Source organism: Billgrantia lactosivorans, assembly GCF_003254665.1.
Lineage (GTDB): Bacteria > Pseudomonadota > Gammaproteobacteria > Pseudomonadales > Halomonadaceae > Halomonas > Halomonas lactosivorans.
On the sequence record NZ_QHGY01000019.1, the window covers coordinates 1 to 43,827 of the forward strand.

At 67.9% G+C, this 43,827-nt stretch carries 43 protein-coding genes; 23 read left to right on the forward strand and 20 right to left on the reverse strand.

Features of this window, described 5'->3' with window-relative positions; translation table 11 throughout:
- Positions 1-273 precede the first annotated feature (273 nt).
- Both DIS04_RS19430 and kce read left to right on the forward strand, forming a co-directional pair.
- Positions 274-1,038: an SDR family oxidoreductase gene (locus DIS04_RS19430; protein ID WP_245904639.1), complete on the forward strand. Its 765-nt coding sequence runs from the start codon at positions 274-276 to the stop codon at positions 1,036-1,038.
- Between the two features lie 141 nt (positions 1,039-1,179).
- Complete coding sequence (kce, locus tag DIS04_RS19435) at positions 1,180-2,112, forward strand: 3,5-dioxohexanoate:acetyl-CoA acetone transferase (RefSeq protein WP_111415446.1); 933 nt, start codon at positions 1,180-1,182, stop codon at positions 2,110-2,112.
- A 331-nt stretch (positions 2,113-2,443) separates the two neighbouring features.
- On the opposite strand, the gene DIS04_RS19440 is transcribed toward kce, so the two are convergent.
- The 8 genes from DIS04_RS19440 to DIS04_RS19475 all read right to left on the reverse strand — a co-directional run bounded on the left by DIS04_RS19440 (position 2,444) and on the right by DIS04_RS19475 (position 10,082).
- The gene (locus tag DIS04_RS19440) at positions 2,444-3,556 is read right to left on the reverse strand and encodes an SMP-30/gluconolactonase/LRE family protein (protein ID WP_111415447.1); all 1,113 of its coding nucleotides are present in this window, start codon (positions 3,554-3,556) and stop codon (positions 2,444-2,446) included.
- 205 nt (positions 3,557-3,761) lie between these two features.
- Positions 3,762-4,850, reverse strand: coding sequence for a metal ABC transporter solute-binding protein, Zn/Mn family (locus tag DIS04_RS19445; protein ID WP_111415448.1), 1,089 nt, complete (start codon positions 4,848-4,850; stop codon positions 3,762-3,764).
- Positions 4,851-4,887: 37 nt separating this feature from the next.
- Complete coding sequence (locus tag DIS04_RS19450; RefSeq protein ID WP_111415449.1) at positions 4,888-5,778, reverse strand: metal ABC transporter permease; 891 nt, start codon at positions 5,776-5,778, stop codon at positions 4,888-4,890.
- Entirely contained in the window at positions 5,775-6,506 is a 732-nt protein-coding gene (locus tag DIS04_RS19455; RefSeq protein ID WP_179951312.1) for a metal ABC transporter ATP-binding protein, read from the reverse strand. Before DIS04_RS19455 ends, DIS04_RS19450 begins: the two co-directional genes overlap by 4 nt.
- Entirely contained in the window at positions 6,506-6,655 is a 150-nt protein-coding gene (locus DIS04_RS20590; RefSeq protein WP_179951313.1) for a hypothetical protein, read from the reverse strand. The genes DIS04_RS19455 and DIS04_RS20590 overlap by 1 nt, the downstream gene beginning before the upstream one ends.
- A 121-nt stretch (positions 6,656-6,776) precedes the next feature.
- Positions 6,777-7,442: a hypothetical protein gene (locus DIS04_RS19465; protein WP_111415452.1), complete on the reverse strand. Its 666-nt coding sequence runs from the start codon at positions 7,440-7,442 to the stop codon at positions 6,777-6,779.
- A gap of 107 nt (positions 7,443-7,549) precedes the next feature.
- Entirely contained in the window at positions 7,550-8,386 is an 837-nt protein-coding gene (locus DIS04_RS19470; protein WP_111415453.1) for a class I SAM-dependent methyltransferase, read from the reverse strand.
- Between the two features lie 163 nt (positions 8,387-8,549).
- Complete coding sequence (locus DIS04_RS19475) at positions 8,550-10,082, reverse strand: winged helix-turn-helix domain-containing protein (RefSeq protein ID WP_111415454.1); 1,533 nt, start codon at positions 10,080-10,082, stop codon at positions 8,550-8,552.
- A gap of 114 nt (positions 10,083-10,196) precedes the next feature.
- Between DIS04_RS19475 and DIS04_RS19480 the strand changes: the two genes are divergently transcribed.
- Positions 10,197-10,682 carry a TspO/MBR family protein gene (locus DIS04_RS19480; RefSeq protein ID WP_111415455.1) on the forward strand — a complete coding sequence of 162 codons (486 nt, stop codon included), beginning with the start codon at positions 10,197-10,199 and terminating at the stop codon, positions 10,680-10,682.
- An 83-nt stretch (positions 10,683-10,765) separates the two neighbouring features.
- Positions 10,766-11,362 carry a malonic semialdehyde reductase gene (locus tag DIS04_RS19485; RefSeq protein ID WP_111415456.1) on the forward strand — a complete coding sequence of 199 codons (597 nt, stop codon included), beginning with the start codon at positions 10,766-10,768 and terminating at the stop codon, positions 11,360-11,362.
- 31 nt (positions 11,363-11,393) lie between these two features.
- Here DIS04_RS19485 and DIS04_RS19490 read toward each other — a convergent pair whose 3' ends face one another.
- On the reverse strand, positions 11,394-12,398 hold the full coding sequence (locus tag DIS04_RS19490) for an aldo/keto reductase (RefSeq protein WP_111415457.1): 1,005 nt from the start codon (positions 12,396-12,398) through the stop codon (positions 11,394-11,396).
- Between the two features lie 95 nt (positions 12,399-12,493).
- Between DIS04_RS19490 and DIS04_RS19495 the strand changes: the two genes are divergently transcribed.
- On the forward strand, positions 12,494-13,717 hold the full coding sequence (locus tag DIS04_RS19495; RefSeq protein ID WP_111415458.1) for a YbfB/YjiJ family MFS transporter: 1,224 nt from the start codon (positions 12,494-12,496) through the stop codon (positions 13,715-13,717).
- A gap of 3 nt (positions 13,718-13,720) precedes the next feature.
- Here DIS04_RS19495 and DIS04_RS19500 read toward each other — a convergent pair whose 3' ends face one another.
- Complete coding sequence (locus tag DIS04_RS19500) at positions 13,721-14,140, reverse strand: DUF6746 family protein (protein WP_111415459.1); 420 nt, start codon at positions 14,138-14,140, stop codon at positions 13,721-13,723.
- A 159-nt stretch (positions 14,141-14,299) separates the two neighbouring features.
- Here DIS04_RS19500 and DIS04_RS19505 point away from each other — a divergent pair, with 159 nt between their 5' ends.
- A complete protein-coding gene (locus DIS04_RS19505) occupies positions 14,300-14,890 on the forward strand; it encodes a DUF4202 domain-containing protein (RefSeq protein ID WP_111415460.1) in 591 nt (196 codons plus the stop codon).
- 67 nt (positions 14,891-14,957) lie between these two features.
- Here the strand turns inward: DIS04_RS19505 and DIS04_RS19510 are convergent, their stop codons facing one another.
- Positions 14,958-15,329: a DUF6746 family protein gene (locus DIS04_RS19510; protein ID WP_111415461.1), complete on the reverse strand. Its 372-nt coding sequence runs from the start codon at positions 15,327-15,329 to the stop codon at positions 14,958-14,960.
- 184 nt (positions 15,330-15,513) lie between these two features.
- Here DIS04_RS19510 and DIS04_RS19515 point away from each other — a divergent pair, with 184 nt between their 5' ends.
- Entirely contained in the window at positions 15,514-15,777 is a 264-nt protein-coding gene (locus DIS04_RS19515; protein WP_111415462.1) for a hypothetical protein, read from the forward strand.
- On the opposite strand, the gene DIS04_RS19520 is transcribed toward DIS04_RS19515, so the two are convergent.
- A complete protein-coding gene (locus tag DIS04_RS19520) occupies positions 15,764-16,849 on the reverse strand; it encodes a C45 family autoproteolytic acyltransferase/hydrolase (RefSeq protein WP_111415463.1) in 1,086 nt (361 codons plus the stop codon). The two genes, DIS04_RS19515 and DIS04_RS19520, sit on opposite strands and share 14 nt — an antisense overlap.
- Positions 16,846-17,604: a dienelactone hydrolase family protein gene (locus tag DIS04_RS19525; RefSeq protein ID WP_111415464.1), complete on the reverse strand. Its 759-nt coding sequence runs from the start codon at positions 17,602-17,604 to the stop codon at positions 16,846-16,848. The genes DIS04_RS19520 and DIS04_RS19525 overlap by 4 nt, the downstream gene beginning before the upstream one ends.
- A gap of 299 nt (positions 17,605-17,903) precedes the next feature.
- Here DIS04_RS19525 and DIS04_RS19535 point away from each other — a divergent pair, with 299 nt between their 5' ends.
- Entirely contained in the window at positions 17,904-19,091 is a 1,188-nt protein-coding gene (locus DIS04_RS19535) for an ABC transporter substrate-binding protein (protein ID WP_245904641.1), read from the forward strand.
- A 109-nt stretch (positions 19,092-19,200) separates the two neighbouring features.
- On the opposite strand, the gene DIS04_RS19540 is transcribed toward DIS04_RS19535, so the two are convergent.
- From DIS04_RS19540 to typA, 7 genes are all read right to left on the reverse strand, one after another.
- Positions 19,201-20,514 carry a branched-chain amino acid ABC transporter permease gene (locus DIS04_RS19540; RefSeq protein ID WP_111415467.1) on the reverse strand — a complete coding sequence of 438 codons (1,314 nt, stop codon included), beginning with the start codon at positions 20,512-20,514 and terminating at the stop codon, positions 19,201-19,203.
- The gene (locus tag DIS04_RS19545) at positions 20,514-21,521 is read right to left on the reverse strand and encodes a branched-chain amino acid ABC transporter permease (protein ID WP_111415468.1); all 1,008 of its coding nucleotides are present in this window, start codon (positions 21,519-21,521) and stop codon (positions 20,514-20,516) included. The genes DIS04_RS19540 and DIS04_RS19545 overlap by 1 nt, the downstream gene beginning before the upstream one ends.
- Positions 21,522-21,548: 27 nt before the next feature.
- On the reverse strand, positions 21,549-22,253 hold the full coding sequence (locus DIS04_RS19550; RefSeq protein WP_111415469.1) for an ABC transporter ATP-binding protein: 705 nt from the start codon (positions 22,251-22,253) through the stop codon (positions 21,549-21,551).
- Positions 22,254-22,324: 71 nt separating this feature from the next.
- The gene (locus DIS04_RS19555; protein WP_111415470.1) at positions 22,325-23,095 is read right to left on the reverse strand and encodes an ABC transporter ATP-binding protein; all 771 of its coding nucleotides are present in this window, start codon (positions 23,093-23,095) and stop codon (positions 22,325-22,327) included.
- A 106-nt stretch (positions 23,096-23,201) separates the two neighbouring features.
- A complete protein-coding gene (locus DIS04_RS19560) occupies positions 23,202-24,647 on the reverse strand; it encodes a sodium-dependent transporter (RefSeq protein WP_111415471.1) in 1,446 nt (481 codons plus the stop codon).
- 182 nt (positions 24,648-24,829) lie between these two features.
- Entirely contained in the window at positions 24,830-25,156 is a 327-nt protein-coding gene (locus DIS04_RS19565; protein WP_111415472.1) for a hypothetical protein, read from the reverse strand.
- A 108-nt stretch (positions 25,157-25,264) separates the two neighbouring features.
- On the reverse strand, positions 25,265-27,112 hold the full coding sequence (gene typA / locus DIS04_RS19570; protein ID WP_111415473.1) for a translational GTPase TypA: 1,848 nt from the start codon (positions 27,110-27,112) through the stop codon (positions 25,265-25,267).
- Between the two features lie 341 nt (positions 27,113-27,453).
- Between typA and DIS04_RS19575 the strand changes: the two genes are divergently transcribed.
- The 15 genes from DIS04_RS19575 to DIS04_RS19650 all read left to right on the forward strand — a co-directional run.
- On the forward strand, positions 27,454-27,993 hold the full coding sequence (locus DIS04_RS19575) for a glycosyltransferase family protein (protein WP_111415474.1): 540 nt from the start codon (positions 27,454-27,456) through the stop codon (positions 27,991-27,993).
- Positions 27,994-28,339: 346 nt separating this feature from the next.
- A complete protein-coding gene (gene glnA, locus DIS04_RS19580) occupies positions 28,340-29,746 on the forward strand; it encodes a glutamate--ammonia ligase (RefSeq protein WP_111415475.1) in 1,407 nt (468 codons plus the stop codon).
- 165 nt (positions 29,747-29,911) lie between these two features.
- The gene (locus DIS04_RS19585) at positions 29,912-30,478 is read left to right on the forward strand and encodes a DUF4124 domain-containing protein (RefSeq protein ID WP_111415476.1); all 567 of its coding nucleotides are present in this window, start codon (positions 29,912-29,914) and stop codon (positions 30,476-30,478) included.
- A 325-nt stretch (positions 30,479-30,803) separates the two neighbouring features.
- A complete protein-coding gene (glnL, locus tag DIS04_RS19590) occupies positions 30,804-31,850 on the forward strand; it encodes a nitrogen regulation protein NR(II) (RefSeq protein WP_111415477.1) in 1,047 nt (348 codons plus the stop codon).
- Positions 31,843-33,255, forward strand: coding sequence for a nitrogen regulation protein NR(I) (gene glnG, locus DIS04_RS19595; protein ID WP_111415478.1), 1,413 nt, complete (start codon positions 31,843-31,845; stop codon positions 33,253-33,255). The genes glnL and glnG overlap by 8 nt, the downstream gene beginning before the upstream one ends.
- 98 nt (positions 33,256-33,353) lie before the next feature.
- Positions 33,354-34,364: a hydroxymethylglutaryl-CoA lyase gene (locus DIS04_RS19600; protein ID WP_179951314.1), complete on the forward strand. Its 1,011-nt coding sequence runs from the start codon at positions 33,354-33,356 to the stop codon at positions 34,362-34,364.
- Positions 34,365-34,366: 2 nt separating this feature from the next.
- Entirely contained in the window at positions 34,367-35,572 is a 1,206-nt protein-coding gene (locus DIS04_RS19605) for a CaiB/BaiF CoA transferase family protein (protein ID WP_111415480.1), read from the forward strand.
- Between the two features lie 94 nt (positions 35,573-35,666).
- Positions 35,667-36,662 carry a Bug family tripartite tricarboxylate transporter substrate binding protein gene (locus tag DIS04_RS19610; protein WP_111415481.1) on the forward strand — a complete coding sequence of 332 codons (996 nt, stop codon included), beginning with the start codon at positions 35,667-35,669 and terminating at the stop codon, positions 36,660-36,662.
- Entirely contained in the window at positions 36,659-37,132 is a 474-nt protein-coding gene (locus DIS04_RS19615; protein WP_111415482.1) for a tripartite tricarboxylate transporter TctB family protein, read from the forward strand. The genes DIS04_RS19610 and DIS04_RS19615 overlap by 4 nt, the downstream gene beginning before the upstream one ends.
- 9 nt (positions 37,133-37,141) lie before the next feature.
- Entirely contained in the window at positions 37,142-38,635 is a 1,494-nt protein-coding gene (locus DIS04_RS19620) for a tripartite tricarboxylate transporter permease (protein ID WP_111415483.1), read from the forward strand.
- A 178-nt stretch (positions 38,636-38,813) separates the two neighbouring features.
- The gene (gene nirK / locus DIS04_RS19625; protein WP_179951315.1) at positions 38,814-40,217 is read left to right on the forward strand and encodes a copper-containing nitrite reductase; all 1,404 of its coding nucleotides are present in this window, start codon (positions 38,814-38,816) and stop codon (positions 40,215-40,217) included.
- Between the two features lie 252 nt (positions 40,218-40,469).
- Complete coding sequence (gene phnC, locus DIS04_RS19630) at positions 40,470-41,300, forward strand: phosphonate ABC transporter ATP-binding protein (RefSeq protein ID WP_111415484.1); 831 nt, start codon at positions 40,470-40,472, stop codon at positions 41,298-41,300.
- Positions 41,301-41,332: 32 nt separating this feature from the next.
- The gene (gene phnD / locus DIS04_RS19635; RefSeq protein ID WP_111415485.1) at positions 41,333-42,373 is read left to right on the forward strand and encodes a phosphonate ABC transporter substrate-binding protein; all 1,041 of its coding nucleotides are present in this window, start codon (positions 41,333-41,335) and stop codon (positions 42,371-42,373) included.
- A 374-nt stretch (positions 42,374-42,747) separates the two neighbouring features.
- Positions 42,748-43,539, forward strand: coding sequence for a phosphonate ABC transporter, permease protein PhnE (phnE, locus tag DIS04_RS19645; protein ID WP_111415486.1), 792 nt, complete (start codon positions 42,748-42,750; stop codon positions 43,537-43,539).
- A 23-nt stretch (positions 43,540-43,562) separates the two neighbouring features.
- On the forward strand, positions 43,563-43,827 hold a 265-nt coding region (locus tag DIS04_RS19650), incomplete at its 3' end, for a GntR family transcriptional regulator (RefSeq protein WP_162623126.1).

Consider the following 43,827-nt stretch of genomic DNA (forward strand, 5'->3'; position numbering starts at 1 on the left):
CCTGGCGCGACATCTCGGTGCCCTACAACATGAGCCGCACCATGGACAACCTGCCCTCGCTGGAGAAACTCGAGTCCTGCATGAACCAGTAATGGCGGTACCGGGCGGGCTCCGCGCGGCCCGTTGCGATCCGCGCGACCTGTTCATGGGCCATCCGCTGGCCTTCGTGCTCGCCGGCCCGGCGTCGCTGATGCTGGGCTATCGAGCGCCGGGTCGCGGCGGCTGCCGTCGTGACCGTTCCAAGATCCTAAGGGGTAAATGTTGATGAAAGTCATGGCTAGCCTGATACCGCGCCCGGGGCTCAGGGTGCTGATCACCGCCGGCGCCAACGGCATCGGCCTGACCATGGCCCAGGCCTTTCACGAGGCAGGGGCCCGCGTGCATGTCTGCGATATCGATACCCAGGCGCTGGCCGCGCTGCCCGCAGGCATCGGCCGCAGCGTCGCCGATGTCAGTCAGGAAGGCGACGTCGACAGGCTGTTCCGGGAGGCCGCGGCCCTGGGCGGCCTGGACGTGGTGATCAACAACGCCGGCATCGCCGGACCCACCGCCGGGATCGAGGAGATCGACGACGAGGCCTGGACCCGTACCATCGACGTCAACCTCAACGGCCAGTACCGGGTCGCCCACCGGGCCGTTGCGCTGCTGCGCGAGAGCCAGGGGGTGCTGATCAACCTCTCCTCGGTGGCCGGGCGCCTGGGGCTTGCCTATCGCACTCCCTACGTGGCCAGCAAGTGGGCCATCGTCGGCCTGACCAAGAGCCTGGCCAGCGAGCTTGGCACCGAAGGGGTACGGGTCAATGCCATCCTGCCCGGCATCGTGCGTGGGCCGCGCATCGAGAGGGTCATCGCCGACCGGGCCGCCAAGCGCGGACTCAGCTACGCCGAGATGGAGCAGGAGTACCTCTCCAGGGTTTCCATGCGGCGCATGGTCGAGCCCACCGACATCGCGGCCATGGCGCTGTTCCTGTGCGCGCCGGGTGGCGCCAACATCTCGGGCCAGGCGCTGAGCGTCTGCGCCAACGTCGAAGCGCTGTAATCGACACATCGGCCAGCGCCTGACGACCGGCACCGGTTCGCCGCTGCCGGCCGGCTCGGTCGCGCTCATCCCCCCTTGCCTGCTGGCTCATCGGCTCCGTGCCGATCGCTTCTGGCCCGGACCTACCTGGAGAGATTGCCCATGGCATCGCAACGCAAGGTCATCATCACCTGCGCCCTGACCGGCGCGATCCACACCCCCTCCATGTCGCCGCACCTGCCGGTCACCCCGGAGGAGATCGCCGAGGCGGGAATCGCCGCCGCCGAGGCGGGGGCCGCCATCCTTCACCTCCACGCGCGTGACCCGCACACCGGCAAGCCCACCCAGCAGCCGGCCATGTTCGAGCGCATCCTGCCGCGCCTCAAGGGGGGCACCGATGCCGTGCTCAACCTCACCACCGGCGGCAGCCCGCACATGAGCGTCGAGGAGCGCCTGCGGCCGGCCATCGAGTTCCAGCCCGAGCTCGCCTCGCTGAACATGGGCTCGATCAACTTCGGCCTGTTTCCCATGCTCGAGCGCTACGACAGCTTCGAGCACGAGTGGGAGAGGGAGCACCTCGAGAAGAGCCGTGACCTGGTGTTCAAGAACACCTTCGCCGACATCGAAACGACCCTGACGCTGGGCGCGCAGAGCGGCACGCGCTTCGAGTGCGAATGCTACGACATCGGCCACCTCTACAACCTGCGCAACCTGATGGATCGTGGCTTCATCGGCGGCCGGGTCTTCGTGCAGAGCGTCTTCGGTATTCTCGGTGGCATCGGTCCACATGCGGAGGACGTGCTTCACATGCGCCGCACCGCCAACCGGCTGTTCGGCGACGACTACGAATGGTCCGTGCTGGGTGCCGGCAGCCATCAGATGCGCATTGCCGCGCAGTCCGCCGCCATGGGCGGTCACGTGCGTGTCGGCCTCGAGGACTCGCTGTGGCTCGCGCCGGGCAAGCTGGCCGAGAGCAATGCCAGCCAGGTGGCCAAGGTGCGCGAGGTTCTCGAAGGGCTCTCCTTCCAGATCGCGACGCCCGACGAGGCCCGCGACATGCTGCAGCTGAAGGGTGCCGCCAGGGTCGGCTTCTAGACGGGTAAGGGCGCTTCCAGGGCGGCTCAGGCGAAGATTCGTTCGAACTCGTCAGAAAAAGTCGGAGGAGGTCGGAGCGGACCTCCCGGGTGAGCGTCGTTGCATCGCGCTCGGCTGTGGATAAATCTGTGCATAAATTGGTGAACTTTTGTGCGTAGGGTGTGAGATGCAGCGATGATCCGCCATGTGCCACGCAAATCGCACCTCTCCATGAAGGAAAACGACGCTTCGGCACCTGCACCCCTCGCGCTCCCTTCTGGCAGTTCCGGCCCGCCTGACGAGCGGAGGGCAGGTGCCCTCCGCCTGGGAGCCCGCAGCAGCCGGAACGGGGCTAACCGTTGCCGGCCCAGACCGCGACCCCCTGGGTCTCGACGTAGACGGCATACAGCGACTGGCTGGCGGTCATGAACAGGCGGTTGCGCTTGGCGCCGCCGAAGCAGACGTTGGCGCAGGGTTCGGGCAGGTGAATCTTGCCGATCAGCGTGCCGTCGTCGGCGTAGACGTGCACGCCGTCGTGGTCGTCGGCATCGAACAGCCCGCCGAAGATCGCCCCGCACCAGAGGTTGCCGTCCATGTCCGCGGCCATGCCGTCGATGAACCCCGGCCCGACCTCGGCGAACTGGCGCTCGTTGGCCAGGCGGGTGCCGTCGTCGACGACATCCCAGACCAGGATCTGGTGGGGATGGTCGGGTGTATGGGTGCCCCCCGTATCGGAGACGTAGAGGCGGGAGTAGTCGGGCGAGAAGGCAATGCCGTTGGGCTTGGCGACCTCGGCCATCTTCTCCAGCCGGCCGCTGTCGGGATCGAGGCGATAGACGGCTTCGGGCAGCTCGAAGTCGGCGACATGCCCTTCGTAGTGCATGAGGATGCCGTAGCCCGGGTCGGTGAACCAGATGCCGCCATCGGGATGGACGATGACGTCGTTGGGGGCATTGAGCGGCTTGCCCTCGAACTCGTCGGCCAGCACGCTGATGCTGCCGTCGTGCTCGGTACGGGTCACCCGTCGCGTGTCGTGCTCGCAGGTCAGCAGGCGCCCTTCCCGGTCCCGTGTGTTGCCATTGGCGTTGTGCGATGGCTCGCGAAAGACGCTGACCTCGCCGGTCTCCTCCAGCCAGCGCATCTGCCGGTTGTTGGGGATGTCGCTCCAGACGAGATAGCCGCCGTCGCCGACGTAGACCGGCCCCTCCGACCAGCGGAAGCCGGTGGCCAGGCGCTCGACCGCGGCATTGGCCAGGCGGTAGGCGCCGAATCGCTCGTCGATGATTTCGATGGCCGGGTCGGGATAGGCGACCGGGGAGCCATCCCAGGGGCGCTGCTGGGCGAGCAGGCCCTGGGGCTTGAGCGCCGCGGCGGCGCCGGCGGTGGCCGCCACGCCGAGGAAGGCGCGGCGTGAGAGAGGCGCGGTGGGCCACGCCGCGAGGTCGTGCTGGGTGTCGTCATGCATGCTTCATACTCCCTCTGTGTTGTTCTGCAGGGGGGCGAGCCCGCCCGGGCGAAGGCCGGGGCGGGGCGCGGGAGATGGATCGCGATGAGCGGCTATCCAGCATAGTCGCGCTGCGTGGCGTTTGCGCCTCCAGGCCGTTGCCGAACGGACAACGAAAAAGGCGCCCCCTTGCGGGTGGCGCCTTGTGGTGGCTAGCGGAACGCCGCTAGTGCTCGTGTCCGTGGTCGTCGTGGCCGTCGTCGTGCTCGTCGTGGCCATGGGCGTCATCGCCTTCCCGGTCGTCATGACCCGCCTCGGCCAGGGCGTCGTGCAGCACCTGGGCGTTGTGACGCATCATGCCGAGATAGGTGCTGGCCTCGCCTTCGGCCGCCAGGGCGTCGGCGTAGAGCGTGCCGGCGATGGGCAGGCCGGTCTCCTCGGCGAGCTGGTTGATCACCGCCGGGCTGGTCATGTTCTCGTGGAACAGCGCGCGCACGTTCTGTTCGCGGATCACGTCGATCAGCTGGGCCATGTCGGCGGCGCTGGGCTCGGCCTCGGTGGAGAGCCCCACCGGCGAGAGGAAGCGGATGCCGTAGGCATTGGCGAAGTAGCCGAAGGAGTCATGGCCGGTGATCACGCTGGTGGACGCCGGGATCTCCCCCAGCAGCTCGCGGATCTCGGCGTCGGTGGCCTCCAGCTCGTTGATATAGCGCTCGGCGTTCTCGCGGTAGGCCGCCTCGTTGTCCGGATCCGCCTCGATCAGGCCATCGCGGATGTTGCCCACGTAGACCTTGCCCATGGCCAGGTCCTGCCAGCCGTGCGGGTCGTCGTCGCCATGGTCGTGGTCGTCGTGGCCAGCCGCTGCTTCCTGGCCGTGGTCGTCATGGTCATGGTCGTCATGCCCATGGTCATCGTGGTCATCTTCATGGTCGTCGTGACCGTGAGCATGCACGTTGTCGTGGCCGTGGTAGTCGAGTTTGTCGATGCCGTCGCTGGCGGTGACCAGCGGGCCGTCGTAGTCGCTCGACTCGATCAGCCGCTCCATCCAGCCTTCGAAGCGCAGGCCGTTGAACACCACCAGGTCGGCCTCGGCCAGCGAGCGCGCGTCGCGGGGGCTGGCCGAGAACACGTGGGCATCGCTGTCGGCGCCGACCAGCGGCGTGACCTCCACGTGCTCGCCGCCCACGTTCTGCACCATGTCGGCCAGGATGCTGAAGCTGGTGACAACCTGGGTACGCTCGGCGGCCATGGCGGCAGGCAGCGCCAGCAGGGCCGAGGCGCCAAGGGTCAGGGCGGGGAGAGTCGCGTGTCGCATGAAAAGCTTCCTCGGAGGATGGGCGGTGCGTGCCCGGTCAGTGGGGTTCGGGAGTGCCGAGCGGCGCGGCATGCCGGCGCAACTTGGCGATCAGGCTGTGATGGCGGCCGAACAGGGCGGAGAGCACATAGCCCACGCCGGCCAGCAGGATGATGGCCGGCCCGGAGGGGATGCTGAGGTGATACGACAGCAGCAGCCCGCCGGTGCTGGCGATCATCGCCAGCCCCACGGCGATGCCGATCAGCCCCTCCAGGCGCTTGCTCCAGAAGCGCGCGGTGGTGGCCGGCAGCATCATCAGGCCCACCGCCATCAACGTGCCCAGGGTCTGGAAGCCGGCGGTGAGGTTGAGCACCACCAGGCCGAGGAAGATGCCGTGTACCAGGCCCCCCTGCATGCCCTGCCCGCGCAGGAACAGCGGGTCGAGGCACTCCACCACCAGGGCGCGGAAGATCAGCGCCAGGGTGATCACGATCACGCTGCTGATCGCGGCGATCAGCAGCAGCGCGGTGGTATTCACCGCCAGGATCGAGCCGAACAGCACGTGGGTGAGGTCCACGCTGCTGCCCCCCAGCGAGACGAGCATGACGCCCGCCGCCAGCGAGATCAGGAAGAAGCTAGCCATCGCCGAATCCTCGCGATGGCCGGTCATCTGCGACACGCTGCCCGCCAGCACCGCGATCAGCAGCCCCGAGAGCACGCCGCCCAGGCTCATGACCGGCAGCGAGAAGCCGGCCAGCAGGAAGCCCAGCGCCACCCCGGGCAGGATGGCGTGGGCCATGGCATCGCCGATCAGGCTCATGCCGCGCAGCATCAGGAACACGCCCATGGGCGGGGCGGCCAGCGACAGGGCCAGGCCGGCGACCAGGGCGCGGCGCATGAAGCCGTAGTCGAAGGGAGCGACCAGCCACTCGTGGAGCAGTTCGATCATGCGCCGACCCCCGGCATGCCCAGCACCAGCCGCGCCGAATCGGCGGCGCTGGGCTGGCTGCGCAGCACCTCCTGGGCCGTGGTCCAGCGGGCATGGCCGTGGTGCAGCACCACCACTTCCTCGGCCAGGCGGGCGAGCTGCTCCATGTCGTGCAGCACCACGATGATGGTGACGCCGTCGGCCGCCATCTCGCGCAGTACCGTCATCAGCACCTCGACGGTTTCCGCATCGACGTTGGCGAAGGGCTCGTCGAGCAGCAGCAGCTCGGCCTCCTGCATCAGGGTGCGGCCGATCAGGGCGCGCTGGCGCTGCCCGCCGGAGAGCTCGCCCAGCGGGCGGTGGGCCAGGTGGGAGATGCCCAGGCGCGCCATGACGTCACGGCCGCGCCGGTAGTGGCGGGCACAGTAGCCGGTGAGAGCGCCGTGGCTCGGCCAGCTGCCGGTCATCACCAGCTCTTCCACGCTCATGGGAAAGGTGAGGTCGAGCGCCAGCTGCTGGGGCAGCCAGGCGCGCCGCTCCCTGGGCACCGCGCAGAGCACCTTGCCCTTCATCGGGCGCAGCATGCCCATGATGCCCTGGATCAGCGTGCTCTTGCCGGCGCCGTTGGCGCCCACCAGGGCGGTGATGGCGCCGTCACGGAAACGCCCGCTCACGTGCTCGAGCACGGTGCGGCCGGCCTGGGCCAGCTGCAGGTCGTGCAATTCGAGGCGTGAAGGTTGCGCCGCCATCAGCCCCACCATCCTGCCGCCCAGGAGACGGCGAGCCAGAGCACGCTCAGCGGCGCGACGGCCAGCAGCAGGCGGCGCGTGGCGGCAAGCGACATCAATGAAAAGTGGCACGGCCCTTCGGGGCGGTGCCGATGTGTGCGGTGTGCCATGGGATGGCCCTTGAAGGACAAATTAAGATATAACATAACAAACAACAGGGCGGCGTGGGAACCACCCCGACGAGGGATCATCCCGTTTCAGGTGGGCGGGGCCCCGTCACGCCAAGTGCGGTCAATAGCGCAGGGCGACCCCCAGCTGGTTGGGCGCCACCAGCAGCGCGTACTCGCCCTCCAGGTGCACGTCGCCCAGCGAGGCCCGTACCGGCTTGAAGCGGTTGATCGCCAGCGAGGCCTGGCGCGGCTGGGTCTGCAGCTGCAGCTCGCTGACCAGCATGCCGGTGGCGAAGTTGATCGCCCCGTCGCGGCCGCGGCCGTCGCCCACGCCGATCAACAGCCCCGACGCGGCGTTGATCGCCAGCGACCCCAGCCGAGCCTCCAGGCTGCGGCGCTGGCGCTCCTCCTCGGCCACCGCCTGCAGCAGCCGGCGGGCACTCTCGATGTCGCCGTCGCCTTCACGCAGCTCGCGGTAGGCGGCCGGGTGCGGCTGGCGATCCAGCAACGTGCCGGCCAGCGCCAGGGCCGACTTCACCACGCCCACGCGCGCATCGTAGCGGTCGTCGCGGTCGTCCGCCTCGCTGGCCTGATAGCCGTTGAACGCCAGCGACGTGGCGTAGACCCCGGCCCAGCCGTACTGCCATACGTTGGCCTGGCGTTCGCCGCGGGCCAGGGCATCCTCGTAGGCCTGGTATTCGCGCTCGGCGGATTGTGCCAGGGTCAGCGGTGAGGCGAGGAGCATCAGGACAGCGCACGCGAACGGCAGGTAGGGAGGACGGGGCATGAGGGCATTCCTTGTCGGGTCATCGGGCGTGGTCGCTGTCATTACAGCACAAGACGAACGCCGGGAGCGCCAAAATGGCGCTCCCGGCGCTGGGGAGGTACGCCCGCCTAGCGCGTGATGACGACCTCCAGGTACTCCGAGGGCACCACCATGGTGCCGTCGTTGGCGCGGTTGTGGGCTTCGATCAGCGCGAGGATCTCGCCCCGCAGCGCCTGGCCGGCCTCGTCATCCAGCGCTTCGAATGCCTTCAGCGTCGGCCCGTAGTAGGTGCGGAACACGTCCAGCCAGTGTTGGGGCGACTGGTAGCGGAAGGTGAAGTGCTGCGGCTGGGCCTCGATTGCCTGGACGTACGGGCCGAAATGCGTGTCGAGGAATTCCCGCGTCCCCCACGCCGCCGGAGAGCTGACGCCCGCCGGCGGCGCCACATAGCGGCCGATGGTCTTGAACAGCTGGCCGATGAAGCCCGCCGGGGTCCAGTTGGCCAGCCCGATCTTGCCGCCGGGCCGGCACACGCGGCGCAGCTCGGCGGCGGCTTGGGCCTGGTTGGGCGTGAACATCACGCCGTAGGTGGAGATCACGTTGTCGAAGGTGGCATCGGCGAACGGCAGGTTCTCGGCGTCCGCCGTCTGGTAGTCGATCGCCAGCCCCTCCGCTTCGGCACGCCTGGCGGACTTGGCCAGCAGCGCCTCGACGTAGTCGGTGGAGACGACCTTGCAGAATCGCCGGGCCGCGGCCAGCGAGGCGTTGCCGTTGCCTCCGGCCACATCGAGCACGGACTGGCCGGCACGCAGGTCCATGGCTTCGCAGAGCCGTTCGCCGACGATCTGCAGGGTGACGCCGATGCGCGCATAGTCACCGGCGCCCCAAACCGCTTGTTGCCTGGTCTTGATCGCCGCGTAGTCGGGGCTGGCGGCCTGCGACTCGAGCGAGGGAGAGAGTGTCATGGCAGAACTCCTTGGTTGGTTGGTCATGGCGCTGCCGTCGGTCATCCCGGGAACTTCCGTACGGCAGGGTCAGGCTATGCCGCACCGGCGACGGCGGCTTGCGGGCCGCATGGGGATTGGCGGGGAATTGCGTGATGAAACGGGGGGCAAGCGCGTGGCGGGGCTACAGCGCCAGCAAGCGCGTGGCATGTTTCTGCCCGACCAGGGCCGCCACCTGCTCGGCGGTCAGGTCGGGCTTGATGCGGTAGGCATCGTCCAGCGCCTGGCGCGCCAGGTCGTGCCGGCCGTCGAGGCGGTGGATGGCGGCCAGCACGATGCGGGGCATGTAGCAGCGGTCGTCACGCTGGCAGGCCAGTTCCGCCTGCTCGCGGGCGGCGGCGTGATCGCCGAGAACCAGGTGGGACATGGCGAGCACCGCGCCCCAGATCGACAGGCGACTGTCGAGCGGGCTGATGCGAATGCCATGGCGCAGGTGGACCACCGCGTCGCCCGGGCGATTGCCGGCCAGGTACACCGAGCCCAGCGCCGCCCACGCCTGGGCGTTGGCCGGGTTGAGCTCCAGCGCCTTGCGCAGGATCGGCATGCCGCGCTCGGGATAGCCGATATCGGCCAGCGCACAGCCGGCGTAGCCGAGCACGATCGAATCCATGCTGTCGAGCTGCAGTGCGCACTCCGCGGCTTCGAGCGCTTCCGCCCACGCCTGCTCGCGATCGTTCATCAGGTCGAAGCGATGCCCCAGGCCTCGTACCAGCGAGAGATGGGCCGCCGCCAGGGCGAACTCCGGCTCCAGCCGCCAGCTGCGCCGCAGCAGGTCCGCCGCCGCCGAGAAGGACTCATGATGCCAGCCCTGCAACGCCAGGATGCCGCTGGCCTCGAGATAGAGCTGGCGTGCGCTGCGCTCGCCGTCGAGGCTGCGCACCGTGCGGTAGATGGCGCGGTGCAGCTGCGGTTCCAGCTTGGCGATGATCCGGGGCACGCCGGCTTCGAGGGCCTCGCTTACCGGGCCGTCCAGCGTGAAGGTCTCGGCCCACAGCCGGAAGCCGGCCCGTGCATCGGCAAGGTGCACGGTGACGCGCAGGCGCGCCGCGCCCGCGTCGGGCCACGCCTGCACGCTGCCCTCCAGCACGTAATCGACCCCCAGCGCCTCGTGGATCTCGCGTGACGTCGGCGCCACCGGGCGCTCGAGATAATGTCCACTCTGCGCGCTCAGGCGCAGCAGCGGTACCCGCGTGAGGACCGAGCTCAACTCGCCGGCCAGCGCCTCGGCGAAGCGCACGAGTTCGGGCGCATCGGCCAGCGCGCGTAGCGGCAGGACGAGCAGGGCGGGGTCGGCGTCGCCGTGGGTCGGGGCCGCCGCGGGCGCGGGTTGCTCGGGTGCGGCCGCGTCGGTTTGGGTGACCCTGGCGGTGAAGCGGAAGCCGCGGCCGCGCACCGTGCGGATGTAGATCTGGGTGTCGCCGCTGTCGCCCAGCGCGCGGCGTGCCTGCTTGATGCAGGAAGCGACCGTGGCATCCGAGACGATCCGTCCCGCCCACACGGCATCGATCAGCTCGTCGCGGCTGAAGACCCGATCCGGATGCTGGGCGAAATGCACGATCAGGTCGAAGACCATCGGTTCCACGCGGCGCAGCTCGCCCCGTCGACGCAGCTCGTAGTGCGCCGTATCGAGTTCGAATTCGTCAAACCGAAGGGTCATGGCGTTGCGCCGTCGGGCGTTCCCTGGGGGCCGTCAGTCTGGTTTAGAGTATGGTGCAGGGACCGCACAATCGCCTCGTTCCAATGGCGATGCCGAGCCGCAAAGGAGTGAAACATGCACGCCGCCTCTGACGCCCCCCGCCAGCCGCTGGCGATCCTGCTTGGCTGGCTGCTGCTGGTCGGTCTCGTCGCCATGACTGGCGTGCTCACGCCGCCCGGCGCCTGGTATGCCGACCTCGACAAGCCGCCGCTCACCCCGCCCGACTGGGTGTTCCCGCTGGCCTGGACGACGCTCTACCTGATGATGGCCGTGGCCGCCTGGCGGGTCACGCTGCGGGTGCCGGCCGCCGAGCGCATCACGGTGCTGTGGCCGTTCGTCGCCCAGCTCGCCGCCAACGGGCTGTGGTCGATCCTGTTCTTCGGCCTGCACTGGATCGTCGTCGCCCTGGCCGACCTGCTGCTGCTGTGGGGCCTTATCCTGCTCACGATCAGCCGCTTCGCCCGCGTGTCGTCACTCGCCGCCTGGCTGCTGGTGCCCTACCTGGCCTGGGTCAGTTTCGCGGGGTATCTCAATGCGGGTATCGGCTGGCTGAACGGCTAGCGCCGGCGGGATCGCGCCGGCAGTGACCGGCCGGGGACGAAAGCGTAGAGTGCTAAGTAGCCCACCGCGACCCGGAGAGTGACATGCCTCGTCAGCCCCTCGACGACACCGCGCTCGACATCGTCTTCCGCGAAGCGCACACCCACTACGGCTTCCGGCCGGAGCCCGTCGACGAGGCCGCGCTGCGCCGACTCTACGACCTGCTCAAGTGGGGGCCGACCTCGATGAACTGCCAACCGGCGCGCTATGTCTTCGTGATGAGCGAAGAGGGCAAGTCGCGCCTGCTGCCGGCGCTCTCCGAAGCCAACCGCGACAAGGCCCACGAAGCCCCGGTCACCGTGATCGTCGCCGTCGACACGCACTTCTACGAGCACATGCCTCGCGTGTTTCCCAGCTCGCCCAACGCCCGCCAGCGCTTCGCCGAGAACCCCGACAAGGCCAGCGACACGGCCTGGCGCAACGGTACCCTGCAGGGCGCCTACCTGATCATTGCCGCCCGCATGCTGGGGCTCGACGTCGGCCCCATGAGCGGCTTCGATCACGCCATGGTCGACGAGGAGTTCTTCCCCGACGGCCGCTACCGCAGCAACTTCCTGGTCAACCTCGGCGTGGGCGACCCGGAAAGCCTGCGGCCGCGGGGGGAAAGGCTGGCGTTCGAGGAGGTGGCGGAGGTGGTTTGAGGTGGTGCCAGCCAGCTCTTTCTCATCTTATCTACCCCCCAAACTCCTCCGTATCGATCTCCGCCTGCAGCGCCTCGCTGTAGCGGGCGCCGGCGACCTGGTCCACTGTCAGCAGTTCGTTCAGCCGCTCGAGGGTGGAGGCGTCCAGGCGCAGGTCTTCCGCCGCCAGGTTCTCGCGCATGTGGGCGGTGGAGCGGGTGCCGGGGATGGGAATGACGTCGTCGCCCTGGGCCCTGAGCCAGGCGAGGGCGAGTTGGCCGGTGGTGGCGTCCCGTTCGCGGGCGATGGCCTGGAGCTTTTCGAGCTGGCGCAGGTTGCGCGGCAGGTTCTCGGCGCTGAAGCGCGGCATGCCGCGGCGCACGTCGTTGTCGGTGAGCTGGGTGGCGTCGGTCACGGCTCCTGCCAGGAAGCCTCGCCCCAGCGGGCTGAAGGCGACCAGCGCGGTGTCGGCCTCGCGGCAGGCGTCGAGCAGGGCGATCTCGGGGTTGCGGGTCCACAGCGAGTATTCGGACTGCACCGCGGCGATGGGATGTTCGGCCCGGGCGCGGCGCAGGGTGACGGCGGAAACCTCCGAGAGCCCGATGGCGCGCACCTTGCCCTCTTCCACCAGCCGCCCCAGGGCCCCGACGCTCTCTTCGATGGGCACGTTGCGGTCCAGGCGGTGCAGGTAGTAGAGGTCGAGGTGGTCGGTACGCAGGCGCTCGAGGCTCGCCTCGCACTGGCGGCGGATCGTCTCGGGGCGGCCGTCGATCACCTTCCTGCCGAGTTCGGGGTCCATGGCCATGCCGCACTTGCTGGCCAGCAGGATGCGGTCGCGCTTGCCGGCCAGTGCCTTGCCCACCACCCGCTCGTTGGTCGTGGCGCCGTAGAGGGTGGCGGTGTCGAAGTGGCGATAGCCCATCTCGAAGGCTTCCTCGAGGGCGCGCAGCGCTTCGGGCTCGGGCACGGGGTTGCCGTAGCCGTGGGAGAGGTTCATGCAGCCCAGGCCGATGGTGGGGGAGGCCACTTCCTTCCAGCGGCTAAAGAAGGTCGACATTCGGTACCTCACTATTTTGTCTGGGTCGGCGGTTAGGTTGCTAAAGGTTATAGTACGAGCCGTGAGAATCAATGCCACTTCCGGGAGTGCCAGGCATGGCCACGTCGCTCGACCTTTCCCCGCGCTATCGGGTCCTGCTGGCCGGGGTGTTCAGCCAGATACTGTGCATCGGCGTGGCGCGCTTTGCCTATACCCCGCTGCTGCCGGTGATGCAGCAGCAGACCTGGCTGAGCGATGCCCAGGGCGGCTGGCTGGCCGCCCTCAACTACGCCGGCTACATGCTGGGGGCCCTGGTGGCCGCCTCGATGCACAGCATCCGGCTCAAGGATACCCTCTACCGCATCACGCTGCTGCTGGCGGTGGTCTCCACCGCCGGCATGGCCCTGGCCGAGAGCTTCTGGCTCTGGGCCGCCATGCGCTTCGTCGCCGGCTTCTCGAGCAGCGGTGCGATGCTGCTGGCCTCAGGGCTGATCCTGCACTGGCTGATCGGCCACCGGCAGCGCGGTGAACTGGGCATCCATTTCGCCGGGCTGGGCATCGGCATCCTGGTGGCGGCCCTGGCGGTCGAGCTGATGCTGCGCCTCGCCCTGGATTGGCAGGCGCAGTGGTGGGGCTTCGCCGCCCTGGCCGCGGCGCTGCTGGTGCCGGCCTGGCGCTGGCTTCCGCGCCCGGAAACGCCCCTGGCGGGCGCGGCCGACAGCGCCGCGCGCGAGTCGACGCCGCCCACCCGCACGTTCATGCGCCTGATGCTGGCCGCCTACTTCTGTGCCGGCTACGGCTACGTCATCAGCGCCACCTTCATCGTCACCATCGTCGAGCGCGAGCCGCTGCTGGCCGGCGCCGGCAACTGGGCCTTTGCCCTGGTGGGGCTGGCCGCCGCACCGACGGTGATGCTGTGGGACCTGGTCGCGAGGCGTATCGGCTACCTGGGGGCTCTGATCACCGCCATGGCCGTCCAGGTAGTGGGCATACTGCTGCCGGCGCTGACCAGCAGCCTGGCAGGGGTGCTGCTCAGCGCGGTGCTCTACGGCGGCACTTTCTTGGGCTGCGTGAGCCTGGTGCTGACCATGGCCGGCAGGCTCTACCCGCAGAGCCCGGCCCGCTTGATGGGCCGCATGACCCTGGCCTACGGCCTGGCCCAGATCGCCGCCCCGGCGTTGACCGGCATGCTCGCCGAGGCCACGGGGCACTACGGCCTCGGCCTGTGGCTGGCCGGTGGCTTCGTGGCGCTGGGGGCGCTGCTGCTCGCCTGGCTGCGGCGGGTGGACCGCACCGCCCAGCGGCTGGATGCCGAGGCGACGCTATCCCCGGCGGGGTGAAGGCTACTGCATCAGCGTCCTGATCTGGTCGAGGTACGCCTTGCCGCTCTCACGCATGTCCTGATCCTGGCTTGACGCGCTTGCGCGTACTTCCTGAACCCGGTCACGCATGGTACCGACTTCTTCCTCGACCTTGGCCAGGGCATTCTCGATGTCCTCGGTGAGCTGCTGGATGATGGCCCGGTCGCCGTCGGTCAGCTCTTCCTTGTCCATCAGCACGTCGAGCAGGTCGTTGCGCAGCTCCAGGGCGTCCACGGCCTGCTTGAGGGTCTCGATGGGCTGGCCCTGGGTCTGTTCGAGCTCCTCCCTGAGTTCCGATTCGATCTGGTCGTCCTCCGGGTCGACGCTGGCGTCTTGCGCTTCGGCATGAGCGACGCCGAGCGCAAGCACGGCGAGACAGGGGAGCAGGACGGTACGTTTCATGGCGCTACCTCTCCGTGGTGTTCTATAGGTATGTTCTTAAGTTAGTTGGAATACAGTGGGTTACAAGTATTGGTTTGCCTGAACCGAAGAAGAGTTGAGTTGCCGGCGCCAGGCTCGGATGCGGTATGCTGTGACGATAACGACTTGCAGGATATTCCTATGCCAGATCAAACGCCGTTTCAGCGTGCCATCGCCGAACTCGATGCCCTGCATGCCGAGGACCCCCGCCGGGTGGAAGTCGAGGGCCGCTCCCTGCCGCTGGAGCTGTGGCATGCGGGGCGCATGAGCGCCTGGCTGGAGCGGGTGGTAGACGCGCCGAGCGAGCTGGTGCGCATCGCGGTGCGCTCGCAGCATCTGCAGCGCTGGGAGGTGCCGCGCAGCGAGTACCCGGAGGGGCGCGTGGGCTATCTCACCTGGCGCCGCGACCAGGGCAAGCGGGCCGGCGAGACCACGGCGCGGGTGATGGCGGCCGCCGGCTACTCGGCGCAGGACGCCGCCGAGGTCGCGCGGATGATCCGCAAGCAGGGCCTGGGTCGCGATCCCGGCACCCAGGCGGTGGAGGATTGTGCCTGCCTGGTGTTCCTGGAGAACTACTTCGCCGACTTCTCCAGGCAGGTGGAGCACGAACACCTGGTGCGCATCGTGCAGATGACCTGGAAGAAGATGTCACCGCGAGCCCGCGAGCTGGCGCTGGCACTGCCAATGAGCGGTGAGGCACGAGCCGTTGTGGAGGAGGCGCTGGCCGGCTGACCGCGCCACCACGGCCGCGAGGCGATGCCAGGCGCGGGCCGCGTGCGCCTGGCGACGCGGCGTGGGCTCAGGGGACCAGCGTCTGGGCCGCCTCCAGATAGTCGGCACCGTGGCTCTGCACGCGTGCGAAGTCGCCGGTCTCGGAGCCCAGATGTACCTCCTCCAGGTTGACCGCCATCGCCTGCGCTTCCTCGTTGATCTTCTCCAGCGCGTTCTCCAGGGTGTAGGTGAGCTCGTGGATGGTGCCGAGATCCTCGAGGCTCGGCTCGTCCTGGGCGAGCAGCTCGGCCAGCTGGCGGTTGTATTCGGCGAAGTTCGCCACCGCCTGGCTCAGGGTGTCGGCGGGCTCGCCCTTGAAGTGTGCGGTGGGTGAGCTGGCCTGAACGTTGGTCGCCATCATCAGACCGGACAGCAGGGCGGGCAGCAGCAGCTTCTTCATGGTGTCTCCAGCTTCAAATGAGAATGGTATGCGTTAGCTTGTGTACCACTCCCGCTGGGGGCGGGCAAGAGGAAGGGTTAACGAGAATGATTTTTCTTCGCTGCATTTGACAGAGGTCAGCCGCGCGGCTAGATTCTCAGTAGTTAATGATAATTGTTATCATTAATTGCGAACGGAGGTCGCCATGCCGTACTGCCACAACGCCGCCAGCCCCACCCTGCAGATCTGCGATGCCACCCCGGGCTCGGTGCGCCTGGCGCGGAGCTATCCGCGCCAGGATGCCGGCCTCTCCGAGGAGGAGTGGGCGCTGCTTCAGCTGCGCCGCGAGGAGGCCATCCACGAGCTGTTCCGGCGCTCCTTCCTGCTCACGTCCGAGCGCTACCTGAAGGGGGAGCTTCCCGAGCCCGGCCCGTGCGACGAGAGGCCGGAGCGGTTCAGCGCAGAGTGACGCTGAGGCTGTCGGCGCTCTCGCACGGCTTGCCGTGGCGCAGGGTCAGGCGTCGTTCACTCAGGTTCATCACCACCGAGAAGAGCGTCTCCATGCGCTCCTCGGCGGGCTGGTCGGGGTTGAAGTGGCGGCAGATGGACAGCGGCGCTCCCGCGTGGTCGCTGAGGATATCGAACAGCCTGGCCTCGTCGAGGCGGGCATGGGCGGCCAGCTCGTCGTGCAGCAGCGCGTCGAGGCGGCACAGGCGTGGGTGGGAGTCGATGCGGGGAAAGTCCTGCACCGGACAGGGGGCGTCCTTGGCGTAGAGATGGTTGGTGTGGGTGACGATGCCGTCGCGCGGCGTGATGCGCCCGGGTTCACCGGGCTGTACCTCGAGGCCCACGGCCTGGCCCTCCTCGTTGCCGACCTGAGCGCCGGCGAGCAGGAAGTGGGCGGGTGAGCAGACCCGGTCGTGGGTGGCCACGGCTACGGCGCTCTCCATGTCGTCGCTTTCCAGTATCTTGCGCAGGGCGATGTGAATCGGCAGCCCGCTGCCGCAGGTCTGCGAGCGAATGGCGTTGAGGCACACGCCGATGCCGCAGGCGTTCAGGCCCACCTTGCCGACCATGCCGGCCTCGCCGATGGTGACCAGGGCGGGACGTCCTTCGCCCTGGATGTGCAGGGCCACCACGTTGGCGAGCTGGTCGTGGCGCCAGTCCCAGTTCTGCGCCAGCCACTGCTGCCCGTGGCGCGCGAGCGCGAACGCCGAGCAGCCGCCGCTGGCCTGGGTCAGGGCGATTTCGCTGCGGCAGTTCAGCGTCAGGATGTCGATGAAGTCGACCCCGGCCCCCCAGGCGATGCCGTTCATTTCCTCCAGGATATCGGGGAAGCCCTGGGCGATCTGCGCCTCGAAGTGGCAGGCGCGGTCACGCGCCTGCTCCCAGCGGATGCCGACGAAGTCGTGAAACAGCTGTCCGTAGACCCGGATGCCGCGCTCGATCAGCTGGCGGTGGATGCGGCCATGCGCCGCGCCGATCTCGTGGTAGCTTCCGGTCAGCTCGGTCATGGCCAGCGGGCGGGCCTGTCGGCTCATAGCGTCTCCTCGAGGAAGGTCAGGAAGGCTTCCCAGGAGGCCTCGTCGGCACGCTCCTGGTAGCTTTCGCTGTCGAACTCGGTGAAGCCGTGCGGGGCGCCGGAGTAGATCTCCACCGTGTAGGTCGCCTCGATGGCTTCCAGCTCCTCCACCAGGCTGCCGACGTCCTCCATGGTCACGCTGCTGTCGGCACCGCCGTGGGCGATCAGCAGCGGCGGGACCTCGTCGGGCCACTCCTGGCCCTCCGGCGTGGCCAGGCCGCCATGGAAGCTGGTGTAGCCGGCCACGCTTTCGGCTTCGCCGGAGCGGGCGATCTCCAGCGCCACGGCCCCGCCGAAGCAGTAGCCCATGATCACCACGTTCTCGGTGTCGCCCTGCTCGCGGGCTTCGGCCAGGCCGGCGAGGGTCAGCTCGCGCATGCGCTCACGGTCGGAATAGAGTTCCCGGGTCGCCTCCTGGCGGTCCTCGGTGCTCTCGGGACGAATATTCTGGCCGAACAGGTCGATGGCGAAGGCGTCGAAGCCCTGCTCGGCCAGCATGTCGGCGCGCCGGCGCTCGTAGTCGTCCAGACCGCTCCAGTCATGCACGATCAGCACCGTGCCGCGGGCTTCGTCGCCCTGGGCGGGGGAGTAGTAGCCTTCGAAGGAGTCGTCGCCGACCTCGTAGACGGTGTCGCTGCCGGCGGGGGTGAAGGCGTGGGCGCCGTTGGCAAGGCCAAGCGCTGCCAGCGCGAGGGGGAGGGAGGCAGGGCGCATGAGTAAGCTCCTGTAGTTATGGGCGTGGCGGGTATTGCCGCCTCGGCGGACTTGAGTATAGGTGATGGCTGGCGGGTCATGGCCGGTTGCGTTGAACGCGACGCCCATCGCGGTGCCGGGTTTTCCATCGCTGATAAGGAGTTGGCATGGCTCAGCGTAGTTAAACGTTGGTATGGGGGGCTTGTGTTTTGGCCTGGCGCCTTCCAGATTTAAGGGGTGCCCTTCATTCGTAACCAGACGTAAACGACACACGTAAACCACCAGAGTGAGAAGAACAAATGAAAAAGAGCGTTTTGGCGATGGCAATCGCTGCCTCCAGCGTGGCATTCGCTGGCGCGGCGCAGGCGGAAGTGAAGATCGGGTTCATCGGCGGCTTCACCGGCCCGATCGAGAGCCTGACCCCGCCGATCTTCGAAGGCGCGAAGTTGGCGGTGGCGCAGGTCAATGAGCAGGGCGGCATCCTCGACGGGCAGGAGCTGGCCATGCCCAGCGCCGACACCACCTGCAGCGATGCCTCGGCGGCCTCCAATGCGGCCGACCGCATGGTCAACTCCGAGGAGGTCACGGCGATCGTCGGAGCGCTGTGTACCGGGGCGACCGTGGCGGCGGCCAACAGCGCCGCGATTCCCGGTGGCGTGGTGATGGTATCGCCGGCCTCCACCGCGCCGGCGGTGACCGAGCTGGACGACAACGACCTGGTGTTCCGTACCGTGCCGTCGGATGCCTATCAGGGCGAGATCCTGGCCAAGCTGATGCTCGAGAAGGGCTTCGACGAGGTGGCGGTGACCTACGTCAACAACGACTACGGCCAGGGCCTGGACGAGGCCTTCACCGCAGCCTTCGAGGCCGGCGGCGGCACGGTGACCGAGAACCTGGCCCACGAGGACGGCCGCGCCGACTACCGCTCCGAACTGGGCTCGCTGTCATCCAGCGGCGCCGAGACCCTGGTGGTGCTCGCCTACGCCGATGGCTCGGGCCAGACCATCCTGCGCCAGGCCTACGAGAGCGGTGCCTTCACCCAGTACGCCGGCGCCGACGGCATGGTCGGCTCGTCGCTGGTCGAGGCGGTGGGCGCCGATGCCCTCGAAGGCATGATCGCGACCCGCCCGGGCAGCCCCGATCTGCCGGGAACCGACATCTTCAACCAGGCCGCCGAGGAGGCCGGCTTCGACCCCAGCGCGGTGTTCGCCGCCCAGGCCTATGACGCCGCCTTCCTGCTGGCGCTGGCCATCGAGCAGAACGGCAGCGCCGAGCGCGAAGGGCTCTCCGAGGCGCTGCGCAGCGTCGCCTCCGCTCCGGGCGAGGTAATCCTGCCCGGCGAATGGGAGAAGGCCCTGGAGCTGATCGCCGCGGGCGAGGAGATCAACTACGAGGGCGCCTCCGGCCAGCACGAGTTCGACGACAACGGCGACGTCCCCGGCGTGGTGGTCGAGATGGCCGTCGAAGACGGCGCCTTCGTCGGCAAGGGCCTGGTCGAGGATCTGTAAGCACCGTCTGGTCCGACCCCGCAACGCAAAGGGCCTCGGCATTGCCGAGGCCCTTTTGTACATTGACCCACGCTAAATGGGGGGAGGTCACGGGCGATGCCCGCGGTTCTCAACCGTGGTGGCGGACCTTCTCGGGCAGTAGCCCCTGCGGCGCGAAGCGCAGCACCAGCGTGATCAGCAGGCCGATCACGAACACCCGGGCCTGCAGCGCGCGGCTGTCGAGGTTGCCCGGCGGTTCCCAGCCGAACCAGCCCTCGCCGATGGCGGCGGCACCGTGCATCAGGAACAGCGCCAGCGGCTCGGACATCAGCCAGATGATATAGACGGCCACGGCACCGAAGATGGTCCCCAGGTTGTTGCCGGGGCCGCCGAGGATCACCATCACCAGCACCAGGAAGGTGTGGTTCAGCGGCAGGTAGCCGTTGGGGTCGAAGATGCTGTTGAACGAGGCCAGCGCGCCGCCGCCGATGCCCATCAGGATGCAGCCCAGCACGAAGATCTCCAGGCGTCGCCGGTTGATGTCCTTGCCCATCGCCGCGGCGGAGATCTCGTTGTCGCGGATGGCGCGGATCATGCGCCCCCAGGGGGCGTGGTAGGCGCGGTGCAGCAGGAAGAAGATCACCGCGATCATCACCGCCGTGAGCGACAGATAGGCCGCCCTGGCGAGCGTGAACCCCAGCGTGCTGGGGCCCGGCGTGGGCCAGGGCAGCGGCGAGACGGTGGCGGTGCCGCGGGTCAGCCAGTCGGAGTTCTTGAGGAAGGCCTTGATGATCTCGGCGATGCCGAGGGTGGCGATGGCGAGATAGTCGCTGCGCAGCCCCAGGCAGATGCGACCGATGAAGTAGCCGAGGCCGCCGGCCAGGGCGCCGCCGACGATCCAGCCGCTCCAGGCCGGCAGGCCCAGGCCGCCGATGAAGCCGGCGCGCGACTGGATCTCGCCGGTCACGCCGCGCAGCATGCTGATCACCACCAGGTAGAGCACCACGGCGAGGACGATGGCGATCAGGGTGCGCAGCCTCTTCGGCACGCCGAGGCGATCGAGCTTGGTGGCCCCGTAGACGACGAGGATCGCGGCGGCCACGTAGAGCAGTGCCCGCCCCAGTTCGCCGGGCAGCTCGGTGGCCCAGAAGGCGTCGTTGAGCGGTACGCTGAGGAACATGGTGCAAAAGCCGCCCAGGGCGACGAAACCCATCACACCGGCGTTGAACTGGCCGGCGTAGCCCCACTGGATGGTCAGGCCCAGGGCCAGGATGGCATAGCAGGCGGCTTCCACCAGCATGCGCGTGCTGTAGGCGGTGCCCATCACGGCATAGACGCCGAGCACCGCCACCAGCAGGGCGCCGAACAGGACGATCTCGCGCAGCGGGAAGCGCGACGGTGCGGCGACGGTATCTTCGCGGCGTTCGGTATGTTGCGTGCTCATCAGATCACCTTACCCTTGAAGAGGCCGGTGGGGCGCCACACCAGGATCGCCACCAGGATGAAGAAGGGCACCACGATCTTGTACTCGGTGCCGACGAAGGCGAGGTTGCGCGGGATTTCCAGCCAGGCGGGGAAGAGGTGCTGGACGGGGCGCAGCAGTACCGTCCAGTTGAACACCGCCAGCGTCTCGGCGAAGCCCACCACGAAGCCGCCGGCGATGGCGCCGTAGGGGTGGCCGACGCCGCCGACGATGGCCGCGGCGAAGATCGGCAGCAACAGGAAGAAGCTGAGGTCGGGCTTGAAGGTCACGTCGAGCGAGAGCAGCGTGCCGGCGATGGCCGCCAGGCCGCCGGCGATCACCCAGGTTACCGCCACGATGTGGTTGGTGTTGATGCCCGAGGCCCGCGCCAGGTCGGGGTTGTCGGACATGGCGCGCATCGCCTTGCCCAGCCGCGTGCGGTTGAGGAACAGATGCAGCCCCACCACGCAGACGATGGTCAGCAGGAACAGGATGACCTGCGGCTCGGTGACGATGATGGGCCGGGCCGCCATTTCGAACGGCACGTCGAGGCGGTAGATCTCCTTGCGCTCGCCGGCCAGGTACAGGTTCTGCGAGCCGGTGCCGGCGAACAGGCGGATCACCCCCTGCAGCATCAGGGTCACCCCCAGCGAGGCGATCACCATGACGATGGGCTTGACGCCGTGGGCACGCAGCGGCTTGTAGAAGGCCTTGTCGATGCCCACCGCGAGCAGGGCGGTGAGCACCATGGCCAGCGGCAGCATGACGATCGGCGTGGGCAGGCCCACCGCCCCGCCCGCGCCGGGGAAGGCCAGCGTCAGCAGCAGCACCATGAAGGTGCCGAAGGTCATCATGTCGGCATGGGCGAAGTGGGCGAAGCGCATGATGCTGAAGATCAGCGTCACGCCGATGGCGCCGATGGCATAGATCGAGCCGGTCACACTGCCGGCGACGATCACGTTGTTGATGAAGAAGACCAGTTCGTTCACGACTCACTCTCCAGTACGGCTCCGGGCTCAACCGCCCAGGAAGCTCTTGGCCACTTCCGGGTCGGCGAGCAGGGCGGCGCCGGTATCGGTGAAGCGGTTCATGCCGGCGGCCAGCACGAAGCCCTTGTCGGCGATGGCCAGGGCCTGCTTGGCGTTCTGCTCGACCATGAGGATGCCCACGCCGGCGGCGTTGATCTCCTTCACCCGCTCGAAGATCTCGTTCATGTAGAGCGGCGAGAGGCCGGCGGTGGGTTCGTCGAGCAGCAGCACGTCGGGTTCGGCCATCAGCGCGCGGCCCATGGCGACCATCTGGCGCTGGCCGCCGGAGAGTTCGCCGGCGGGCTGGTGGCGCTTGTCGTAGAGCGGCGGAAAGAAGTCGTAGACATGCTTGAGCATGCGCTTGACGTTGCCTGGCTTGAGGAAGGCACCCATCTCCAGGTTCTCCTTCACCGTGAGGCTGGGGAAGACGTTCTTCTCCTGGGGCACGAAGCCCATGCCCCGCTGCACCAGCTTGTTGGGGGGCAGGTTGTGGATCGGCTCGCCGCGCAGCAGGATCTCGCCCTGGCTGACGGTGAGCAGGCCGAAGATGGCCTTGAGCATGGTGGACTTGCCGGCGCCGTTGGGGCCGACGATCACCCCGACCTCGTTGGCCTCGATCGCCATGTCCACCCCGTTGAGGATGTTCATGCCGCCGTAGCCGCCGTGGACGCCGCGTGCTTCGAGTAGTGGCATCGTGGTTTCTCTGCGCTGTCGTTGCTGTTCTTCTTGTCGGTCTGTCGCGCCTGGGCCAGGCGAGCGCCGCCTCAGGCGGCGGTGGAACCGAAGTAGGCCTCGATCACCTGAGGATTGTTGCGGATCTCCTCGATGGTGCCCTCCACCATCACGCTGCCCTGGGCCAGCACGATCACCGGGTCGCACAGGCGGGCGATCATCTCCATGTCGTGCTCGATGACCAGGAAGGTGTAGCCCAGCTCGCGGTTGAGCCGCTCGATGTTGCTGACCAGGTCGCCCAGCAGGGTGCGGTTGACCCCGGCGGCGATCTCGTCGAGCAGCACCACCCGGGCGTCGGCCATCATCGTGCGGCCCAGCTCCAGCAGTTTCTTCTGCCCGCCGGAAAGGTTGCCGGCCAGTTCGTTGCGCACGTGGTGCAGGCCGATGAAGTCGATCACCTCGAGGGCCTTCCGGCGTACCGCGTCCTCCTGCTCGCGCACCACCCCCGGCTTGAACCAGGCGTCGAACAGGCTCTCGCCGGCCTGGCGCGGTGGCACCATCATCAGGTTCTCCAGTGCCGTCAGCTGGGAGAACTCGTGGGCGATCTGGAAGGTGCGCAGCAGGCCCTTGTGGAACAGCTCGTTGGCCGGACGGTTGGTGATGTCCTCGCCGTCGAGCAGGACCTGGCCGCTGTCGAGCGGCAGGGCGCCGGCGATGATGTTGAACAGCGTCGACTTGCCGGCCCCGTTGGGACCGATCAGGCCGGTGATCGAGCCCTGCTCGACCTGGATCGAGCAGTCGTTGATGACCTTCAGGCCGCCGAAGGCCTTGTAGACGTGCCTGACGTCGATGATGGATGGCATGTTGGTTCCTGCACGTTTTATATCGTTGTTATGCACCCGACCCTGCGGATGGCGCGCGGTCGGGTGGCGTCAATCGCGCCGCCGCCGGTAGGCGGCGGGTGTCGTGCTACTGCGCCTGGCCGCTTCCCGCCAGCATGGTGCGACCGGCGGCGAAGGCGCCGACGATGATCAGCGCGCCGATGGCCGGGAGCAGGTAGCCCTCGACCAGCGGGATGGTGCGCAGGAACACGAAGGCCACCGCGGCGGGCGCCACGAAGCGGACCAGGAAGCGCCAGACCTGGAACCAGGCCTCGCTGGTACGCATCTCCTTCATCACCTCGGATTGGGTCAGGGCCCAGCCGGCGAACAGCGCGATGAGCAGGCCGCCCAGCGGCATCAGGATATTGGTCAACAGTTCGATGAGGTCGAAGGCGCTGCGGCCGAACAGGGTGTGGAAGAGGCTGGCCTCGGCCCACAGGTTGAAGCTGACCACCGTCAGCAGGCCCAGCGCCCAGCTGGCCACCACCATGGCGAACACCGCCTGGGGGCGGGTCAGATCGAAGCGCTCGACGAGGAAGGCGGCCACCGGCTCGATCAGCGAGATCGAGGAGCTGATCGCCGCCCCCAGCACCAGGATGAAGAACACCCCGCCGATCAGTCCGCCGAAGGGCATCTCGGCGAACGCCAGCGGCAGCGTCACGAACATCAGCCCCGGCCCGGCGGCGGCGTCCAGGCCGGCGCCGAACACCAGCGAGAAGATCGCCAGGCCCGCGACCATGGCCACCGCGGTGTCGACGAAGGCGACGGCGAAGGCGGTGCGGCTCAGCGAGGCGTCGCTGGCCATGTAGGCGCCGTAGGCCATGATCGCGCCCATGCCGAGGCTCAGCGTGAAGAACGACTGGCCCATCGCCTCGAGCCAGCCCTCGAGGCTCAGGTCGCCGAGGTTGAAGGTGAACAGGAAACTCGCCGCGGCGGCGAAATCGCCGTTGGCGATGCCGTAGGCGAGGACCACCAGCAGGATCACGAACAGCGCCGGCATCATGATCCGCAGCCCGCTCTCGATGCCCTTGTGGATGCCCATGCCCACGATCACTCCCGAGGCGATGATGAACAGCGTGTGGTAGAGCGTGAGCAGGCCCGGCGAGGCCAACAGCGCATCGAAGCCCGAGGCGATGGTGGCCGCGTCGGCGCCGACCAGGGTGCCGGTCAGCATCAGCCAGGTGTAGTGGAGCGCCCAGCCGGCGATCACCGAGTAGAAGCTGAGGATCAAGAAGGCCGCGGCGGCGCCCATCCAGCCGATCGACACCCAGGCGCGGGAGGTCTTGTGGGTGCGGGTCAGGAACTGCATGCCCATGATCGGGCTGCGGCGGCTGGCGCGACCGAGCATGGTCTCGGCGATCAGGATCGGAATGCCCACGGCGAAGATGGTCAGGGCGTAGATCAGGATGAAGGCCCCGCCGCCGTTCTCGCCGGCCAGGTAGGGGAAGCGCCAGAGATTGCCTAGGCCTACTGCCGAGCCGACGGCAGCCAGCAGGAAGGTCCCCTTGTGTGTCCAGACGTTGTGCGTACTCATCATGCTTCCAGAGGCTCGTCGAGTGGCCTTGTGGGCCTGCGAATGTGGCCACCACGTGCCGGCTGGGTGGGGCCGGCCGGTGGGCGCGTACACTGTGCGACAGAAACCCGCGTCATGACCAGTAGACGATCGTTAAGGATACGTTGGGAACGACAGGTGACCGGGAGGCGGCTTCGTGGAAGTCACTGCGGCTCCTGGTCGTCCCCGGCGGTTTCGGCCGGGCGCGGCTCGAAGGCGCGGCTGGCATCCGGCAGGCGTACGGTGTCGCCGACCACCAGCTTGCCGCGTGTCTGCAGGCGCTTGCCGCTGCGCGGCTCGATCAGCGCCACCACCGGGCCGATGCTGGTGCCGTCGACGTAGGCCTCGACCCGGATGCGTGCCACCAGCCCCTGGAAGCGGGCCGAGAGGATGTCGCCGGGCCCCGGCTCCGAATAACCCTGAGGGCTGCGCTCGTAGTGGCGCATCACGCTGTCGGCGCCGGGGTCGTCCCATTCCACGTGCTTGTGCATGGTGGCTCCTCGCTGCTGCTGGGTTTGCCTACAGCGTAGCCGCTTGTCGCCAGATGGCCCGACGCACAGCGCCCGCCTGGGAGGCGGGCGCTGTGGTGGAGTATGGCGTTACTTCTTGGCGCGCTTGCGCTCGTGCTCCTTGAGGAACTTCTTGCGCAGGCGGATGTGGTTGGGGGTGATCTCCACCAGCTCGTCGTCGTCGAGGAACTCGATGGCCTGCTCCAGCGAGAACTTCACCGGCGGGGTCAGCACGATGTTCTCGTCGTTGCCCGAGGCGCGCATGTTGTCGAGCTTCTTGCCCTTGGTGGGGTTGACCACCAGGTCGTTGGCACGGTTGTGGATGCCCACCAGCATGCCTTCATAGACCTCGGTGCCGTGGTCGATGATCAGCTTGCCGCGCTCCTGCAGGGCGTAGAGCGCGTAGGCCAGTGCCTTGCCGTCGACCATCGACACCAGCACGCCGTTGCGCCGCTCGATGGCGGCGTCGGGCTTGAGCGGGCCGTAGTGGTCGAAGCGGCTGGTGAGGATGCCGGTGCCCGAGGTCAGGGTCAGGAACTGGCCGCGGAAGCCGATCAGCCCGCGCGCGGGGATGATGAAGTCCAGGCGCACGCGGCCCTTGCCGTCGGGGTTCATGTTGGTCAGCTCGCCCTTGCGGTAGCCGAGCTCCTCCATGATGGCGCCCTGGTGCTGCTCCTCGCAGTCGATGATCACCTCTTCGTACGGCTCCTGCCGGACGCCGTCGATCTCTTTGATGATCACCTCGGGGCGGCCCACCGCCAGCTCGAAGCCTTCGCGGCGCATGGTTTCGATCAGCACCGAGAGGTGCAGCTCGCCACGGCCGGAGACCTTGAACTTCTCCGGGCTCTCGCCCTGTTCGACGCGCAGCGCCACGTTGTGGATCAGCTCCTGCTCGAGGCGATCCTTGATGTTGCGGCTGGTGACATACTTGCCGTCGCGGCCGGCGAAGGGCGAGTCGTTGACCTGGAAGGTCATGGAGACGGTGGGCTCGTCCACCGACAGCGGCGGCAGCGCCTCGACGGCGGCCGGATCGCACAGCGTGTCGGAGATGGAGAGTTCGTCGATGCCGGTGATGCAGACGATGTCGCCGGCGGCGGCGAGTTCGGTCTGCACGCGCTCGAGGCCCAGGTGGGTCATGACCTGGCCGACCTTGCCCTTGCGGGTCTTGCCGTCGGTACCGATGACCACGATCGGCTGGTTGGGCTTGACCGAGCCGCGCTTGATGCGGCCCAGGCCAATGACGCCCACGTAGCTGGAGTAGTCCAGCGCCGAGATCTGCATCTGGAACGGACCGTCGAGCTCCACCGCCGGCGGCTCGACGATGTCGATGATGGCCTGGAACATGGGCGACATGTCCTCGGCCAGTTCCGCCGGGTCCATGCCGGCGATGCCGTTGAGCGCCGAGCAGTAGACAATCGGGAAGTCGAGCTGCTCGTCGGTGGCGCCGAGGTTGTCGAACAGGTCGAAGATCTGGTCGATGACCCAGTCGGGGCGGGCGCCGGGGCGATCGATCTTGTTGACCACCACGATCGGCTTGAGGCCCTGGGCGAAGGCCTTCTGGGTCACGAAGCGGGTCTGCGGCATGGGGCCGTCGACGGCGTCGACCAGCAGCAGTACCGAGTCGACCATCGACATCACGCGCTCCACCTCGCCGCCGAAGTCGGCGTGTCCGGGGGTGTCGACGATGTTGATGTGATAGTCGCGACCGTTGCCGTCCTGCCAGCGGATCGCGGTGTTCTTGGCCAGGATGGTGATGCCGCGCTCCTTCTCCTGGTCGTTGGAGTCCATGATCCGCTCCTGCCCCTCGGCCTTGCGGTCGAGCGTGCCGGACTGGCTCAGGAGCTTGTCGACCAGCGTGGTCTTGCCGTGGTCGACGTGGGCGATGATGGCAATATTGCGCAGACTCTCGATGCGAGAGGGGGTTACAGCTGTGTTCATAGGGTGTGACTCATCAACAGGTACGCACCTATGTACACATCGGAAAGGACGTACCCTAGGCGCGGGGTAGGGGAGTGGTGGCGCATTGTACAGATAAGCGGCGAAGGGGAATAGCACAACCTCTCCATCAGCTTTTTCTCAATCCAAGGCGTGGCTCTCCCCATGTGCCCGGGGGTGGCCGGGCAATGTTCCCGCCCCAGCGTGCCGGGCAGGAGGTGAGCGGTGCGGTGGGACAAAATTCAGCCAGGGAATTTCATCGACACTTTTCTACACTTATCTACACAGTTCGTAACTCAATATGCTGTCGGGTTGACCTTTCCTGCTTCGGTGGAGCCTGAAACATGACCCTTGCCAGTGTCATATTCGATGCGCGCGCCGCCGGGGCGAAACTGCCTCGCAGCCTGGTCATCTTCGAGCAGGCCGCCCAGCAGTGGCAGGGCGGCTACGAGCTGCTGCTGGTGGACGATACCGGGGATCGCCGGCTGCCGGACCTGGCGCAGCGCTATCGTGCCGTGCTGCTGTCGAGCAGCTCCTCCAGCCTGGGCGGTCGCTTGAATGCCGCGGTGCGGGCCAGCCGTGGTGAGGTCCTGCTCTTCCCCGGCCTGGGCGATCGGCGGGCCGCCGACTGGCTGAGCCATCGGCTGGTCGATCTCGACCTCGGCAACGGCTGGGACGCTGCCGTCCTGCCGGTGCGCCGTCACAGCTGGCTGCGCTGGTGGTGGTTGCTGCAGCGCCCCTCGCCGCTGGATACCTTCTGGGTGGCACGGACCTGGTTCGAGCGCATCGGCGGCTTCGACCCGCAGCTGGGCAGCGATGCGTTGCCCGATCTGCTCGAGCGCCTGCGCGCCTGCCAGGCCCGCGTGTCGATCGAGACCGCCTGACGCCTCCTGCTTGCGCACTTGTTTGGTGCATCAGGTGTGCGACTGCACCAATGTGGCGCTTATTTGGTGGACTGACGCCTCTTGCTGGGCCCGGTCGGGCAGGCTTGGTGCAGTTCGGTACGGCGCGGTGCAATTTATTCTTCCGTTAAAACAACCGATTACTCTTGCGTTGAGCTCGGGTGGTGCATCTTTGGCATGCCTCCTGCATTTGCTGGGCAGCTCGCCATGCCCGTGCATGGCGACCGTGGGCAGCCGGCCCACTGCGTGTTACAACAGGCGCTGCAATGAACCAGCGCCAGTGGACTTCAGCCAATCGAATCGAGCCACAGCTCAACGGAGGACACACATGTCAGCCAAGACTCTCGCCCTGATCGAAGAACATGACGTGAAGTGGGTCGACCTGCGCTTCACCGACACGCGGGGCAAGGAACAGCACGTCACCATTCCGGCTCGTGACGTCGACGAGGAATTCTTCGAGAACGGCCAGATGTTCGATGGCTCCTCCATCTCCGGCTGGAAGGGCATCAACGAATCCGACATGATCCTGCGTCCGGAAGACGGCACCGCCTTCCTCGACCCGTTCACCGAGGACGCCACCCTGGTGCTGCGCTGCGACATCATCGAGCCGGCCACCATGCAGGGCTACGAGCGCGACCCGCGCTCCATCGCCAAGCGCGCCGAGGCCTACCTGCAGTCGACCGGCCTGGGCGACACCGCCTTCTTCGGCCCCGAGCCCGAGTTCTTCATCTTCGACGAGGTGCACTGGAAGGCCGACATCGAAGGTGCCATGTACAAGATCACCTCCGAGGAGGGCGCCTGGGCCACCGACCGTCAGCTCGAGGGCGGCAACCTGGCGCATCGTCCGCGGGTCAAGGGCGGCTACTTCCCGGTACCCCCGGTCGACAGCTTCCATGACATTCGCGGCGCCATGTGCAACACCCTGGAAGCCATCGGCCAGAGCGTCGAGGTGCACCACCACGAGGTGGCCAACGCCGGCCAGAACGAGATCGGCGTGAAGTTCAACACGCTGGTGAAGAAGGCCGACGAAGTCCAGGAAATGAAGTACGTGATCCACAACGTGGCCCACGCCTACGGCAAGACTGCCACCTTCATGCCCAAGCCACTGGTCGGTGACAACGGCAGCGGCATGCACGTGCACCAGTCATTCTGGAAGGACGGCCAGAACCAGTTCGCCGGCGACCAGTACGCCGGCCTGTCGGAAATGGCGCTCTACTACATCGGCGGCATCATCAAGCACGCCCGTGCCCTGAACGCCTTCACCAACGCGTCCACCAACTCCTACAAGCGTCTGGTGCCGGGCTTCGAAGCGCCGGTCATGCTGGCCTACAGCGCCCGCAACCGCTCGGCTTCCATCCGCATCCCGTATACCGCGAGCCCCAAGGGCAAGCGTGTCGAGGCTCGCTTCCCCGACCCGACCGCCAACCCCTACCTGGCGTTCGCTGCCATGCTGATGGCCGGCATCGACGGTATCAAGAACAAGATCCATCCTGGCGATGCGATGGACAAGAACCTCTACGACCTGCCGCCGGAAGAGGGCAAGCTGGTACCCACCGTTGCCAGCAGCCTGGATCAGGCCCTCGAGGCGCTGGACGCGGATCGTGCCTTCCTCACCGAGGGCGGCGTGTTCACCGACGACATGATCGACGCCTACATCGAGCTGAAGATGGAAGACGTCGAGCGGATCCGCATGACCACGCACCCGATCGAGTTCGACATGTACTACAGCTGCTGAGCAGCCGCGTCCGGCGAGCGCCGGCACGCCACGAGGGGCTCCGCATCGCGGGGCCCCTTTTTGTCGTACACTGGGTGGGCACAAGGCTGCGACGAAACACGTTCATCGGCACAGCGGCTGACCGCCGGCAGGGCTGCGCGGGGCGCCGTCGAAGGGAGAGTCCTCATGGGCAAGGCGATCGCGCTGTGTCTGCTGGGCGTGCTGGTGTGGCAGGAGGCGCTGGCCACCACCGTCTATCGCACCACCGATGCGCAGGGCAAGGTGATCTTCACCGACGACCCCGAGCGCGGTGGCGAGCCGGTCGAGCTGGCGCCGCTGACCGTGATCCCCTCGCGCTCCGAGGCAGGCCAGGGCGAGCCGGCGCGCGTCGAGGGCCTCGCCCCTCGCCGCGGCGAAGCGCCTGGCCAGCCCTTCATGCCCTACGACACTTTCCGCATCCGCTCGCCGGAGCCCGGGGCGGACCTTCCCGCCAGCGACGCCGGCAACCTGCAGGTGGAGCTGGCCATCGAGCCGGAGCTGCGTCCCGACCACAGCGTGCGGCTACTGGTCGACGGCCGGGTGAGTCAGACTCCCATGCATACCCGCGCCTTCATGCTCAGCGATCTCGACCGCGGCGAGTACGTGCTGCAGGCGGAGTTGCTCGACGCCCAGGGGCAGGTGCGCCACCGCAGCCCGCCGGTCACGCTCTACGTGCAGCGAGCCAATGTGGCACTGCCCCAGGAGGGCAGCTGACATTTCCGGGCCTGTCTCGGCCTGGCGCCCCACTCCGGTTCGCCCTACCTGACTTGGCTGCACCACGACGGTGGTGTCGCCTGCTCCCTGGCTTGGCAGATGCCACCACGATGCACCATCATAGTGCATGAGCGCCCGAGGCATTCGCCCTGAAACGGCGCCATGCCGCGCCGGGAAGGGTTGGCGCGCTTCTTGCTTGGCTTCTTGCCAGAGCGTGGTTCGCTCCCGGGCGTTGCCCGGCGCATCGACGGGGGTCCCAGCGATGCGCCATGACGATGCAAGGGCTGCCCCATGCACTCCTGCGATCACCTGGGATAGGTCGTTCATGTACCGACGCCTGATGGAACACCTCACCACCGCGGTGCTGCTGCTCGATGACGAGCTGCGGCTGAGCTGGATGAACCCGGCGGCCGAAGCGCTGCTGGCGGTCAGCCTGGGCCGGGTGAAGGGGCTCGGCCTGGCGACGCTGCTGGCCGAGGATGACGGCATGGGCGAGGTATTGGCCAAGGCCCGTGACGACCAGCATCCCTTTACCCAGCGCGAGGTCAGGCTGGCGCTGGTCGGTGGCGGCGTGGTCACGATCGACTATACGGTGACGCCGCTGTCGGCGACGGAGCTGCTGGTGGAGATGGAGCCCCGCGACCGGCTGCTGCGCATCTCCCGCGAGGAGGCCCTGCTCAACCGGCAGGAAGCGATCAAGGTGCTGTCCCGCGGACTGGCCCACGAGGTCAAGAACCCCCTGGGCGGAATCCGTGGCGCCGCACAGTTGCTGGAGCGCGACCTCGACGACCCCGCCCTGCAGGAGTTCACCCGCATCATCGTCGAGGAGGTCGACCGCCTGCGCGACCTGGTCGACAGCATGCTGGGGCCGAACAAGCTGGTGCGCCACGAGCCGCTCAACGTGCACAAGGTGCTGGAGCGGGTGCGCACCCTGCTGCTTGCCGAGACCCCGACGGTGGCCATCGAACGCGACTACGACCCCAGCCTGCCGGACTTCCCCGGCGACGAGGCACAGATGATCCAGGCGGTGCTCAACGTGGCGCGCAACGCCGTGGAGGCGATGACCGAGGCCGGCACCGAGGCGCCGAGCCTGCTGCTGCGCACCCGGGCGCGCCGCCAGTTCACCCTGGGCGCGGAGCGGCATCGCCTGGTCTGCGAGGTGGCCCTGATCGACAACGGCCCCGGCGTGCCCGAGAGCCTGCAGGAAACCCTGTTCTATCCCATGGTCTCGGGGCGTGCCGATGGCAGCGGGCTGGGTCTTTCCATCGCCCAGGGCATCCTGCATCAGCACCAGGGGCTGATCGAGTGCGATTCCCGCCCCGGCCATACCGAGTTCCGTCTGCTTATACCATTGGAGAGGCGCCATGACTGATGTCGCACGTGTCGCGGTGGTCGACGACGACCGCGCCATTCGCTGGGTGCTGGAGCGCGCCCTGGCACAGCCCGACCTCGAGGTCGAATGCATCGAGCGGGCCGACGTGGCGCTCAGCCGCCTGCTCGACGACCCGCCCGACGTGCTGGTCACCGACATCCGCATGCCGGGCATCGACGGCCTCGACCTGATGTCGCGGGTGCGCGAGGTGCACCCCGACCTGCCGGTCATCGTGATGACCGCCCACTCCGACCTCGACAGCGCCGTGGCCTCCTACCAGGGCGGTGCCTTCGAATACCTGCCCAAGCCGTTCGACGTCGACGAGGCGCTGGCGCTGGTGCGCCGGGCCGTGGCCCATGCCCGCGAGCGCAAGCGCCCGGTCAGCGTGCCCGAGGGTCTCGACGCCGAGATCATCGGCGAGGCACCGGCGATGCAGGAGGTATTCCGTGCCATCGGCAGGCTGTCGCACTCGCACATCACGGTGCTGATCAACGGCGAGTCGGGTACCGGCAAGGAGCGCGTGGCCCGCGCCCTGCACCAGCACAGCCCGCGCTCCAGTCATCCCTTCATCGCCCTGAACATGGCGGCGATACCCCGCGACCTGATCGAGTCGGAGCTGTTCGGCCACGAGAAGGGCGCCTTCACCGGCGCCACGGCGAGCCGGCAGGGGCGCTTCGAGCAGGCCAACGGCGGCACGCTGTTCCTCGACGAGATCGGCGACATGCCCGCCGAGACCCAGACCCGCCTGCTGCGCGTGCTGGCCGACGGTGAATTCTACCGCGTCGGCGGCCACACCCCGGTCAAGGTGGACGTGCGCATCATCGCCGCGACCCACCAGAACCTCGAGCGGCTGGTGGAGGACGGCCGCTTCCGCGAGGACCTCTTCCATCGTCTCAACGTGATCCGCGTGCACCTGCCCAAGCTCGCCGAGCGGCGCGAGGACATCCCGCGCCTGGCACGCCACTTCCTGGCCGAGGCGGCCAAGGAGCTCGCCACCGACGTCAAGGTGCTGACCAAGGACGCCGAGGCCCACCTGACCCGCCTGCCGTGGCCGGGCAACGTGCGTCAGCTGGAGAATACCTGCCGCTGGCTGACGGTGATGGCCTCGGGGCGCGAGATCCTGGTCGAGGACCTGCCGCCGGAGCTGCGCCAGGGCGAGGGTGGCGAGGTGGCCAGCGGCGACTGGCGCGCCGCCTTTCGCGACTGGGCCGACCGTGCCCTGGCCGCCGGGCACACGCATCTGCTCGAGGAGGCCGTGCCGGATTTCGAACGCATCCTGATCGAGACCGCTCTGAAGCACACTGGCGGGCGCAAGGGCGAAGCCGCCGAGCTGCTGGGCTGGGGGCGCAATACCCTGACGCGCAAGCTCAAGGTGCTGTTGCCGGCGCTGGCCGACGGCGACTAGGTGGCGACTGCTCGACCTGCCGAACGCCTCCCGGTCGAGACCGCGCTGAAGTACCTCGGCGGGCTCTCCTCGCCAGGCCGGCATACAACGAAAGGCGCATGGTGGCAGTGCGAGCCGGCTACGTACAGTCGAGGAAATCCCTTGCCTGGCTAACCATCATGCTCGACGCGATCAGGGCGCCCAAGCGGGTTCACGTCACCGAAGTGGGCCCGCGCGATGGCCTGCAGAACGAGAAGGTGCTGCTTCCCACGGCACAAAAGGCCGAGCTGGTGCGCGCGCTGGTCGCGGCCGGGGTCCGCGAGTTCGAGCTGACCTCCTTCGTCAGTCCCCGCGCGGTGCCGGCGCTGGCCGATGCCGCGGAGCTGGTGGCCGAACTCCGCGATATCCGCGACGTGCACTTCTCGGCGCTGGTGCCCAACCTGCGCGGCGCCGAGCGGGCCCTGGAAGCGGGTATCGACTCGGTGGTGCTGTTCGTCTCGGCCTCGGAGAGCCACAACGCCAAGAACGTCAATGCCAGCGTGGCCGAGTCCCTGGCCAGCTTCGAGCAGGTGGCGCGGCGGCTCGAGGGCAGCGGCATCGAGCTGCGCGGCGCCATCGCCACCTGCTTCGGCTGCCCCTTCGAGGGCGACGTCGAGGTCGCCGCGGTGGGGCGCATCGCGCGCCACTTCGCCGACCTCGGCGCGCGCTACGTGTCGCTGGGCGACACCACCGGCATGGCCACGCCGCCGCTGGTGGCGGAGCGCATCGCCCACCTGCGCGAGGTGGCCCCCGGGGTGGCGCCGACCCTGCACTTCCACAATACCCGCGGCATCGGGCTGGCCAACGTCATGCAGGGCCTCGCGCTCGGCGTCGATCGCTACGAGAGCTCGATCGGCGGGCTGGGAGGGTGCCCGTTCGCGCCGAAGGCGACGGGCAACATCGCCAGCGAGGACCTGGTCTACCTGCTCGGCGAGATGGGCATCGAGACCGGCATCGACCTGGAGCGGATGATCGCGGCGGCGCAGCTCGCCACCCGCCTGATGGGGCGGCCGCTGCCGGCGCAGGTCTCCAAGGCGGGCCCGCGGCTGGCGCTGAGCGACTGCTCGGCCGTGGCCACGGCAAGAGGATGAGCATGGCGCACCCAGCCTCGCGGGCGGCGGGCGCCCTGGACGGGATCCGCGTGATCGACCTGACGCGGGTCATATCGGGCCCTTTCTGCACCCAGATCCTCGGCGACCACGGCGCCGAGGTGATCAAGATCGAGCCGCCGGGGCGCGGCGACATCTTGCGCTCCCAGGGCAACATCGTGGACGGCTTCAGCTGGTACTTCGCCCAGTTCAACCGCAACAAGCGCTCGCTGACGCTCGACCTGCGCAGCGAAGCGGGCAAGGCGATCCTGCATCGCCTGCTGGAAGGGGCCGACGTGCTGGTGGAGAATTTTCGTCCCGGCGTGCTGGAGAAGATGGGGCTCGCCGACGAGACCCTGCGCCAACGCCACCCTCGCCTGGTCGTCGGGCGCATCAACGGCTTCGGCTCCACCGGGCCCTACCGCGACCGGCCCGCCTACGACTTCATCGCCCAGGCCATGAGCGGCTTCATGGGCGTCAATGGCCCCGCCGACGGCGAACCCATGCGCGCGGCGCCGCCGATCAGCGACATGGTGGCCAGCCAGAACCTGGCCTTCGGCATCTGCGCGGCGCTGGTGCGACGCGAGCGCAGCGGGCAGGGAGAGATCGTCGAGACCGCGCTGACCAACGGGCTGATCGGCATGATGGGCTACCTGGCGGCGGAGTACTTCGCCACCGGCCAGGTCCCGGCGCGTACCGGCAACGACCACCCCATGCTCTATCCCTACGGCCTGTTCCGCGCCAGTGACGGCGAGGTGGCCATCGCCCCCAGCAACGACATCATGGTCGAGCGCTTCCTGCGGGCGCTGGACATGCTGCACCTGCTCGACGACGAACGCTTCGCCGACAACGCCCGGCGCATGGTCCACCGCGAAGCCCTGCGCGAGATCCTGACGCGGGCCATCGAGCGGCGCAGCGTCGACGCGTGGATCGCGCATCTCAACCGGGCCGGAGTGCCTTGCGGACGCGTCCACGACCTGCGCGAGACCTTCGACGACCCTCAGGTCCAGGCCCAGCAGATGAAGATCGAGATCGACCAGGGCGAGCTGGGGCGCATCCCCGCGACCGGCTTCCCGGTCAAGATGAGCGAGGCCCCCGCGGCGGTACACCGCCCCGTGCCCGGCCTCGGCGAGCATAGCGACGAGGTCCTGCGCGAGCTGGGCGTTGAAGAAGGGGAGATTGCCGATCTTCGGGCGCGGGGCGTTATATGAGCTAACCTGCAGAAAGCGCGGCGCCTCGTGCAGTGCCGCGCGGCAATGCCGGCCACGAGCGACACAACCACAATGAACAGCGAGGGACACGACAATGCGCACCATCAAGCATGCCCGCCACGGTTTCGCCGCCTCCGCCCTGCTGGGGCTGGGGCTGGCGGTCAGCGCCCCAAGCCAGGCGCTGCCGATCAGCGAATGCATCGCTCCGGCCGACCCCGGCGGCGGCTGGGATTTCACCTGTCGCTCGGTGGCCAAGCTGCTGCGCGAGCTGGAACTCACCGACGGCAACGTGCAGGTCACCAACATGCCGGGCGGCGTGGGCGCCGTGGCGTTCTCCAACGTGGCCGGCAGTCGTGCCGACGACAGCGATCTGATCGTGGCGACCAGCACCGTGGGCATGACCCAGATCGCCCAGGGGCAGTACCCCGGCGACGCCGATACCATGCGCTGGCTGGCCATGCTGGGCACCGACGTGGGCGTGATCCTGGTCGACGACGAAAGCCCCTACGAGAGCCTCGAGGAGCTCCTCGACGCCATGCTCGACGACCCGAGCGCGGTGGCCATGGCGGGCTCCAGCGGCGCCGGCGGCTGGGATCACATCCGTGCGCTGCTGGTGGCCAAGGAAGCGGGCATGCCGGCCGAGCAGATGGCCAGCGTGCGCTGGGTACAGTTCGACGGCGGCGGCCCGGCGGTGACGCAGATGATGGGCGGCCACGTCGACATGGTCTCCACCGACCTCGGCGAGATCGCCGGCTTCATCGAGTCCGGCGACGTACGCGTGCTGGCGGTGCTCTCCGACGAGTCGCTGCCCGAGCCCTTCGACGAGCTGCCCACCGCGGTATCCCAGGGCTACGACGTGACCGGCTACAACTGGCGCGGCTTCTATACCGGCGGTGAGGTCTCCGACGAGGACTACGCGGAGATGGTCGAGACACTGGAGACGCTCTACCAGAGCGACGAGTGGAAGGAGACCGCCCAGCAGAATGGCCTGGTGCCGCTGTGGCGCGGCGGCGAGGACTTCACCGACTACGTCCGAGAGACCATCGACGAGGTCGAGTCGGTGTCGCGCGAGATCGGGGTCATCGAGTGAGCGAGCCCGGTCTGCACCCGGATCAGGTCTCGGGGGCCGTCGCCGACCGTATCGCCGGCGTCGTGCTGTTGCTGATGGCGGTGGGGGCCTGGTGGTACTCCCACACCTTCCCCGCCGGCTTCGGTCAGGCCGTGGGCCCCGGGGCCTTTCCGCGCCTGGTCAGCGTGCCGATGGGGCTGTTCGCGGCCTATCTGGTGATTCGCCCGGGCGTCAACCAGCGCTGGCCGCAGCGCGCCGCCCTGTTCAGACAGGCGGCGGCGCTGCTGCTGCTCGGCCTCTATGCCGGCTTGCTCAAGCCGCTGGGCTTCCTGCCCGCCAGCCTGGTCTGCGTGGTGCTGCTGATACGCCTGTTCGGTGCGACCTGGCGGGCCTCGCTCGTCTGCGGCGCTCTGCTCGCGGTCGGGCTCTACGGGCTGTTCGAATTCGTGCTCGGCATGCCGCTGCCCAACATGCCGGGCCTCGACTGGTAAGGCCTGACGATGGACATATTGGCTTTCCTCGCCCAGGGGTTCGTCGTGGCGCTCGAGCCACAGCACCTGTTCCTGGCCCTCATCGGTTGCGCCGTGGGTACCCTGATCGGGGCGCTGCCGGGGCTCGGCCCGGTCAACGGCGTGGCGCTGATGATCCCGCTGGCCTTCAACTTCGGCCTGGCACCCACCGCGGCGCTGATCCTGCTCGTCAGCATCTACTACGGCTGCATGTACGGCGGGCGGATCAGCTCGATCCTGCTCAACATCCCTGGCGACGAGCCGGCGGTCATGACCACCCTCGACGGCTATCCCATGGCGCTCAAGGGCCGTGGCGGCGAGGCCCTGGGGCTCTCCGGCGTGGCCTCGTTCGTCGGCGCCACCGTGGCCACCATCGGCCTCACCCTATTCGCCCCGCTGCTGGTGGGGTTCGCCATCCGCTTCGGCCCGGCCGAGTACTTCGCGCTGTTCGTGCTCGCCTTCGCCACCATCGGCGGGGTGACCAGCGGCAGCCTGGTGAAGAGCTTCCTCGCCGCCTGCCTGGGGCTGCTGCTGGGCACGGTGGGCATCGACTCGGTGAGCAGCGTGCCGCGCTACACCTTCGGCTGGTATGAGCTCTACGACGGCATCGACTTCATCGTCGCCCTGGTGGGCCTGTTCGCCATCTCGGAGTGCCTGGTGTTTCTCGAGGACATCCGTGGCAGCAACAAGCCGACCCTCAAGGTGGGCTCGGCGATTCCCGGCATCCGCAGCGCTTGGAAATGCGCGCCGACCATCGGGCGCAGCTCGTTCATCGGCTTCGTCGCCGGCGTGCTGCCGGGGGCCGGGGCGGCGCTCGGCAGCTTTCTCTCCTACACCCTGGAGCGGCGCTGGCTGGGGCGGCGCGGCAGCTTCGGCCAGGGCGACCCGCGCGGCGTGGCGGCGCCGGAGGCGGGCAACAACGCCGCCGCCGGCGGCTCGTTGATCCCCATGCTCTCGCTGGGCATCCCCGGCAGCGGCACCACGGCGATCCTGCTGGCGCTGCTGCTGTCGATGAACATCACCCCGGGGCCGCTGCTCTTCTCACAGCAGCCCGACATGGTCTGGGGCCTGGTGGCGGCACTGTTCATCGGCAACGTGATGCTGCTGATCCTCAACATCCCGCTGGTGGGGCTGTTCGCCAAGGTGCTGCAGGCCCCCGGCTGGTTCCTGATGCCGATGGTGGTGATGGTCGCCTTCGTCGGTGTCTACTCATTGAGCAACAGCGCCTTCGACCTCTACATGATGCTCGCCTTCGGCGTGTTCGGCTACGTGCTGCGCAAGCTCGAGATGCCCGCCGTGCCGGTGGTGCTGGGGCTGCTGCTCGGTGGCCAGATGGAGTACAACATGCGCCGTGCCATGTCGCTCTCGGGCGGCGACTGGAGCATCCTGTGGAACAGCGGCATCACCATCGGCATCTACGCCTTCGCCGCCACCCTGATCGTGGCTGGGCTGGTCTACGGCTGGATGGTGCGTCAGCGGGTCTAGGCCGCTCGCGAGGCGTCCCTGCGACTCGACCTTGCTTGTCGCAGGTCAACTTTCCGCTCAGGAGTCACCCGGAAGCCGCAGGCTGGGAGTCGCTTCCTGACATGGGTCAATTTGAACAAGTATTCAGAATGCTACTTTCAAGTCGTCTCCCAAGGTATTCCTCCGTGAGGAAATGACGATGAAATTCACCCGTAGTGTTCTCGCCCGCTCCGTCGCCCTGCTCGCGGTGAGCGCGGCACTCGCCAACCCCGCCTTCGCCGCCAATGGCAAAGTCCTCAGCCCCGCCGACGTCACGCCGGACGTGACCTACACGCTGCGTACGGCGGTCCAGGATGGGCAACTGGTCTTCATCGGCGACAAGGGAAGGATCAAGGATCAAGTCAATCCCGACCTGCGCGCCCCCGTCGGTGCCGTGGTCCAGATCAACCTGATCAACGGCGACGGCGCCATGCACGACATCGCGCTGCCCGACTTCGGCGTCGACTCCGACGACATCAGCGGCCAGGGCTCGGCCACCGCCGTGGCCTTCCGCGTCGACGAGGCGGGCAACTTCGAATACCTGTGCAGCATCCCCGGGCACAAGGCGGCCGGCATGGTCGGCAACCTCATCGTCGGCGACGCGGAGCCGGAAGAGCCGGCCGAAGCGGCCCAGGATCTGTCGATGGACCCCCATGACGTGGGCGAACCGGTGGGCGATCGCGGTCCGCAGGAGGTCACCGTCAACCTCGAGACCACCGAACGTGAAGGCCACCTGGCCGACGGTTCCAGCTACAAGTACTGGACCTTCAACGATACCGTGCCGGGCCCCTTGGTACGGGTGCGTGTCGGCGACACCGTTCACGTCAACATGAGCAACGCCGAGGACAGCGCCCACATCCACTCGGTCGACTTCCATTCCGTGACCGGTCCCGGCGGCGGGGCGGCGGTGACCCAGGCGGCCCCGGGCGAGACCAGGAGCTTCAGCTTCAAGGCGCTGAGCCCGGGCCTCTACGTCTACCACTGTGCCACGCCGATGGTTGCCCAGCACATCTCCAACGGCATGTACGGCATGATCCTGGTCGAGCCGGAAGGCGGGCTGTCGCTGGTGGATCGCGAGTTCTACATCATGCAGGGCGAGCTCTACACCGCCGAGCGCCACGGCAGCCAGGGCCTGCAGGAGTTCTCTCTCGACAAGCTGCTCGATGAACGGCCCGAGCACCTGATGTTCAACGGCAACATGGATGCGCTGACCCAGACCCACAAGATGGAGGCCGACGTGGGCGACAACGTGCGCATCTTCTTCGGCGTCGGCGGCCCCAACGCCACCTCCAGCTTCCACGTCATCGGCGAGATCTTCGACAAGGTCTACGACCAGGCCTCGCTGACCAGCCCGCCGCTGACCGACGTGCAGACCACCCTGGTGCCCCCGGGCGGCGCCACCATGGTCGAGTTCGAGGTCGAGTACCCGGGCAAGTACATCCTGGTGGATCACGCGCTCTCCCGCCTGGAGAAGGGCCTGGCCGGTTTCCTCCACGTCAACGGCGAAGAGGACCCCGAGGTCTTCCACACCGAGGAGGCCCACGACCCCAACTCCGGCCACTGAGCCGCGTCACTCCCCTCCATCGCGCCCCGCCCCCCGGCGGGGCGCTTGCCGTTGTCGTGACGCTGCGATGGCAATGCCGTGACAGTTATGCTTCGTCTCGCGGCAAGCGCTTGTTTCATAAGTCGCTGCATACCGCCAACCCCCTCCTGGCCGGCCCAGGAGAGGGGGGAATGTCACCGAATCGTTATTGTCTAGACAACATCCCTTAACCTCCCGCCGCGACACTGAGCCCATCCGCAAAAGGAGGGCAACATGTCGACCACCCGCATCGCCGTCGAACGGCTCAGCAAGCGCTTCGGCCAGACCCACGTGCTCAGCGAGGTCGGCTTCGAGATCGAGGCCGGCGAAATGGTGGCCCTGATCGGGCCGTCCGGCTCGGGCAAGTCCACCCTGCTGCGTCATCTGGTGGGGCTCACCTCCGCCAACCGCCATGAGGGCAGCCGCGTTTGGCTCCTGGGCCGCGATATCCAGCGCGACGGCCGCTTGCTGCGCGGCTCGCGTGCCCAGCGCTGCCGCTGTGGCTACATCTTCCAGCAGTTCAACCTCGTCGGCCGACTCAGCGTGTTGACCAACGTGCTGATCGGTCGCCTGGGCTCGATGCCGCGCTGGCGCGCGCTGCTGGGACGCTTCAGTGAGGAGGAGCGCCGCCGGGCGCACCAGGCACTGGCCAGGGTCGGCCTGGCCGAGGTCGCCGAGCAGCGCGCCAACACCCTCTCCGGCGGCCAGATGCAGCGCGTGGCGATCGCCCGCGTGCTGATGCAGGACGCCGAGGTGATCTTCGCCGACGAGCCCATCGCCTCGCTCGACCCGCGCAGTGCGCGCGAGGTCATGGACATCCTCAAGCGCATCAATGCCGAGGATGGCCGCACCGTGCTCGTTTCCCTGCATCAGGTCGACTACGCACGCCGCTATTGCTTGCGGGCCATCGCCCTCAAGCAGGGGCGCCTCTACTACGACGGCCGGACCGAAGGCCTCACCGAGACACGGCTCAAGGCGCTCTACGAGAACGCCGGGTTCGACGAGCCGCGTCAGCCTCATGTACCCGTCGCCGCCCGCGTCGCCCTGGGCGCCGCTGCCAGCTGAACCACCGCAACCGCCACCAAGAGGTTACCAACATGAGCCTTAATCTTCGCCGTCTCACCCTGCCGCTGATCGCCGGCCTTGGCCTGCTGGGCAGCCAGTTCGCCGCCGCCGAGGAGGAGATCGACACGCTGCGCTTCGGCATCATCTCCACCGAGGCCAGCCAGAACCAGGAGCCGCTGTGGCGCCCCTTCCTCGACGACATGGCCGAGAGCCTCGGCGTCGAGGTCGAGCCGTTCTTCGCCAACGACTACGCCGCGGTGATCCAGGCCATGCGCTTCGACAAGATCGACCTCGCCTGGTACGGCAACAAGTCGGCCATGGAGGCGGTCGACCGCGCGGGGGGTGAGATCTTCGCCCAGACCGTGCCCGAGAACGGCGAGCCGGGCTACTGGAGCCTGCTGATCGTGCACCAGGACAGCCCCCTGGAAAGCGTCGAGGACGTGCTGGCCAACGCCTCCGAGCTGACCTTCGGCAACGGCGATCCCAACTCGACCTCGGGCTTCCTGGTGCCGAGCTACTACGTCTTCGCCCAGAACGGTGTCGTGGCCAGCGAGATCTTCAAGCGCACCCTGAACTCCAACCACGAGACTAACGCCCTGTCGGTGGCCAACCGCCAGGTCGATGTTGCCACCTTCAATACCGAGAGCATGGAGCGTCTGGAGATGGCGCATCCGGACAAGGCCGAGCAGCTCAAGGTGATCTGGCAGTCACCGCTGATCCCGTCCGATCCGCTGGTGTGGCGCGAAGGCCTGTCTGAGCCGATGAAGACCCGCCTGCGCGATTTCATCCTCAGCTACGGCGAGACCGAGGAGCAGCGCGAGAAGATCGCACCGCTGCAGTGGGCGCACTTCAGCGCCTCTGACAACGATCAACTGCTGCCCATTCGCCAGCTCGAGCTGTTCAAGCAGCGCGCCAGCATCGCCGGTGACGACAGCCTCGACGCCGAGGAGCGCGAGCGGCTACTGGCCGAGCTCGATGCCCAACTGGACGATCTCGACGAGCGGCTGAAGGCTCGCGAGGCGGCCGACGCTGAGCAGGCCGAGGCGGGTGTGACTACCGCCATGGCCCAGTAACCGTCTCGTCCCTGATACGGCAATCGAGTTCCGAGGGGCCGGTCCGGCCCCTCTCCGGAGAATTTCCATGACCGCAACGACTCCCGTGCTGACCGACGCTTCGGCCAAGCGCAGCTGGCTCAACCTGTGCGGCTGGGCCGCCGCCCTGGGCGTGCTGGCCTGGGCCTGGCAAGGCACCGAGATGGATCCTGGCGCCCTGGTCGCCAACGCCGGCAACATGGCCGAGCTCACCGCCGACTTCTTTCCGCCGGCGTTCGGCAACCTGGAGCGTTACATCGGCCAGATGCTGGTGACCGTCCAGATCGCCATATGGGGCACGCTGCTGGCGATCGTGCTGGCCATCCCGTGCAGCCTGCTGTCGTNGGAGACTTTTCATGACCGCAACGACTCCCACGCTGGCCAACGCCCCGGCCAAGCGCAGCTGGATCAACCTGCTCGGCTGGGCCGGCGCCCTGGGCGTGCTGGCCTGGGCCTGGCACGGCACCGAGATGAATCCCGGCGCGTTGGTCGCCAACGCCGGCAACATGGCCGAGCTTGCCGCCGATTTCTTTCCGCCGGCATTCGGCAACCTGGGTCGGTACATCGACCAGATGCTGGTGACCATCCAGATCGCCATATGGGGCACGCTGCTGGCGATCGTGCTGGCCATCCCGTGCAGCCTGCTGTCGTCCGAGAACCTGGTGCCCTGGTGGGTCTACCAGCCCATGCGCCGGCTGATGGACGCCTGCCGCGCCATCAACGAGCTGGTTTTCGCCATGCTCTTTGTGGTCGCCGTGGGGCTCGGTCCCTTCGCCGGCACCCTGGCGCTGTTCGTCCACACCACCGGCGTGCTCGCCAAGCTCTTCTCCGAGGCCGTCGAGGCCAGCGAAGCCGGCCCCATGGAGGGCATCCGCGTCACCGGCGCCGGGCGCATCGAGGAGATCGTATTCGGTCTGATCCCCCAGGTCCTGCCGCTGTGGATTTCGGTGAGCCTCTACCGCTTCGAGTCCAACATTCGCTCGGCCACGGTGCTCGGCATGGTCGGCGGCGGCGGCATCGGCGTGGCGCTTTGGGAAACCATGCGCGGTTTCCAGTACGCCGAGACCGCCACGATCATGCTGGTGATCATCGTCGCCGTGACGCTGCTCGACATGCTGTCGCAGATGGTACGCAAGCGCTTCATCTGAAGCGCTTTTTCGTTGGAGCCAACATGTCTAGACAACTCACCAGAGGGGCCATCGACCGAGTCCCGCGTTATCGCGCACTGGCCGATGCGCTGGCCCGCGAGGTACGTGCCGACTACGCCCCCGGCGAGCTGCTGCCCGCGGAGTCCGCGTTGGCGCGGCGCTTCGGCGTCAACCGTCATACCGTGCGCCGCGCGCTCGACGAACTGGTGGCCGCCGGCATGGTCACGCGGCATCAGGGGCGCGGCACCCAGGTTGTCGACCGCCGTCTCGACTACCCCGTCAGCGCCG

What these genes read in the sequence shown, in the direction of transcription:
- DIS04_RS19430 (WP_245904639.1), top strand. Translation starts at nt 274, where the DNA reads ATGGCTAGCCTGATACCGCGCCCGGGGCTCAGGGTGCTGATCACCGCC.
- kce (WP_111415446.1), top strand. Translation starts at nt 1,180, where the DNA reads ATGGCATCGCAACGCAAGGTCATCATCACCTGCGCCCTGACCGGCGCG.
- DIS04_RS19440 (WP_111415447.1), bottom strand. Translation starts at nt 3,556, where the DNA reads ATGCATGACGACACCCAGCACGACCTCGCGGCGTGGCCCACCGCGCCT.
- DIS04_RS19445 (WP_111415448.1), bottom strand. Translation starts at nt 4,850, where the DNA reads ATGCGACACGCGACTCTCCCCGCCCTGACCCTTGGCGCCTCGGCCCTG.
- DIS04_RS19450 (WP_111415449.1), bottom strand. Translation starts at nt 5,778, where the DNA reads ATGATCGAACTGCTCCACGAGTGGCTGGTCGCTCCCTTCGACTACGGC.
- DIS04_RS19455 (WP_179951312.1), bottom strand. Translation starts at nt 6,506, where the DNA reads ATGGCGGCGCAACCTTCACGCCTCGAATTGCACGACCTGCAGCTGGCC.
- DIS04_RS20590 (WP_179951313.1), bottom strand. Translation starts at nt 6,655, where the DNA reads ATGGCACACCGCACACATCGGCACCGCCCCGAAGGGCCGTGCCACTTT.
- DIS04_RS19465 (WP_111415452.1), bottom strand. Translation starts at nt 7,442, where the DNA reads ATGCCCCGTCCTCCCTACCTGCCGTTCGCGTGCGCTGTCCTGATGCTC.
- DIS04_RS19470 (WP_111415453.1), bottom strand. Translation starts at nt 8,386, where the DNA reads ATGACACTCTCTCCCTCGCTCGAGTCGCAGGCCGCCAGCCCCGACTAC.
- DIS04_RS19475 (WP_111415454.1), bottom strand. Translation starts at nt 10,082, where the DNA reads ATGACCCTTCGGTTTGACGAATTCGAACTCGATACGGCGCACTACGAG.
- DIS04_RS19480 (WP_111415455.1), top strand. Translation starts at nt 10,197, where the DNA reads ATGCACGCCGCCTCTGACGCCCCCCGCCAGCCGCTGGCGATCCTGCTT.
- DIS04_RS19485 (WP_111415456.1), top strand. Translation starts at nt 10,766, where the DNA reads ATGCCTCGTCAGCCCCTCGACGACACCGCGCTCGACATCGTCTTCCGC.
- DIS04_RS19490 (WP_111415457.1), bottom strand. Translation starts at nt 12,398, where the DNA reads ATGTCGACCTTCTTTAGCCGCTGGAAGGAAGTGGCCTCCCCCACCATC.
- DIS04_RS19495 (WP_111415458.1), top strand. Translation starts at nt 12,494, where the DNA reads ATGGCCACGTCGCTCGACCTTTCCCCGCGCTATCGGGTCCTGCTGGCC.
- DIS04_RS19500 (WP_111415459.1), bottom strand. Translation starts at nt 14,140, where the DNA reads ATGAAACGTACCGTCCTGCTCCCCTGTCTCGCCGTGCTTGCGCTCGGC.
- DIS04_RS19505 (WP_111415460.1), top strand. Translation starts at nt 14,300, where the DNA reads ATGCCAGATCAAACGCCGTTTCAGCGTGCCATCGCCGAACTCGATGCC.
- DIS04_RS19510 (WP_111415461.1), bottom strand. Translation starts at nt 15,329, where the DNA reads ATGAAGAAGCTGCTGCTGCCCGCCCTGCTGTCCGGTCTGATGATGGCG.
- DIS04_RS19515 (WP_111415462.1), top strand. Translation starts at nt 15,514, where the DNA reads ATGCCGTACTGCCACAACGCCGCCAGCCCCACCCTGCAGATCTGCGAT.
- DIS04_RS19520 (WP_111415463.1), bottom strand. Translation starts at nt 16,849, where the DNA reads ATGAGCCGACAGGCCCGCCCGCTGGCCATGACCGAGCTGACCGGAAGC.
- DIS04_RS19525 (WP_111415464.1), bottom strand. Translation starts at nt 17,604, where the DNA reads ATGCGCCCTGCCTCCCTCCCCCTCGCGCTGGCAGCGCTTGGCCTTGCC.
- DIS04_RS19535 (WP_245904641.1), top strand. Translation starts at nt 17,904, where the DNA reads ATGGCAATCGCTGCCTCCAGCGTGGCATTCGCTGGCGCGGCGCAGGCG.
- DIS04_RS19540 (WP_111415467.1), bottom strand. Translation starts at nt 20,514, where the DNA reads ATGAGCACGCAACATACCGAACGCCGCGAAGATACCGTCGCCGCACCG.
- DIS04_RS19550 (WP_111415469.1), bottom strand. Translation starts at nt 22,253, where the DNA reads ATGCCACTACTCGAAGCACGCGGCGTCCACGGCGGCTACGGCGGCATG.
- DIS04_RS19555 (WP_111415470.1), bottom strand. Translation starts at nt 23,095, where the DNA reads ATGCCATCCATCATCGACGTCAGGCACGTCTACAAGGCCTTCGGCGGC.
- DIS04_RS19560 (WP_111415471.1), bottom strand. Translation starts at nt 24,647, where the DNA reads ATGAGTACGCACAACGTCTGGACACACAAGGGGACCTTCCTGCTGGCT.
- DIS04_RS19565 (WP_111415472.1), bottom strand. Translation starts at nt 25,156, where the DNA reads ATGCACAAGCACGTGGAATGGGACGACCCCGGCGCCGACAGCGTGATG.
- typA (WP_111415473.1), bottom strand. Translation starts at nt 27,112, where the DNA reads ATGAACACAGCTGTAACCCCCTCTCGCATCGAGAGTCTGCGCAATATT.
- DIS04_RS19575 (WP_111415474.1), top strand. Translation starts at nt 27,454, where the DNA reads ATGACCCTTGCCAGTGTCATATTCGATGCGCGCGCCGCCGGGGCGAAA.
- glnA (WP_111415475.1), top strand. Translation starts at nt 28,340, where the DNA reads ATGTCAGCCAAGACTCTCGCCCTGATCGAAGAACATGACGTGAAGTGG.
- DIS04_RS19585 (WP_111415476.1), top strand. Translation starts at nt 29,912, where the DNA reads ATGGGCAAGGCGATCGCGCTGTGTCTGCTGGGCGTGCTGGTGTGGCAG.
- glnL (WP_111415477.1), top strand. Translation starts at nt 30,804, where the DNA reads ATGTACCGACGCCTGATGGAACACCTCACCACCGCGGTGCTGCTGCTC.
- glnG (WP_111415478.1), top strand. Translation starts at nt 31,843, where the DNA reads ATGACTGATGTCGCACGTGTCGCGGTGGTCGACGACGACCGCGCCATT.
- DIS04_RS19600 (WP_179951314.1), top strand. Translation starts at nt 33,354, where the DNA reads ATGGTGGCAGTGCGAGCCGGCTACGTACAGTCGAGGAAATCCCTTGCC.
- DIS04_RS19605 (WP_111415480.1), top strand. Translation starts at nt 34,367, where the DNA reads ATGGCGCACCCAGCCTCGCGGGCGGCGGGCGCCCTGGACGGGATCCGC.
- DIS04_RS19610 (WP_111415481.1), top strand. Translation starts at nt 35,667, where the DNA reads ATGCGCACCATCAAGCATGCCCGCCACGGTTTCGCCGCCTCCGCCCTG.
- DIS04_RS19620 (WP_111415483.1), top strand. Translation starts at nt 37,142, where the DNA reads ATGGACATATTGGCTTTCCTCGCCCAGGGGTTCGTCGTGGCGCTCGAG.
- nirK (WP_179951315.1), top strand. Translation starts at nt 38,814, where the DNA reads ATGAAATTCACCCGTAGTGTTCTCGCCCGCTCCGTCGCCCTGCTCGCG.
- phnC (WP_111415484.1), top strand. Translation starts at nt 40,470, where the DNA reads ATGTCGACCACCCGCATCGCCGTCGAACGGCTCAGCAAGCGCTTCGGC.
- phnD (WP_111415485.1), top strand. Translation starts at nt 41,333, where the DNA reads ATGAGCCTTAATCTTCGCCGTCTCACCCTGCCGCTGATCGCCGGCCTT.
- phnE (WP_111415486.1), top strand. Translation starts at nt 42,748, where the DNA reads ATGACCGCAACGACTCCCACGCTGGCCAACGCCCCGGCCAAGCGCAGC.